48 protein-coding genes and 1 pseudogene (1 of these 49 running past the window's edge) are annotated in these 57,671 nt (G+C 46.3%); 10 read left to right on the top strand and 39 right to left on the bottom strand.

Translation table 11 applies throughout. The annotated features are described in order from the left end of the window. Positions 1-575, top strand: partial view of a COG3014 family protein gene (locus C6H04_RS02145; protein WP_104695120.1) — the 3' end only. Its footprint begins 835 nt before the window's first position; the window shows 575 of its 1,410 coding nt (coding positions 836-1,410); its start codon lies beyond the left edge, outside the window; the stop codon is at positions 573-575. Between the two features lie 575 nt (positions 576-1,150). After that, on the top strand, positions 1,151-1,645 hold the full coding sequence (locus C6H04_RS02140; protein ID WP_104695121.1) for a hypothetical protein: 495 nt from the start codon (positions 1,151-1,153) through the stop codon (positions 1,643-1,645). A gap of 9 nt (positions 1,646-1,654) precedes the next feature. On the opposite strand, the gene C6H04_RS02135 is transcribed toward C6H04_RS02140, so the two are convergent. Genes C6H04_RS02135 through gltS form a run of 4 tightly spaced genes read right to left on the bottom strand, consistent with a single transcriptional unit; the run spans position 1,655 to position 6,988 of the window. Beyond that, positions 1,655-4,045 carry a heavy metal translocating P-type ATPase gene (locus C6H04_RS02135; RefSeq protein ID WP_104732194.1) on the bottom strand — a complete coding sequence of 797 codons (2,391 nt, stop codon included), beginning with the start codon at positions 4,043-4,045 and terminating at the stop codon, positions 1,655-1,657. Further along, positions 4,038-4,748: a tRNA1(Val) (adenine(37)-N6)-methyltransferase gene (locus C6H04_RS02130; protein ID WP_199766049.1), complete on the bottom strand. Its 711-nt coding sequence runs from the start codon at positions 4,746-4,748 to the stop codon at positions 4,038-4,040. Before C6H04_RS02130 ends, C6H04_RS02135 begins: the two co-directional genes overlap by 8 nt. Beyond that, positions 4,718-5,734, bottom strand: a complete 1,017-nt coding sequence (locus C6H04_RS02125) for a dihydrofolate reductase family protein (protein ID WP_104732209.1) — start codon at positions 5,732-5,734, stop codon at positions 4,718-4,720. The genes C6H04_RS02130 and C6H04_RS02125 overlap by 31 nt, the downstream gene beginning before the upstream one ends. 24 nt (positions 5,735-5,758) lie before the next feature. Continuing rightward, the gene (gene gltS / locus C6H04_RS02120; protein ID WP_104695911.1) at positions 5,759-6,988 is read right to left on the bottom strand and encodes a sodium/glutamate symporter; all 1,230 of its coding nucleotides are present in this window, start codon (positions 6,986-6,988) and stop codon (positions 5,759-5,761) included. Positions 6,989-7,068: 80 nt separating this feature from the next. Between gltS and C6H04_RS02115 the strand changes: the two genes are divergently transcribed. After that, the gene (locus C6H04_RS02115) at positions 7,069-8,280 is read left to right on the top strand and encodes a saccharopine dehydrogenase family protein (protein WP_104732193.1); all 1,212 of its coding nucleotides are present in this window, start codon (positions 7,069-7,071) and stop codon (positions 8,278-8,280) included. Positions 8,281-8,321: 41 nt separating this feature from the next. Here the strand turns inward: C6H04_RS02115 and trpCF are convergent, their stop codons facing one another. The 10 genes from trpCF to C6H04_RS02065 all read right to left on the bottom strand — a co-directional run bounded on the left by trpCF (position 8,322) and on the right by C6H04_RS02065 (position 18,502). Beyond that, a complete protein-coding gene (trpCF, locus tag C6H04_RS02110; protein ID WP_104732192.1) occupies positions 8,322-9,686 on the bottom strand; it encodes a bifunctional indole-3-glycerol-phosphate synthase TrpC/phosphoribosylanthranilate isomerase TrpF in 1,365 nt (454 codons plus the stop codon). Beyond that, entirely contained in the window at positions 9,679-10,671 is a 993-nt protein-coding gene (gene trpD / locus C6H04_RS02105; protein WP_411709973.1) for an anthranilate phosphoribosyltransferase, read from the bottom strand. The genes trpCF and trpD overlap by 8 nt, the downstream gene beginning before the upstream one ends. Positions 10,672-10,746: 75 nt before the next feature. After that, the gene (gene alr, locus C6H04_RS02100; protein ID WP_104732190.1) at positions 10,747-11,883 is read right to left on the bottom strand and encodes an alanine racemase; all 1,137 of its coding nucleotides are present in this window, start codon (positions 11,881-11,883) and stop codon (positions 10,747-10,749) included. Between the two features lie 75 nt (positions 11,884-11,958). After that, the gene (locus tag C6H04_RS02095) at positions 11,959-13,200 is read right to left on the bottom strand and encodes an NAD(P)/FAD-dependent oxidoreductase (RefSeq protein ID WP_104695916.1); all 1,242 of its coding nucleotides are present in this window, start codon (positions 13,198-13,200) and stop codon (positions 11,959-11,961) included. Positions 13,201-13,203: 3 nt separating this feature from the next. Next, entirely contained in the window at positions 13,204-13,587 is a 384-nt protein-coding gene (locus tag C6H04_RS02090; protein WP_104732189.1) for a RidA family protein, read from the bottom strand. A gap of 25 nt (positions 13,588-13,612) precedes the next feature. After that, complete coding sequence (locus C6H04_RS02085; protein WP_104732188.1) at positions 13,613-14,608, bottom strand: SPOR domain-containing protein; 996 nt, start codon at positions 14,606-14,608, stop codon at positions 13,613-13,615. 30 nt (positions 14,609-14,638) lie between these two features. Next, on the bottom strand, positions 14,639-15,181 hold the full coding sequence (locus C6H04_RS02080; protein WP_104695918.1) for a DUF1882 domain-containing protein: 543 nt from the start codon (positions 15,179-15,181) through the stop codon (positions 14,639-14,641). A 9-nt stretch (positions 15,182-15,190) separates the two neighbouring features. Beyond that, positions 15,191-16,441, bottom strand: coding sequence for a serine hydroxymethyltransferase (locus tag C6H04_RS02075; RefSeq protein ID WP_104732187.1), 1,251 nt, complete (start codon positions 16,439-16,441; stop codon positions 15,191-15,193). A gap of 1 nt (position 16,442) precedes the next feature. Further along, a complete protein-coding gene (gene lysS, locus C6H04_RS02070; protein WP_104732207.1) occupies positions 16,443-17,933 on the bottom strand; it encodes a lysine--tRNA ligase in 1,491 nt (496 codons plus the stop codon). 5 nt (positions 17,934-17,938) lie between these two features. After that, positions 17,939-18,502 (bottom strand): CvpA family protein, encoded by a 564-nt coding sequence (locus C6H04_RS02065; RefSeq protein WP_104732186.1) that lies wholly within the window; start codon positions 18,500-18,502, stop codon positions 17,939-17,941. Between the two features lie 202 nt (positions 18,503-18,704). Here C6H04_RS02065 and C6H04_RS02060 point away from each other — a divergent pair. Both C6H04_RS02060 and C6H04_RS02055 read left to right on the top strand, forming a co-directional pair. After that, positions 18,705-19,915, top strand: a pseudogene (locus tag C6H04_RS02060) (apolipoprotein N-acyltransferase). Further along, positions 19,916-20,554: an ATP-binding cassette domain-containing protein gene (locus C6H04_RS02055; protein ID WP_104732185.1), complete on the top strand. Its 639-nt coding sequence runs from the start codon at positions 19,916-19,918 to the stop codon at positions 20,552-20,554. Positions 20,555-20,561: 7 nt separating this feature from the next. Here C6H04_RS02055 and C6H04_RS02050 read toward each other — a convergent pair whose 3' ends face one another. Next, on the bottom strand, positions 20,562-21,518 hold the full coding sequence (locus C6H04_RS02050) for a Gfo/Idh/MocA family oxidoreductase (protein ID WP_104695923.1): 957 nt from the start codon (positions 21,516-21,518) through the stop codon (positions 20,562-20,564). A gap of 787 nt (positions 21,519-22,305) precedes the next feature. Between C6H04_RS02050 and C6H04_RS02045 the strand changes: the two genes are divergently transcribed. The 3 genes from C6H04_RS02045 to C6H04_RS02035 are packed head-to-tail and all read left to right on the top strand — an operon-like array spanning position 22,306 to position 27,128. After that, a complete protein-coding gene (locus tag C6H04_RS02045) occupies positions 22,306-23,751 on the top strand; it encodes an amino acid permease (protein WP_104695252.1) in 1,446 nt (481 codons plus the stop codon). A 56-nt stretch (positions 23,752-23,807) separates the two neighbouring features. Further along, a complete protein-coding gene (locus tag C6H04_RS02040; protein ID WP_104695251.1) occupies positions 23,808-25,244 on the top strand; it encodes a Do family serine endopeptidase in 1,437 nt (478 codons plus the stop codon). A gap of 30 nt (positions 25,245-25,274) precedes the next feature. Beyond that, entirely contained in the window at positions 25,275-27,128 is a 1,854-nt protein-coding gene (locus C6H04_RS02035) for a 6-hydroxymethylpterin diphosphokinase MptE-like protein (RefSeq protein WP_233711819.1), read from the top strand. On the opposite strand, the gene C6H04_RS02030 is transcribed toward C6H04_RS02035, so the two are convergent. The 22 genes from C6H04_RS02030 to hemH form a co-directional block, all read right to left on the bottom strand. Beyond that, positions 27,090-28,490: a phosphomannomutase/phosphoglucomutase gene (locus tag C6H04_RS02030; protein WP_104732184.1), complete on the bottom strand. Its 1,401-nt coding sequence runs from the start codon at positions 28,488-28,490 to the stop codon at positions 27,090-27,092. The genes C6H04_RS02035 and C6H04_RS02030 overlap by 39 nt on opposite strands. Before the next feature lie 8 nt (positions 28,491-28,498). After that, positions 28,499-30,874 (bottom strand): DUF7494 domain-containing protein, encoded by a 2,376-nt coding sequence (locus C6H04_RS02025; protein WP_104695249.1) that lies wholly within the window; start codon positions 30,872-30,874, stop codon positions 28,499-28,501. Continuing rightward, complete coding sequence (locus C6H04_RS02020; RefSeq protein WP_104695248.1) at positions 30,864-32,282, bottom strand: NADH-quinone oxidoreductase subunit N; 1,419 nt, start codon at positions 32,280-32,282, stop codon at positions 30,864-30,866. The genes C6H04_RS02025 and C6H04_RS02020 overlap by 11 nt, the downstream gene beginning before the upstream one ends. Before the next feature lie 8 nt (positions 32,283-32,290). Further along, positions 32,291-33,787: an NADH-quinone oxidoreductase subunit M gene (locus tag C6H04_RS02015; protein ID WP_104732183.1), complete on the bottom strand. Its 1,497-nt coding sequence runs from the start codon at positions 33,785-33,787 to the stop codon at positions 32,291-32,293. Position 33,788: 1 nt separating this feature from the next. After that, positions 33,789-35,651 carry an NADH-quinone oxidoreductase subunit L gene (gene nuoL / locus C6H04_RS02010; RefSeq protein ID WP_104732182.1) on the bottom strand — a complete coding sequence of 621 codons (1,863 nt, stop codon included), beginning with the start codon at positions 35,649-35,651 and terminating at the stop codon, positions 33,789-33,791. A gap of 1 nt (position 35,652) precedes the next feature. Then, entirely contained in the window at positions 35,653-35,955 is a 303-nt protein-coding gene (gene nuoK, locus C6H04_RS02005) for an NADH-quinone oxidoreductase subunit NuoK (protein ID WP_104732181.1), read from the bottom strand. Next, positions 35,952-36,494 (bottom strand): NADH-quinone oxidoreductase subunit J, encoded by a 543-nt coding sequence (locus tag C6H04_RS02000; protein WP_104695244.1) that lies wholly within the window; start codon positions 36,492-36,494, stop codon positions 35,952-35,954. The genes nuoK and C6H04_RS02000 overlap by 4 nt, the downstream gene beginning before the upstream one ends. Further along, on the bottom strand, positions 36,487-37,119 hold the full coding sequence (gene nuoI / locus C6H04_RS01995; protein ID WP_104695243.1) for an NADH-quinone oxidoreductase subunit NuoI: 633 nt from the start codon (positions 37,117-37,119) through the stop codon (positions 36,487-36,489). The genes C6H04_RS02000 and nuoI overlap by 8 nt, the downstream gene beginning before the upstream one ends. A 9-nt stretch (positions 37,120-37,128) precedes the next feature. Continuing rightward, a complete protein-coding gene (gene nuoH, locus C6H04_RS01990; RefSeq protein ID WP_104695242.1) occupies positions 37,129-38,118 on the bottom strand; it encodes an NADH-quinone oxidoreductase subunit NuoH in 990 nt (329 codons plus the stop codon). After that, entirely contained in the window at positions 38,115-40,409 is a 2,295-nt protein-coding gene (locus C6H04_RS01985; protein WP_438940236.1) for an NADH-quinone oxidoreductase subunit G, read from the bottom strand. Before C6H04_RS01985 ends, nuoH begins: the two co-directional genes overlap by 4 nt. Further along, entirely contained in the window at positions 40,406-40,648 is a 243-nt protein-coding gene (locus C6H04_RS01980; RefSeq protein WP_104695240.1) for an NADH-ubiquinone oxidoreductase subunit E family protein, read from the bottom strand. The genes C6H04_RS01985 and C6H04_RS01980 overlap by 4 nt, the downstream gene beginning before the upstream one ends. Then, the gene (nuoD, locus tag C6H04_RS01975) at positions 40,645-41,874 is read right to left on the bottom strand and encodes an NADH dehydrogenase (quinone) subunit D (protein ID WP_104732179.1); all 1,230 of its coding nucleotides are present in this window, start codon (positions 41,872-41,874) and stop codon (positions 40,645-40,647) included. Before nuoD ends, C6H04_RS01980 begins: the two co-directional genes overlap by 4 nt. Beyond that, a complete protein-coding gene (locus tag C6H04_RS01970) occupies positions 41,874-42,671 on the bottom strand; it encodes an NADH-quinone oxidoreductase subunit C (RefSeq protein ID WP_104732178.1) in 798 nt (265 codons plus the stop codon). The genes nuoD and C6H04_RS01970 overlap by 1 nt, the downstream gene beginning before the upstream one ends. After that, positions 42,664-43,188: a NuoB/complex I 20 kDa subunit family protein gene (locus tag C6H04_RS01965; RefSeq protein ID WP_104695237.1), complete on the bottom strand. Its 525-nt coding sequence runs from the start codon at positions 43,186-43,188 to the stop codon at positions 42,664-42,666. The genes C6H04_RS01970 and C6H04_RS01965 overlap by 8 nt, the downstream gene beginning before the upstream one ends. Further along, positions 43,170-43,574 carry an NAD(P)H-quinone oxidoreductase subunit 3 gene (locus C6H04_RS01960; RefSeq protein WP_104732177.1) on the bottom strand — a complete coding sequence of 135 codons (405 nt, stop codon included), beginning with the start codon at positions 43,572-43,574 and terminating at the stop codon, positions 43,170-43,172. The genes C6H04_RS01965 and C6H04_RS01960 overlap by 19 nt, the downstream gene beginning before the upstream one ends. A gap of 125 nt (positions 43,575-43,699) precedes the next feature. Continuing rightward, positions 43,700-46,231 (bottom strand): DNA polymerase, encoded by a 2,532-nt coding sequence (locus C6H04_RS01955; RefSeq protein ID WP_233711821.1) that lies wholly within the window; start codon positions 46,229-46,231, stop codon positions 43,700-43,702. A 10-nt stretch (positions 46,232-46,241) separates the two neighbouring features. After that, positions 46,242-46,886 (bottom strand): FAD-dependent thymidylate synthase, encoded by a 645-nt coding sequence (thyX, locus tag C6H04_RS01950; protein ID WP_104695234.1) that lies wholly within the window; start codon positions 46,884-46,886, stop codon positions 46,242-46,244. A gap of 9 nt (positions 46,887-46,895) precedes the next feature. Further along, the gene (locus C6H04_RS01945; RefSeq protein ID WP_233711818.1) at positions 46,896-48,209 is read right to left on the bottom strand and encodes a transposase; all 1,314 of its coding nucleotides are present in this window, start codon (positions 48,207-48,209) and stop codon (positions 46,896-46,898) included. A gap of 2 nt (positions 48,210-48,211) precedes the next feature. After that, entirely contained in the window at positions 48,212-49,624 is a 1,413-nt protein-coding gene (aspA, locus tag C6H04_RS01940; RefSeq protein ID WP_104695233.1) for an aspartate ammonia-lyase, read from the bottom strand. Positions 49,625-49,691: 67 nt separating this feature from the next. After that, positions 49,692-52,514 carry a cytochrome c biogenesis protein CcsA gene (locus C6H04_RS01935; RefSeq protein WP_104732175.1) on the bottom strand — a complete coding sequence of 941 codons (2,823 nt, stop codon included), beginning with the start codon at positions 52,512-52,514 and terminating at the stop codon, positions 49,692-49,694. Beyond that, positions 52,504-53,139 carry a SoxW family protein gene (locus C6H04_RS01930; RefSeq protein WP_104695231.1) on the bottom strand — a complete coding sequence of 212 codons (636 nt, stop codon included), beginning with the start codon at positions 53,137-53,139 and terminating at the stop codon, positions 52,504-52,506. The genes C6H04_RS01935 and C6H04_RS01930 overlap by 11 nt, the downstream gene beginning before the upstream one ends. Before the next feature lie 58 nt (positions 53,140-53,197). Further along, a complete protein-coding gene (gene hemH / locus C6H04_RS01925; protein ID WP_104695230.1) occupies positions 53,198-54,181 on the bottom strand; it encodes a ferrochelatase in 984 nt (327 codons plus the stop codon). A gap of 206 nt (positions 54,182-54,387) precedes the next feature. On the opposite strand from hemH, the gene C6H04_RS01920 reads away from it, so the two are divergent. After that, positions 54,388-55,068 (top strand): 16S rRNA (uracil(1498)-N(3))-methyltransferase, encoded by a 681-nt coding sequence (locus tag C6H04_RS01920; protein WP_104732174.1) that lies wholly within the window; start codon positions 54,388-54,390, stop codon positions 55,066-55,068. 387 nt (positions 55,069-55,455) lie between these two features. Here C6H04_RS01920 and C6H04_RS08300 read toward each other — a convergent pair whose 3' ends face one another. Beyond that, positions 55,456-55,707, bottom strand: coding sequence for an SEL1-like repeat protein (locus C6H04_RS08300; protein WP_104695228.1), 252 nt, complete (start codon positions 55,705-55,707; stop codon positions 55,456-55,458). Continuing rightward, positions 55,614-55,985, bottom strand: coding sequence for an SEL1-like repeat protein (locus C6H04_RS07890; protein ID WP_158653546.1), 372 nt, complete (start codon positions 55,983-55,985; stop codon positions 55,614-55,616). The genes C6H04_RS08300 and C6H04_RS07890 overlap by 94 nt, the downstream gene beginning before the upstream one ends. Positions 55,986-56,522: 537 nt before the next feature. On the opposite strand from C6H04_RS07890, the gene C6H04_RS01910 reads away from it, so the two are divergent. Further along, complete coding sequence (locus C6H04_RS01910) at positions 56,523-57,491, top strand: SEL1-like repeat protein (RefSeq protein ID WP_158653803.1); 969 nt, start codon at positions 56,523-56,525, stop codon at positions 57,489-57,491. The last annotated feature ends 180 nt before the right edge of the window (positions 57,492-57,671 follow it).

Raw genomic sequence — 57,671 nt, 5'->3', positions numbered from 1 at the left:
CACAGCCCACTTTGGAAGAGTATAAAAATGCCACATTCAATTACGCTCTACCTCTCTTGAAACAGGGGAAAAATTTCCACACTAATTTTGAGCTCTCCACAGGGGGCAAGAATCAGCGCTTTGAAATCCTATCTCATTTTGATGGTGTGGTGCAAGCGGAGTATCAAAAAACCTTGCCTGCCATTAAGACTCGTGCGATCACATCGGCTATCTTAAAAACGGGTACAGAAGTTGCGTTAAAAACAGCAGGGGAGATGGCTCCAGGTTATGGAGGTTTAGCAGCGGGTTTAGCCGGGTCTATCATGCATGCTACCAACAAAGCCACCACCGCAGCTGATACCCGTAGCTCCACGATTTTTCCTAACACAGTTTGGGTAGCAAGCTTGGAAAACAAGAGTGCAAGAGCAAGCAGTTTCAGTGTCAGCATCGATACTTGGAGCAAGCGGTTCACATTAACCACATGTAATGCCAACATGCGCAAACAGGATAATCAAGTTTGCAATAATACCAATAACATCATCTTCATCCGCAGCTTTGAGGGCAGTAATCAAAATATCAAGGTCTTGTCGTTTTAGAGCTATGGATCAATCCCTGATGTTCAATAGAATGTCAGGGTTTTTCGCACCTCAGAGTGATGACTTTGCAAGGTATAATCTACTGCCAGGGAGGCTCAAGATAGTGAGTACTACCAAATGGCTATAGAGCATTTTCAAAAAGCGGAAGATATGGGCGATTCACATGCGTATACTGCGTTATCAAATCTGCTTAACCTACTTGGACAACTTAATGGAATACAACAAGGCAAAGAAGCAACACCATGCCAAATTGCCAAATAAACCCGCGAACATGGTGATTACGCTAGGGCTCTAGAGTATTTGCAAGAAGCAATTTAGCAGGAGGATACTCAAACTGCGGAAGCTTACTATCTATTAGGGCAGATGCACTATAGCGGACAAGGCGTACCAAAAGATGATATTAAGTTTAAGCAGTGCTTCGAAAAATCAGCCTCTATGTGGCATACGAGGACTTTTGATGGGTCGGATTTAAAGAGACATTTTATTTAAATTATTTGAAGAGAGAATATGCACAATCCACAATCTTGAGAATTGGTATTAGTGGATGAGGAAAAATATGTAAAAGGAGTTTTCTAATGGCAAAAATTACAAGCTTAGAAAGGTATGCTAAACTCGGAGCTGTTTTGTATTGTGATATACGCTTTTGGGTTGCACATTCGGGTATTTACGTTGGGGATAATCTCATCGCAGAAGTAACCAACAAGGATGGCAAGGCTTACATTAGATATGCCCATCCCCGCCACTTTTTGACACGCTTAGAAGATGAAAGAGAGGGGAAGCTCAAAGAGGGTGGAAAAATTTATATTGCCTGCGGTAAAGATGGCAATTCGCTTGGTTCAGAACAAGTAGCTCAAAGAGCTAAAACAGCTGTTGAAAGTGCAAGGAGTAAGGCAAGAGGCAAAGAATACGCTTGGATTGCTATTGATAATTCTGAACTAAATTGCCATAAATTCAGCACAGGATGCTTACTGGGCAATTTTAAAAATGAATGTTGGGATTTTAGTTGCCTAGAAAACAAGATTCGTGGGACTTACGGCGAATTTAAATGGCTTCATGTGGAGATCGGCTAGCTATTAATTTTAACCCCGCAACCTAAAACTATTCCCCACCACTAACAGAGAACTTAGACTCATGCTTAGGGCAGCTAAAGGGGGGTTAATGAGCCCACACACCGCGCAGGGGATGAGTAAAGCGTTGTAGAGCGTGCTGATGAGCAGGTTTTGGCGCACGCGCTGGTGGGCTTGTTTGGCGATGACAAAAGCATTCAGCACGCTTTTAAAAGAGGTATTGAGCAAAATCACATCGCTATGTAGCAGGCTCAAATCATGCCCCTCACACATACACAAAGAAACCTGACTTTGCGCCAGAGAGGGCGCGTCATTCATCCCATCGCCTACCATCGCAATCATTTCTCCCCGTGCTAAAGCCCCTTGGATATGGGTCAATTTCTGCTCTGGGCTTAGGGGGGCATGGCAGGCAATGCCCAAGTTCTGGGCAATGCGATGCACCTGCACGCTAGAATCCCCACTTAAAATCTCTATTTCTAGCCCCATTTCTTGCAAGGCGCGCACACTCTGCACGCTGTCTGGCTTTAGGGGGGCGTGCAAGTTAAAGAGGGCTTTAATCTCTCCATCTTCGCTGTAGGCAAAGTGGCTTTCTTGAGATTGCTCCGCAATCTCTACTCCCTGCGCGCGTAAATACTCCACACTCCCCCCCAGTAAGATATGCCCGCCAATTTCCCCCCTCAATCCCCCTACCTCTTGGGTTAGAGAATCTAAGGGTGCGCTAGCTTGGGTGTTAAAGTTTTCTTGTGTCCACACACTCACTCCCTTAGAGACAGGGTGGGGGTTGTGCACGACTAGACTTAAGAGCCAATGAGGGTTGTAGTCCCTATAAACTTTATAATCTTGTACTTGGAGAGTGGGCATAGTGAGCGTGCCGGTTTTGTCCACAAAGAGTTTTTGCACTTTAGCCAGAGTTTCTAGGCTAGCGGCCTGTTTGCATAAAATCCCCTTCTTAAAAGCCTGATTAGTCGCTAAGACAAGAGCAATCGGGGTAGCTAGGGCAAAGGCGCATGGGCAGGCGATGATGAGCACACTCACACTAATCACTAGCGCGCGCTCCCACACCCCACCCAAGAATCCCCAGCCTAGCAAACTGACTAAAGTGATGAACAGCACGATTTGGGTGAAGCGGTGGGCAAGTTTGTCTGCCTGCATTTGGATTTGGGGCTTTTGGGTGAAACTCTTTTGGACCAAGCGCACCATTTGACTTAGAAAGGATTGCTTAAAAGGGGTGCGCACGCGGTAGACAAAACTCGCTCCTACATTGCTATAGCCCGAGAGCACGCTCTGCCCGGCGTGTAAGTCTAAGGGGGTGATCTCTCCATTGACAATTTGACTATTCACCTGTGCGTGTGCGCTCTCTAGCTCTCCATCTGAGGCGACACACTCCCCACTCAAAACCTCGATGCGATCCCCAATTTTTACCTCGGTCGGAGAAACTAGCACGCGCTCTACTCCCCCCTCTGTCTCGCGCAAGAGTAACACTTGGGAAGGCAGTGCGCCTTGCAAGCTATCTAGCAGGGTATTCGCCCGTATCTTGGCCTTGAGCTCTAAGAATTTAGAGATGAAAACTAAGGTGATGATCATGCTCACCGATTCAAAATAGGGTTCTTGGGCATGGAAAGTGGCATAAATCGAATAAAGATAGGTTGTGAGTGCGCCTAGACTCACGCTCAAATCCATGCCAAAAAAGCCGTTTTTGAGTCCGTAAAACGCCCCCTTTAAAAATGCCGCTCCCGTGATAAAGAGGGTTAGACTACTCAAAACCCACGAGGCGATATTGAGCTTAAAGCTCATGCTAGCGTCCATCCCCGAAAAATAACCCGCATAATTGGCAATGGCAATCCACATCACATTCATGGTAGAGAAAATGCCTACCACCAAAGCCACATAGTGGTGATAATGCGCTTTTTTGCCTCCGCTCTCGATTTTGGGATCAAAGACGCGCGCACGATACCCAATGGCCTCAATGGTACTCAATACTTTTGAGAGGGGGATATTCTGGGGGTCAAAGTCAATATAAGCCCTGTGTGTGGTGTAATTAACCTGCACCTTATTAACCCCTTCTTGTTTTAAAAGCACATGTTCGATGAGCCAAATACACGCCGCACAATGGATATTTTCTAAAATGAGCGCTACCTCTAGTCCCTCTTTGGTGGGGGTGCTAAAGGCCTCTAAGAATTGGGGAGTGTCATAGTGAGTAGAGATGGGGCTTTGTGGCTCTGAGATAGGCTGGAGGGTCTTATCTCCTAATTTATCATAGAAGTCCTCTAATTCTAAAGAATGCAGTAAAAAATACACGCTCTCACACCCCACACAGCAAAAATAGAGGTCCTGCTCGGGGGCTTTTTTGAGGGCGTGGGGGGGGTAGAGTAATTGACAATGCGCGCAGGGAATTTTATCCAAGTGTTGCCTTAATGCTGTAGGTCTGGGCATGGGCATAAATACTGGCCACCTCAGGAGTTACATCGCGCTGATCTTTGGAGTTATGCGTGATGAGTGGAGGTTGGACTTCTAGCAGGCTTTTAGAGCTCTTGCGCGCACAACAGAGTACAAGAGTGGCTTTTTTGTGTTTAAAGGGATGCACGAAGCGCATGCACACGGGGTTAAGTTTGGCGTTTTGCAGATGAAAAAGTAGAGTATCTGCTAAATTAGCATGGTAGCAGAGAATAAAATAACCATGGGGTTTTAGAAGGCTGTAAGCCTTGGCACACAGCGCGCTTAAGGGTAAAAAGCTTTGGTTGGTGGCGCGCGCAATTTGGGGGTTGGGGCTTTGGGGGCTGTTGAGGTGATAGTAGGGAGGATTGGAGAGAATGCAATCATAAGTTTCAAGGTTGGCATGTAAAAAATTATCACAGATCACGCGTGCATGGGAGACATGGATGCTATTTTGCTGGGCAAAAAAAGCCAGATTGGGATCGACCTCGATCAAATCTAGGGGGTTGCCCCATTCTCTAGCGCAGAGCAAACCCACCACCCCACAGCCCGCACCCACATCTAAGAGTTTAGCGCGTTTTTTGATAAAGGGGCGGGCGAAATGGGCTAAAAAGAGGCTGTCGCTATTGTAGGCATACCCCCCTAAGGGTTGGTAGAGCCGCAAGAGTGCCATGTGAGTAAGTCGTGATCTAAAATCTGGGCGTGTCGGGGGGTGAAGTGGGCCTGTGCGTGGTGGGGGATAGGGTGGTGGGGCTCTAGGGAAGCATTGGTGTGGGTTAAGAGCATATCAATGTGATCTTGCAGGCTGGCCAGCAAGTGCCACCCTCCCTCAATGATGTTAAAGCTGATATGCAGGGGTAAATCCTGCACGCGAGTGCATAGCTGGACTTCACGCCCGGGCACACTAAAAAGAGGTAGAGTGCGATCGATGATGGGGTTACGGCTCAAAATCGCTACATCGCAAAGGTGTTCTTGATAAAGTGGATCAGCGAAGCGGTGATCGAGCAGGGGGCGATCGGTGCGCGCGCTCTGCCCTGAGATAATAAGAGTTTGGGCGACTCCGCGTTGGTTGTGTGTGAAGGCTAGGCTTTTGTCCCCTGAAATCTTACCTTGATAATTTCCATCTAACCTTGTGGCAATCTTAAAGAGGTTGAACACCCCCTTAGTAGAGAGGCATTTAAAAGGGTAGAGCAAATCGTAGCAAGCGGGTAAGTCTAGCACCATGACTTCAATCCCTGCTTCTTGTAAGCGTTTTAGTCCACCCATCGCTTGGAGGTGTTGTTCGCGCGCACCCACAACCACGCGCTTAGGCTTGAGCGCGCATAGCAATGCTGCGCAGGGAGGGGTTTTGCCAAAGTGGTTGCAGGGTTCTAGGGTTACTAGAATGGTGCACCCTTCAAAGAGATCATTATGATTGTGGGCTAGAAAGTTGTAATTGGCTTTCTTGTCTAGGGGGTCGATGTCTTTAGGGAAGGGGGTGGGAGAAAGGGCATTAAAAGCTTCTCTTAGGGCGTGCACTTCGGCATGAGGGGTGTGGGCTTTGACATGGGTTTGCAGACTTAAAAGCTGGAAGTTTTGATCTAACACCATACACGCCACACTGGGATTAGGCAAGGCCAAAGTTTGTACCTCCCACGCCCTCTTTACGCAAGCATGCATTAAAAGAGAAAACAAGGCTCACCTTTAATGAAAAAAAGGCAGAGCTAAAAAGCTCTTGATCACCACGGCGTTAATGATATCCACAAAAAATGCCCCCACTAAGGGCACGACTAGGAAGGCGACATGGCTATGTCCATAGTGGGTGGTGATGGTTTGCATGTTCACCATGGCGGTTGGCGTTGCACCCAAGCCAAAGCCGCAGTGCCCGGCACTTAAGACCGCCGCATCGTAGTTTTTACCGCAAGCTCTAAAGGTAATAAAAATGCTATAAAGAATCATCACTACCACCTGCACACTCAAAATGATGATAATGGGCAAAGCTAAATGAGCGAGTTTGACTAAATCAATACTCATCAAGGCGTAGGCCAAAAAGAGATTCAAGCTCACATTCCCAATCACACTCACCTCGCGATCAAAAACCTTGTGGATTTTAAAATAAGAAAGCATATTGCGCAACACGACCCCCACAAACAAACACCACACAAAGGTGGGTAAAGTAACTCCGCCCACCTTAACATGCGCCATTTTAGAGATCAAAGTGCCCACCAATAGGGCAATACTCACTAGGGCCAGACTCTCTACAAAACTGCTCGCGGTGATGAGGCGCTCTTTTTTAGGAGTTTCAAAAGCACTGGGAGGTTCTTGTTCCATGCGTTCTTTGTCTTGCTGACTGGGTTCTAACTTGTATTTCTTGATGAGATAGCGCGCTACAGGTCCCCCAATGAGCCCCCCACTCACCAGGCCAAAGGTCGCGCAGGTGATGGACACTTCTAAGCTTTCTGCAAAATTATAGGGGGTTTTAACAAAAACATCTGACCATGCCGCGCTAGTGCCATGCCCTCCAATCAAGGAGATCGAACCTCCTAAAAGCCCCATCAAAGGATTAGCCCCAATCAGACTAGCAATCCCTACCCCTACGGCATTTTGAATCACCACAAACACCCCCACCACTGCTACAAAAATGCCCAACATTTTTCCCCCTTTTTTCAAGGAAGCAAAATCCGCACTCAATCCAATGGTGATAAAGAAAATGAGCATCAAGGGGGTTTTCAGCCCCGAATCGAGGACTAACTTAAAATCGTAAAATTTATGAGCAATCATGATCGCCAGGGCCACCAACACCCCTCCCACCACGGGCTCGGGGATGTCATAATCGCGCAAGAACTTAACTTTGGAGATGATCCAACGCCCTAACAACAACACCCCCACCATGCACACTAAAGTCCCGTAAATATCAAGAGTGATCGTTTGCATCAGCAACCCCGTTTAATTGAAGCGTTAAAATATTTAGCCTATAATAGCATATATCATCGTGTTATTATAAAAGGGAAGAGATGTCCGTTGTCTTGCAAATTGGGGCTGGGGGAGTTGGTAACGTAGTTGCCCATAAGCTGTGCCAAAACCGCCAAGTTTTTAGCCAAGTGGTGTTGGCTAGCCGCACTCTCTCCAAGTGTCAACAGATCGCTAAGGATGTCAAGGCGAGAAATTTTGGCGAGGTGGTTTGTGAGCAGGTCAATGCGGATAATGTGCCAGAATTAATAGCCCTTATAGAAAAATACCGCCCTAAAGTGGTGATCAATGTCGCTCTACCTTATCAGGATTTAGCGATTATGCAGGCTTGCTTGGAAACCAAAACCAATTACCTGGACACTGCCAACTACGAGCACCCTGATGTGGCTAAATTTGAGTATAAGGAACAATGGGCTTTTGATAAGGCCTACAAGGAAGCCCAGATTTTTGGTTTACTGGGGAGTGGCTTTGATCCGGGAGTTACCAATGTCTTTTGCGCCTACGCTCAAAAACACCATTTTGACGAGATTTATAACATCGATATTTTAGACTGCAATGCGGGCAACCATCCCTATCCCTTTGCGACCAATTTTAACCCTGAAATCAATTTAAGAGAGGTAAGTGCGCTGGGGCGTTACTACGAAAATGGCGCATGGGTGGAAACCAAACCTCTGGAAATCAAGCAAACATGGGCATATCCAGGGATTGGCGAGCGCGATTCTTACCTGCTCTACCATGAAGAATTGGAGTCCTTGGTCAAGCACATCAAGGGTCTGAAACGGATTCGTTTCTTCATGACCTTTTCAGAGAATTACTTAAATCATATGCGTTGTTTGGCCAACGTGGGTATGCTCAATATCGACCCCGTGGAGGTACCCACAGCACAGGGAGGACGCGCCCAGGTCGTGCCTATTCAGGTACTAAAACAACTTTTGCCCGATCCAGCCAGTCTTGCGGGCAAGACGACGGGTAAAACCAATATTGGTTGCTACATCCATGGTAGCCAAAATAAGCAGGAGAAAAAACTCTACATTTACAATGTCTGTGACCATCAAAAGTGTTATGAAGAAGTGGGTTCGCAAGCCATTAGCTACACCACTGGTGTGCCTGCTGTGGTGGGGGCCATGATGATTTGCAAAGGCATTTGGGGAGGAGCGAATTCTAAGGGAGTGTTCAATCTGGAACAGCTCGATCCCGATCCCTTTTTAGAAGAACTCACTAAACAAGGTTTGAGTTACGAAGTGATCGTGCGCTAAAACCCTTAACTTTAGCTATGCGTGGTGTATTGGGCCGTTGTTTAGGTTAAATCTCTCAAAAGCTGGGCGAGCTCTTGGATTTTGGCGTAGCTCTTTTTGCCTGGGGCTCTTTCTGCCCCGGAATTGATGTCCAAGCCCAGCGCGCCCGCACTCAGAGCGGCTTTAAGATTGTGCACTCCAATTCCTCCTGCTAACATGAAGGGTTCTTGACACGCGCTTAAGAGTTCCCACGCAAAGCTCACTCCATTGCCCCCTGCTTGTGCCCCTTTGCTATCAAATAGGATAAGGTCCGCACCATTATTCTCCCAATTCTCTAGCGTGCACGCCTGCGGATCAACACTTCTCACTTGCCAAATAGCGCAATCTAAAAAGCGCCTGAGTGCGCCAATCTGCTCTACACTATAATTGCCATGGAGCTGGAGCGCGCTTAGGCGTAAGCGTTGCGTGATATGGATGATGCTAGCAATGTCTTGGTCTACAAAAACCCCTACAAATTTAAGTCCAGGCACTTTGCGCACTAATCTAAGGGCTTTTTGAGATGTGATATAGCGGGGTGAATTTGGGTAAAAGATCAAACCTCCATAAAGAAAATGGGCTTTATAGGCGCGTTTAGCATCTTTAAGTCGTGTGAGTCCGCAGAGTTTATGGGGACCATAGATGAGCTCTACGCATGCTTGGTGTAGATTAGATTGGCCCATTAATGCACTACCTATTAAGAAACCATGCACTTTGGGCGCGAGGGATTTCACTTGAGCATGCGTGTGTAAGCCTGATTCGCTCACCACCACATGCTCTTCAGGAATGAGCGCGCGTAAGGTGTGCGTGGTGTTTAAATCTACCTGTAAGGTGTGTAGATTGCGATTATTAATGCCAATGATCTGCGCGCCCAATCCTAATGCCCTGTACACTTCTTGGGCATTGCTCACTTCACACAGCACCGCCATATTTAAAGAGTGTGCTAGAGTGGCAAGTTTGTGGTATTGTGTGTCATCTAGGGCGCTAAGCATGAGTAAAATTGCGTCTGCCCCCATGTGCCTTGCTAATTTGACCTGGAATGGCGTAATAATAAAATCTTTACATAGGACAGGTTTGCAGGTGTGCTCAGACACAAAGCGCAAATTTTCATAGGAGCCTTTGAAATACGCCATGTCAGTGAGTACGGAAATGCAGGTGGCGAATTTATTATAGACTTTGACAATCTGCTTCAAATTAAAGTCTGCACGGATCAGTCCCTTAGAAGGCGAAGCTTTCTTGCACTCTAAAATAAAGCTAGTGCGCTTTTCTAAAAGGGCTTGTTTAAAATCTCGAAGACTAAGGGGCAAGTTGCTGGGCAAAGTGTAGATTTTTTCTAAAAGGGCGATCTCTTGGGGTTTATGCGCGAGAATATCTTGTAAATACTTAGACATGGCTGCTCTTAATGATGTGTTGCAGATGTGTATAAGCCTGTGCGCTCTTTAAATGCGCTAAGGTCATCTCAACCCCTTCTTTGAAATTTGTGACCTTGCCCGCTAGGTAGAGCACCCCTGCGCTATTGGCCGCAACGCTAGCTTGGTGTGCCTCAGAACCTCGTCCTTGTAAGAGGTCTAAGCAGGCGCGCGCGCTAGTTTCTATGCTTTCAGAGTGCAATTGTTCCAAAGTGTAGGAGGGTAAACCCAAATCTCTAGGATTTAGCCTATATTGTCGGATTTCTTGATCTTGTAATTCACAGACAAGAGTTTCTCCATGGAGAGCAATTTCATCCAAGCCCCTTCCGTGCACCACTAACGCGCGTGCTACGCCCAAGTCCAAAAGCACATCTGCCATGGGTAAACAGAATTTGGGATCGTAAACTCCTAGCAACTGGGCTTTGGGAGCTAGGGGGTTGATGAGTGGTCCAATGAGATTAAAGATGGTGCGGGTTTTGAGTTCTTTACGCACTGGAGCCACGCGGGCGAAGTGAGGATAGTAAAGAGGGGCAAATAGAAAGGTGAAGTTAGTGTGTTGCAAGCAAGCTAGAGCCTGCTTAAAGTCCATGTTGGTATTCACACCTAAGAATTCGAGTAAATCCGCACTCCCTCCAGCATGTGAGCTACTTTTATTGCCATGCTTGGCCATAGGAATGCCCATAGAAGCACACACTAATGCGCTAATAGTGCTCACATTGATGGTGTTAGCTCCATCACCTCCTGTGCCACAATTGTCATAACACAAAGGTGTGCTCTGCTGGGAATGTAGGCGTAGACAAAAGCGCACAGCGCTAGCGATCTCATGTACACTTTCTGGTTTCATTTTGAGTGCGATGAGAGCTGCCCCCATCTTCACTGCGCTTAAACTCCCCTGCGTTATCGCCTCAAAGAGTCTCACAATCTGCGCCTCTGTCAGACTTTTTTTATCATAAAGCTGGGTCAAAATATCTTCTAAAGTTGTGTCCAGGATTGTAGACCTCCCGTGGCTAGATTAGAAAATCTCCATGTCTTAGAAGACCAACTAGGTGTAATACACACGAGGCAGGCGCTTGGTGAGCATGGTGATGGCTTCATAATTGATAATCCCCAAGATTTTAGCAATATCTCCCGCACCCATGGCTCCACTCAGCGGATCCCCCAGGAGCACCACTTCATCTCCCTCTTGCGCACGCATGGAATCGAGTTTGATAAAACATTGATCCATACATACTCCCCCAATGACAGGTACTTTTTGTCCATGTAAGAGCCCCCAAGCTTTATTGCCTAAGATTTTGGAAAATCCATCTCCATAGCCCAAAGGCAAGACACCTACGCGCGTCTTCTTGATGCAATAATAATCTTCCCCATAACCTACCAATCTTCCCGCAGGAATGCTCTTCAAAGAAACAATGTGCGCTTTGAGCGTGAGCACATGGCGCAAAGCCAAATGGCGTTGTTGCAGGGCATGCTCTGTGTAAATAGAGGGATGCAGGCCATAGAGTGCTAAACCAATGCGTACCAAGTTCATACCAAAAGAGGGTAGGCAGATAGCAGCTGCACTATTGGCCATGTGCTTATACTTAAATTCTAGTCCCACGCGCTCAAGATGGGCTAGAAAGTCTACAAAGCGTACAGCCTGCTGCTGGGCGTAATTATGATAGAGCGCATCGGCATTGCTATGGTGCGTGAAAATACCCTCCACTTCTAAGCCCTCAAGTTGTGCGATCTTAGCGATGATGCGCGCATTCTTAGGGGTTGGAAAATAACCCAAACGACTCATGCCTGTGTCGACCTTGATATGAACCTTGAGTTTGCGCCCTAATTTGAGCGCCATATCAGAGAAATGACACGCTTGTTTCTGAGAAAACAAGGTCTGGGTGATATTAGCCTTAATCAGGCTCTCTGCCATGTGATCGGGAGTGAAGCCCAATATCAGAATGGGGATTGTTTTAAATTCCTGGCGTATCTCGAGCGCTTCATCTAAAGTGGCCACCCCCAAATAAGCTGCCCCCTGCTCAATGAATACACGGCTAACCTCCAGCGCGCCGCATCCATAAGCATTGGCCTTGACTACCGCCATGATTTCCATTTGGGGACCAAGAAGAGTGCGCATCACTTGAAAATTATGCGCCAAAGCTTGAGTATTAATCTCTACATAACTAGCGCGCGTGGGAAGCATAGAATTCTCGTGGCATGGGTAAAGACAATTTCCAAACCCATTTTGAAGCGATCTTTATAATGCAATCAAGGGCGTTCATTCTCTAAAAAAGGCAGAAAAGAGCATGATATCTGCGCTCTTTTCATTACACCCACACGCAATGAGCTCGGCGATGATTTTCCCCACCGCAGGTCCAAAAGTGATTCCAAGCCAACCCAATCCTGTGGCATGCACTAGATTTTGATAGCGAGAATCATAGCCCAAATAGGGGATATCATTGGGTGTTAAGGGCCTAAACCCGCTCCATTCTTGGACATTTTGCATGTCAAAGGGGCGTGTAAAGGTTGCAAAATTTTTCTGAATATTTTCAATTTGAGCGCGGACAATCCCTGGATCACTCGTGTTGAGTTCGAGCTTGGAGGTGATACGCACACTATTACGGCGTGGAGTCATGGCCAAGAAAATATCTGCAAAAAGAGAGGAAGTTTTGGGTTTGAGCTCTTCGGGCATTTCAAAAGTGAGGCTATAGCCCTTTGCACCCATCATTAAAAAATCATTATGGGTTTTTTTGAGCAAATAAGAGTTAGCCCCTGTGGCTAAAATGATAGTTTGTGCTTCGAACTTCTCGCGATTGGTGATCACGCCACTGATTTTCTGAGCGCCAAATTCAAAGTCGAGGACTTCCTCATTGTAGTAGAATTCTACACCCACACTCTTGAGATAGCTCTGTAAACTCTCCATCACTTCTTTAGCATCTACATGGGCATTTTCTTTGAGCAGCACACTCCCGCAAATATTCTCCTCTTTAGCAATGGGCATGTACTCCAGTGTTGCTTTGGGATCAAAAATCTCATAAGTGTGAGAGGGATAATGCGCGCAGGCCTTGAGTTTTTTCTCAAAATTTTCTTTGAGGGTGTAGATCATCAAAAGACCGTCTTCTTTAAACCAAAAATCCATGCCCCTATCTAACATTTCATGGTAGATTTCCAGGCTCATCCAGCCATAGCGTTCAAAAAGGGCTAAAGTGCGCTTGAGAGATTTGGCGTTAGCACTTCTAATAAATTTCCAGAGCCACTTGTAGAGTTGGAAATTGAACCCCCAGTGGATATTTAGGGGAGCCTGTCCCTTGAGCATGAGTTTTAGGGTATCACACACCACACCTGGGCTTGCAAGTGGGGCTTTTTTAAAGGCTGAAACGAGGCCAGCATTACCAAAAGAGGTTCCATTACTCCCGTCATTTTGTTCAATGAGCGTAACTTTCCTGCCTGCATGGTGTAAAGCGTAAGCACAACTCAAACCCACAATGCCCCCACCAATGATCAAAATATCCTTTTGCATGCCTTAAGCCTGTGCGATTGCCTCAATTTCCACGAGGCCATCTTTAGGGAGTTTAGCAACTTGGTAGGTGGCGCGCGCCGGGTAAGGCTGTGTGAAATAACTTCCATAAATTTCATTCACCGCGGCAAAGTCCTCGAGGTTTTTCAACAGAATGGTCGTCTTGACCACTGCATTAAAATCTAAACCTGCCTCTTTGAGAATAGCACGCATGTTTTCCATGGCTTGCTTTGTCTGATTTTGAATGCCCTCACGCAATTCTCCGCTTTGAGGATCAATGCCCAACTGCCCTGAAACAAAGAGCAGACCCGTGCTCTTAATGGCTTGCGAATAAGGACCAATAGCTTTGGGGGCGTGATCTGTGTGCACTTGTTGCTTTGCTGATGACATCATAACTCCTTTTTCAAGATTTAAACTATTTGATCTCCACATGCACGGGTTTAGCGATGTTGTGGCTCACTTCTTCCAATTTAGTATCTGCTTGCTCTCTGGTAGGGTAAGGGCCAATCAAGTAACGCTTTTGCCCGTTGAGCTCTTGAATCTGATGGGGATACTTGACAAAGGCCTCCATGAATTTTGGATTAGGAGTCTTGCTAAAAACACCTACCTGTAGGTAAAACCCTTTGGGAATAGTGGGTTTTTGCGGTTTCGTCGTATTCTCTTTTTCTCCCTTGACATGATCAAAGGCGACTTCTTCCATTTTCTTGGGCTGAGGAGTAGGAGGTGCACTCTTGCTAGGTTCGCTCTTGGGGGACACCTTAGTTGGTTCTGCCTTAGCTACTTTAGGCGCTTCTTTAGGTTTTTCTGGAGCTTTTTCTGCCACAGCTTTTTTAGGTTCAGGTTTGGGTGCAGGCTTTTTCTCTGGAGTTTTTTGAGCTACCTTTTCGTGCTTCTCCCTTTCGTGTTTTTCATGCTTGGATTTGGCGGCATGTTCTTTGTGTTTCTCTGAGGACTTCTTCTCATTGGGTTTGGGTTCTGGTTTAGACACGGGGGTGGGTGGTGGCGGAGGGGCCACAGGTTTGTCCAAAGGACTTGTAGGGAGGACAATAGAGGGTTCTGGGACCTTTTGTGCCTGCTTAGCCTGGATATCCTTGACAATTTGATCGAATTTATCTTCTTCTTTTTTAGCATTAGTAGAAGGCTCTAAGGTTAGGTTCTCAAAATTATTGCTGTTAAAGGTGTTGTCATGGAGATTGCCCACTTTTTGCAAGTGTTCTTCATGGGGCATAGATGCACTTTTGAGAGGTTCACGCGTGCTTTTATAAAAAACCACCAACACCACTCCCAAAACAATGAGTCCTATCGCAGCAATGAGCAAGATTTTCTTGAGCTTTGAACCCTTGGCTTCATGTTCGTTCAACGCCTCATCAAGCCTTTTATTGAGGTCTTTACTAAAATCTGAATTATCCATTAAATCGTCCTTTTTTAGGTATTAAACCCATTACATATGCTTTGCCCAGCTTGCCCCCCTCTCTTTAGCAAAGACTGCATAGGGCAGAATTAGAATATTGAAATCTGGCGGAAGATCCCCATTAGGAAAAATACGCCATTCGTTGGGCAAATTTTGGGCAAGCTTCATAGAAAGAGTTTTAGCCAATCTGCAACCTTCTCCTAGTTCTGTATGTCCCTTGTGTATGTAAAGATGTAAATGTCCGGGGGTTTTGCTCTCGTAGGCTGTAAAATTGATGAATCCTTCTTCACGCAGAAGGAGTTGGGCTTTATGATAAAAGCGATCCGGACTACGGCCATTGTAGTCTAAGACAATATTTTCTACCTTGTTGTTGGGTAAAATCAAGTTATGGGCAATGGTGATCTCTTTGCGCCAATGTTTTTGAATGAGCATAGATGTCAGAGTGGCGTTGATCTTTTCAAATTTGTCGTAAAAGCAGCGCCCTAAATAGGTCACGCGTCTTCCCAAGCCGACTTGCTGCGTGTAGTAGTGATCTGTTTGCAGTTTGATGAGGCTCAAATCCATCTCTACCATGCCACTCCTTTAGAAAATTGGCACATCATAAGTTTTGAATTGTTTAGAAAATGCCACGACCTCCCCTCTAGTGCGGGCATGGAAATCGCGATCGTGGATATTATTGAGCACTTCTACAATCTTATTCCCTATAAAGGTGAAATCTGCCTCTTGCATGCCTCGACTGGTAAGTGCGGCCGAACCCAATCGGAGCCCACTTGTCAGAACAGGACTTCTGGTATCTCCAGGCACACTATTTTTGTTCGTAGTGATGCCTGCGCTATCTAGGGCGAGCTGGGCGTCTTTTCCGCTAAAATCCTTAAGTCGGATCACCAATAAGTGGTTATCACTGCCTCCACTAAGCAATTCAAACCCATGTTCTAAGAGCACTTGAGCCAATGCCTGCACATTGCGCTTAACTTGCACCGCATAGGTCTTCCATTCAGGCTTGAGGTTTTCCAAAAACCCCACAGCTTTGGCCGCGATCACATGCATTAAGGGACCACCCTGCATGCCGGGAAATAGGGCACGATCGATCTTGGAAGCGAGCTGGGCATCATTGCTCAAAATCATCCCCCCTCTGGGGCCTCGCAGCGTTTTATGTGTGGTGGTTGTAACGACATGGCAGTGGGGGAAGGGGTGGGGATGTTCCTCAGCCACCACCAATCCGGCGATATGCGCCACATCTCCCATTAAGAGTGCACCCACTTCATCGGCAATCTCTCTGAAGTATTTGAAATTCACTTCTCTAGGATAGGCAGAATACCCACATACAATCAGCTGAGGGCGCACCACTTTTGCAATGCGCAACACCTCCTCATAGTCGATCCACCCCTCCGCATTTAGACCATAGTGAAAGCCCTGAAAATGCTTCCCCGTCAAGCTCACGGGAGAGGCATGGGTTAAATGCCCTCCGCTGTTGAGCTCCATGCTTAAAATGCGATCATGAGGTTTGAGCAAGGCGTGGTAGACTACCATATTGGCCTGAGAGCCCGCGTGGGGTTGCACATTGGCAAATTGGCATTTAAAGAGCTTTTTAGCACGCTCTATGGCCAATTCTTCAATGCGATCCACCACTTCACAGCCTCCATAGTAGCGTTTAGAAGGATAACCTTCAGCATATTTATTGGTAAGAACGCTCCCCATCGCCTCCATCACACTCTCAAAAGTGTAATTCTCGCTGGCGATCATCTCCAAATGATCCGTTTGGCGTTGCAACTCCTCGCAGATGAGATCGAAGAGTTGCGCGTCGTGGGCCTGTAAATGAAAAACTCTGGACATTCTATTCACTTTGATTGGATTTTAAAGGTTTCATGGCAGGAAAGAAGATGACATCCTTAATACTCCTGGCATTGGTGAGCAGCATTACCAAACGATCGATTCCAATCCCCTCCCCAGCTGTGGGAGGCATGCCATGCCCTAATGCCCACACATAATCACTATCCATAAACTGCGCCTCCTCATCTCCATGCTCTTTGGCCTTAGCCTGTTCCTCAAAACGCTGGTATTGATCCAGGGGATCGTTGAGTTCACTAAAACCATTAGCAATCTCTTTACCTGCGATGAAGAGTTCAAAGCGATCGGCGATGTGAGGGTGCGTATCGCTGCGGCGTGCCAAGGGGCTGATTTCAATGGGATACTCAGTAATAAAAGTAGGGTTAATTAACCGAGATTCTACGCATAGATCAAAGGCCTCGGCCAAGAGTTTACCATGTGTGATGAGCCCCTCGAGCTTGACCCCTTGTTGTTCCAAGAAAGCTTGGAGTGCTGCGCTATCCTCAACTACACCAGTCTCTAAACCCCCAATTTCCATCAAGGCCTGCTTAAAGCGCACGACTCTGATCGCATTAAAATCAATGGTATGCTCTTGATAGGGGATTTGACTGGGTAAGTTTAAGGCTTGCAAGAGTTCCTTAAAGAGTTCTTGAGTAAGTGCGATCAAGTCCTCATAGGTCTTATAAGCCCAGTAAAACTCTAGCATTGTAAACTCGGGGTTGTGGGAGTGATCCATGCCCTCATTTCTAAAATTGCGGTTGATTTCAAAGACCGCCTCAAAACCCCCTACCACCAAGCGTTTTAGATACAACTCAGGAGCAATGCGTAGATAACGCTCCACTTCTAGGGCATTGTGGTAGGTTACAAAAGGGCGCGCATTAGCTCCTCCGGCAATAGGGTGCATCATGGGGGTTTCGACTTCCAAAAACCCTCGTTTTTCAAAGAAGTGACGGATAGTAGCCACAATCTGACTACGGGTTTTAAACACCTCTTTAACATCTGGGTTGGCGATGAGGTCTACATAGCGTTGGCGGTAGCGTAACTCAATGTCACTCAAGCCATGAAACTTCTCGGGCAAAGGCACGATAGCTTTAGTCAGCACTTTGTAGGAGAGTGCATGTAAACTGAGCTCCTTGGTTTTGGTTACAAAGGGATAGCCAACTACATTGAGGATATCCCCCACTTCTACACATTTTTTAAAAATATCAAAAGCGTCTTTCCCCAGATCGTTTTGAGAGAGATAGACCTGCAGGAGTGCACTTTGATCCTCGATTTTGATAAAACACGCCTTACCCATCAGGCGTACAAACTTGACACGCCCCACCAAGGCATGTGTGCTCTTGGTATCTTTTTGTCCCTCCCCCAATGCGCTAAAGCTCTGCAAAAATTGCGCGTTATTCAAAGAACGGGTTACGCGGTTTTCATAAGGATTAAGGGCATGTGCGCGCAGCTGGTCTGCTTTCTGAAGACGCTGCTGGATATAGGCATTTTCAAACATGTGGCTCACTCACTTGGGCTGTGTGGAATCTCTGGATGATTTGCTTTCATGTCTTGTGTTCTACTCTGGATGACTTTCCCCAATTCTTGAATTTCTGGACGCTGCATGACATAGGAGGCAATCTCTTGCATGGTAGGGTAGAGTTGGCTGTGAGCACGCAAGTAGGTATCCATAGATTTCATAAAGCTAAAACGGGACGCGCCATGTAACAAAAACGCAAAAACTAAATACATCTTAGCGCAGGCAAAGAGAAATCCCAAGACTTTATCAATAGCACCCAAATTGCTGAAACTCACTGCTTTGCTCACCACAACCCCTACCATCAAGAACAAAATCCACACACCCGCAAGCACTAAAGTGAAGCCAATCAAACTTTCCACAGAGGGGCTATGGAAATCGTGCACACGAGCAGAAAACCACGCCCCCACATCAGAAGCGAGCCTAGAACCCAAATACACACCACATACAATTCCTAAAATGCCCGCCACCTCATCGATGAACCCATTGTAAAACCCGCGAATTCCCACAACGAGAATAACAGCCACTAAGATCAAATCAATGTAGTCCATCCGTGCACATTTCCAAGTGAATTTAAGACAATCTATCCTAGAATTATAAACTCTGTAAGCTTAAAAATTATAGACATATTGGAATACACAAGGAGCATGGTTGCCGTCGCTAGAGATTAGGGATTCTGCGTGGGGCTGGCTCATATCGCGCACACATTGGGGACTAGCCCTCCTTTTTCTAGCACCTTTGTATGTGGGCTCCATGCTCGTGAAACACCCATTGTTGCTTATCAGTATAGAGAGTTTACTCGCTCCTCTAAGTATGCTTGCCTGCCTGCAGGTTGAGAAAAATAGAGCCTTTGGTTTTGGATTTTTAGTGGGTTTAGGGCTTTTTATTGGTGCGCGCTCAGTTTTCGCTACAGTGATTATGTCTTTTTGATCCCATTGATGATGATTCTGATTGCGCTATGCTATGGGGGAATTTTCTATCTGCTATGTTGGCGCTCTTCCCTGATTTATCGTGTTTGCGCCCTATGGTTAGCCAGTTATATCCACCCCTTTGGCTTTGATTGGTTTGTGCCCGAGTCTTTCTTTGCTTATTCAGTTTTTAGAGTCGACAAACTGAGTTTTTTATGCATCCTCATTGCCATTGCCTTGCTCAGACCTCATGAGAGCGAACGCTTTTTATTTTTTAAAACCTCCACTCATGTCTATCTCAAGCTCCTAGCTTGTTCCCTATTGGCTTTGAGTATTGATTGGCGCGCCTCTAGTTTGCCCACCAATGCTTTTGATCAGATCAAAATCGCCACTACCCACACCGATCAAAATCTCAAGTGGCAACACGATCACCTACAAGACATTGTCAAGCATAATTTGGCTCTCATTCACGAGGCAATTGCCCAACACAAACAAGTGGTTATTCTCCCAGAAACCGCCTTTCCCTTTGTGCTTAACACCAGCCCACTCATCTCCACATTGCTAGAATTGAGTGCCCACATCACCATTATCACCGGTGCGCTCTATCAAGAGCACAACACCCTCTACAACTCCACCTATGTATTTGATCGCAATACATACCAATACGCGCACAAGGTGATCTTAGCTCCTTTTGGGGAAACCATGCCTCTGCCCAAAGCCCTAGCAGACTACTTTGAAAACCTCTTCTTTGGACCTGCTTCTTTAAAGCTAGGGAGTGGAGACTCTTTTAGAGACTTTGATATGCAAGGTTTTAAGTTCCGCCCTCTTGTGTGCTACGAAGGCACTTCTGCGCTTGCCTACCCACATAGCCCAGATACCTTTGTCATCCTCAGCAACAATGCTTGGTTTGTGCCTAGTATTGAGCCTTTCTTGCAAAGAATGTTGCTCAAATATTATGCACGCCGTTTTTACAAGAGCATTATCCACAGCACTAACTTCTCCCCCTCTTACATCCTCGCACCCACCTTACGGGGTGATCAAAATAAGGGGATTTAGATGTTACAAGCCACTCACATTGGCCATCGTTTCGAACATTGGCTCTACAGGGATTTACAATTGCATGTGCGATCTCAGGAATCCATCGCCCTTTTGGGAGTAAGTGGGAGTGGAAAATCCAGCTTACTCAACCATTTTTCTACCATGTTAAAACCCCTGGAGGGAGTTGTGCGCCTGCTCGATCACGAGGATATCTATGCCCTGCCCATGAAAACTCTACTACACATCCGCCGCTACCAAATCGGCATTATCTTTCAGGCACACTACTTGTTTAAAGGCTTCAATGCGCTAGAAAATCTGCAAGTGGCCTCTGTACTCAGTCAACAACCTCTCGACACCGCACTCTTAGAAACTCTAGGCATCGCGCATGTCCTATCTCAAAATGTGGGAGAACTGAGTGGTGGGCAACAACAACGACTCTCTATTGCTCGTATTCTCACAAAGAAGCCAAAAATTATTTTTGCAGATGAGCCTACGGGCAATTTAGACAACGCCACGGCAATAGCGGTAATGCAAGTCATGCATAACTATACCTATGTCCAAAAAGGCGCGCTTATTCTAGCTACCCATGATGAAAAAATGGCGCGCGACTGCACGCGCGTCTATTTACTTGAACAACAACAACTCAGATTACTTTAACTTCGACTCACTCTGCGGGCACAGCGTGGAGAGCCTTATGACATAGGGGGTGGCATGTTTCGTCTAAATCTTCGGGTGTCATACACCTAATAGCATTGACCAATTCAATTGCCGGGCGCACACTCTCAATACCTATCCCCTCTCCATCTAAAATTTGCTTATAACTTTGCGTGTGCAAGTCGTCAAAACCCTCGCTAAAATCAACCTCATTGCCCTCTAAAACCAGAGAACGATACGCGCTATCGCGGTGCACTCCCAAATGCTCGGGATTGATGGAGAGAAACCATGAGATTTTAGCATGCTCTAAGGTCAAAAACCCCCCAACACAATCATTTTGATGTACATGCACCACATTGTCCACTACCCCTCCAAAAATATCTAGCAACATGTCAAAGAAGTGGATACCCACATTGCTGGCTAGACCCCCGCTCTTATCTTCATCGCCTTTCCAGGAATTTAAATACCACTTCCCGCGCAAAATTAAATATGTCAGAGAAACTTCATAAACCTTATCTGGTTCTTTGAGCAATTCCGCTTGTACATTCTCTTTAAGTTGGATGAGATTAGGGTGTAAGCGTAGTTGCAAGATATTGAAAACTCGCCTGTTGTATTTTTTTTCTAAAGCGTTGATCTCATCAATTTCACCAGGGTCTAAAACAAGGGGTTTTTCGCAAATAGCATGAATGCCATGGGAGAGCGCAAATTTGATATGCTCGAAATGTAAGTAATTAGGGCTGCAGATGACCATGTAGTCTAGGCATTTTTCCTGCGCCTCGCAATCCTGCAAATATAAATGCAAATCCTCCAGGTTGCTAAAAAATTCACAATCTAATTCGTATTGATCCAAAACTCGCACGCTATCATGGATATCCATAGCGCAGTCGAGTATATGCCCTAATTCCTGAATTGCCTGCAGGTGTTTGGGAGCGATAAACCCTCCCACTCCAATGATACCAAAGCGCATGCTTATTCCTTAAAAAAAGATTGCTGCGCATGGTAGCAAAATAAGTTAAAAGGAATTGGCACCCTTGGTTACCAGCCACGCCGTAAAACCCCTAGCTTTAGCTATGGGGATAGTTGGCTAGCACCAACATAGCTGTGCTAATATTTGTGCAATCAAGGGGTAATACCCTTGGGGTTGGGGCATCAACCTTTGGAATAGGGAGTGTAAGACTCCAAACGGAGCTGTCCTGCTTGAAGCCGCGATCTCCACTAAAGCTAGAATCCCCTAACTTTAGTTATGGGAGAGTATGTCAAAAATGTAACTTTGCGCACTTCCTGCGCTAGATACGAATGTATAGGGATATTGTACATAATTTTAACGGTGCTCATCTCACCTGCTTAAGACGGGTGAAATTTCTGTCAAAAACAATTGAACCTGTCACGTCAGCGTTCAAGTTTTCCAGGTGTTTTTAGGCTATAATCGGAGTTTTGATTATCCTTCTAAGGTTGAAGTGTGCAAGTGATCTGCCCTCGTGCGTTGAGCCCCTATCTTTTTTATGTCCAGATCACTGATCGCATATCTAAAGTGGCAATTCTCATGCACTCTATTCCAACCTGTTTCAAAGTTTTGATGTGCGTGCAGTACACTAACCAACGGTGGAATTTGCCTAGCAATGTGTGAACTCTACACGGTCTTACCGCCTCACTATCTAAAACTTTCCATTTGGCACGCTTTCTTAAGGCGGATTTAAAACGGCTCGGGCACGCGTTTAAATCATGGTTTTGTTTTTAAGAAAGGTTATTCACTTATGGAAGAAGGAACACAGACGCACTTAAAGCGCGACATTAAATTACGGCAAGTATTGATGATCGCCTTAGGAGGGACAATAGGGACGGGTTTATTTGTGGGCACGGGGGGCAATATTGCCAGTGCGGGACCTCTGGGCACTCTGCTAGCTTACATTGCAGGTGGAGTGATTGTGTATTCTATTATCCTCTCTTTGGGGGAATTGGCTAGCGTTTATCCTAGCACGGGGAGTTTTGGGGACTACGCCACGCGCTTTATTGGTCCAGCAACAGGTTACATGGTGTTTTGGATGTATTGGGTGGGCTGGATTGTTACCGTGGCAGTGGAATACTTTGCTGTGGGTGTGCTGATGCAGCGCTGGTTTCCCGGTGTACCCGTGCATTACTGGGTGGTAGCTTGTATTGTGCTTATCTTTATACTCAACGCGTTTTCGGTAAAAATCTTTGCCGAGGGGGAATTTTTCTTAGCCTCTGTAAAAGTGTTTGCGGTGTTTATTTTCATTGTGCTGGGCGTGATCGGGATTATTTATCAAATCTATTTGCATGGCATAGGAAGTATTTTTGCCAATTTTTACATAGAACACTCCACCAAAGAACTCCAAGAGGGGTTATTTCCTAAGGGGATTCACGCGGTTTTTGGGGCGATTTTGGCAGTGATCTTTGCCTACACGGGCACAGAGATCGTGGGCGTGGCCGCTGGGGAAGCTAAAAACCCTAGCGTGGCAATGCCCAAAGCCATTAAAGCCACTTTGTGGCGCATTGTGTTTTTCTTTTTAGGCTCTGTGATCATTATCTCGGTCTTTTTACCCATGACAGATTCGAGCATCACCAAAAGTCCTTTTGTGAGTGCCCTAGAGCGCATTCCTTTGCCTTTTTTTGGCACGGGGATTCCTTACGCGGCAGATATTATGAATTTTGTCATCATCACCGCCATTCTGTCTACAGCCAACTCAGGGATTTACGCCTCTAGCCGTATGGTTTATGGTTTAGCTCAAAAAAAGATGTTCCCCCCCATCTTTGCTAAACTCAATAAGCAGGGCACACCCGTTTATGCGATGTATTTGTCCATGGCTTGTACCCTTTTGATCATGTTTGGCAATGATTATGTCCAAAATGGCCAGATCAAAAAGATGATAGAGGACCTCATCAACATCATTAGCTTTAGCGTGATCATTGTGTGGATCAGCGTGAGTGTGGCGCAATACAATTTTAGAAAGCAATTCGTAGCTTCAGGCAAATCCTTAGACGAACTCCCCTACCGCGCACCCTTTTTACCTTTGATTCAACTTGTGGGCATTAGTGGATCGATCATTGGGGTCATCGGGGCGTATATGGACCCTGAGCAGCGCGTTGGGGCGTATTTGACAATCGGGTATGCGATTCTATGCTATGTGGGCTATTATCTCACTAAGGACAAGTGGGGCTACCAGCACGAACAAGCGCTTTGATTTGCAAAATTTCGATACAATGCGACACTACTACATTATTCAGGCAAAGGAATTTTATGCGGTTGATAGCGGTGAGTGTAGCATTGGCAATGAGTCTATATGCGGCGGGGGGTGGGCATATTCAAATCCAAGACATGCCAGAGGTTCAAAAACGTGTCGGGGCAGATAGCAGCCCTGATACCATCTATTCTTATAGTAATTCGGTGAAAGAGGCCACGAAGGCTGTCGTGAATATCTCCACTCAAAAAAAAATTAAAAGTAATTTCATGGGTGGGGGATTGTTCAACGATCCCTTTTTCCAGCAGTTCTTTGGCGATCTTTACAATTCTATCCCTAAGGATCGTGTGGAAAGGGCCTTGGGAAGTGGGGTGATCATCTCTGCAGATGGCTATATTGTTACCAACAACCATGTGATAGATGGAGCGGATAAGATCACCGTAACCTTACCAGGGAGCAATAAAGAATATGTGGCCACTTTAGTGGGAACGGATGCAGATGGGGATTTAGCCGTGATCAAGATCAACAAAACAGGTCTTCCCTCTATTAAATTTTCCAATAGTAGCGATATTCTAGTGGGCGATTTGGTCTTTGCGATTGGCAATCCCTTTGGGGTAGGTGAAACCGTAACCCAGGGGATCGTTTCTGCGCTCAATAAAAGCGGGATTGGGATTAACAATTACGAGAATTTTATCCAAACGGACGCGTCTATTAACCCGGGCAACTCAGGAGGCGCGCTTATTGATAGCCGCGGGGGGCTTGTGGGGATCAATACGGCTATTCTCTCACGCACGGGGGGTAACCATGGTGTAGGCTTTGCCATTCCCTCCAATACAGTTAAGAATACAGTCGTGCAACTCATCAAAACCGGCACCATTCACAGAGGTTATTTAGGGGTAGGGATTCAAGATGTCAGCAATGAGCTCGCCCCAAGCTACAATGGTAAAGAAGGAGCAGTGGTGATCAGCATTGAAAAAGATTCGCCGGCCAAAAAAGCGGGGTTAATGATTTGGGATTTAATCACAGAGGTCAATGGTAAGAAAATCAAAAACTCCGCACAGTTGCGCAACACCATCGGCTCTCTTACTCCCAACCAACGCATCACACTCAAGTACATGCGGGATAAAAAAGAATACACCACCACCCTTGTGTTGAGCGAGCGTAAAAATCCTAACAAAAAAGAAACCAGCACAGCCCATGAGGGAGCAAATGGACATCTTAGTGGCTTAAAGGTGCAAACGCTCACCCCCAATATGCGTAAGCAGATGCGTCTCCCCGAAGAAATCCAGGGGGTATTCGTCCAAGAGGTCAAGCCCAATTCTCAAGCGGAGGAACTGGGCTTTAAACACGGAGATATTATCAGTCAAATTGAAATGATCGCGGTGCACAATATTGAGGACTTCAACCGCGCCATGATCAAGTATAAAAACATCCCCAAACGCTTTTTAGTTTTTGATCCCAGTTTGGGGAGTTATAAACAGATTGTCGCCAAGTAAGGCTTTTTTGCGCCCTCTTAGGGGGTGCTTGTGTCCCTAGACCTGAGTGAACAAGCCCTGCAAGCGCGCTTTGCGCGTAATTTAAGTTTTTTCAGCGCGCACCTACCTCAACTCTATGCCCAACTCTTGCTCCCACCTACGCACTACAATTTACTTTGTAACACGCAAGATTTAAACATTATCCATTTGGAGAATGGCGCATTGTTTTTCCCCGTCGGTAAAATGTTAGATATTGCGCAGGATTGGGCGACACGGATTTTAGACAATCCCAAATGGCAGCTTGTCAGTCATAAAATTGCCTTAGAGGATTTAGATTTAAAAACTCTGCCCCTAACCCATCAAGCATGCCAAGAACTTTTGACTCTAGGCAATGATAAATGCTCTTCTGGTTTAGGTAAGAATTTTTACCCTCCCAGTGCACTCTTTGGTTTGGCAGGGGGTCTGTTTCTAGCGTTACTCTTAGAAGAAGGGGCGTTTTTTCATGCACTCTACATTTATGAGGAACACATCGACTTACTGCGTGTGAGCTGCTTTTTTGTGGACTATGCCCAGCTTTTTAAGGCGACCCCTCCTACAGCCTGCGTGCTCTTTTTAAAGCACATGCCTAATTCCTTATTGCAATTCATATTCCAAACTAAGAGAATTACCCACAGCCTTTTGCACTTAGAATTTAAACCCTATGAGAGTGAAGCGAGCACTCTAGCCCAACAACATTTTAATGCCCACAAAAAAAGCGCGCTAAGGGGGTGGGGGAGTTTTGAAGATGAGATGTTGGGCTTTAACAACACCTTGAAGAATTTGCAACAATCCCCCCTAGTACTCAACCCTCGCACCTGTAAGCCCTTTAGCGTGCCTATCTGTGTGGTAGGCAATGGCCCTAGTTTAGATAGCTTATTGGATTTTATTGATGATTATCAAGAACGCATGATTATCTTTAGCTGTGGCACGGCTCTAAAGCCCTTGAAAGCGCGCGGTATTAAGGTAGATTTTCAGATTGAAATCGAGCGCATTGATTACCTAGCAGATGTACTCCAAAACGCGCCCCTAGATCAAACCCCCTTGTTGTACGCCAATATGTGTAACCCGCGTGCGGTAAGTCTGGCCCAAGAGAGCTATATGTTCATGCGCGGGGGGAGTGCGAGCGGGTACATGCTAGGAGATTTAGTCCTAGAGTATAGCGCGCCCTTTGTGGGCAATGCGGGAGTGCGTTTGGCATGCCTCTTTAGCAAGACTCTAATTTTATGTGGGCTGGATTGTGGCTATATTGAAGGGCAAGCTAAACACGCACAGGGCTCTTTTTATGGGGTGGAGCGCGCACACATCCCTAGCGATACCCTCCAAGTGCGCCCCAACTTTGAACAGGGTAGTCGCGTCTTTGCCGATGGACTTTTTATTCTTTCTAAAGATCAAATGGGCGCGCTCTTTAAAAAATATGCCCCCTTAGTTTATAATCTCTCCCATGGAGCTTACATTGAGCATACACAACCTATGCGATCTAGCGCGCTTAAACTCCCCACTTGCGCCAAAGCCAAAGCCCTTAAACGCCTTAAAAAGGCCTTTGAACTCGCGCCTAAAGCCCCTACCTCTATGCAATTTAGCACCTTATTAACTCCTCTTAAAGAGGCGCTAAACTCCCCCATCACGACTAAAAGAGAACTTTATACTTTAGTAGATCGCCTGAGTGCACTTAGCGCGCGTCTGAGCGCACAACACCCTTTGGAGGGCATTTTATTAGAGGGCACACTCAGCCATTGCTGTATGCACATGCTCGCTAGCGCGCTCTCCCTCCCTCAAGCCCAGATTGCAAACTTTTATATGCATGCCAAAGAGACTATTTTAAAAACCCTAGAGAATATCAGCGCGCAAGTGGGCGAGCAAACCTAGCAGAGCGTCTTTATAGCTCTGTGCACATGCCTCATCTTTGCCCTCAAAGCGCGTTACAAGTGTGGGTGTGGTGTTGCTCGCGCGCACCAACCCAAAGCCGTGTTCAAAAATCGCGCGCACCCCATCAATGTTGATTACTTCTAACACGCGCGGAAAATTGGGGGGATAATTTCCTTTTTCCAAAGTTGCTTGCAGCTGCGCCACCAGCTTAAATTTCTCAGTTTCGGGCACGCTAATCTTTTCTTCAGGGGTTTTGTAAGAATAGGGCAGAGCACGCACGCGTTGTTCCAATTGCTCAGGGGTGTGGGTGAGAAAGAGTTCTAAGATACGCAAAGCGGCATAGATCGCATCGTCATAGCCAAAATAGCGATCGTTAAAAAAGAGATGTCCGCTCATCTCAGCAGCAAAGTGGGCGTTGGTTTCCTTGAGCTTGACTTTTAAATTACTATGCCCCGTCTTATACATCAATGCCTGTCCGATGCTATTAATGCTGTCATACATCACCTGCGAGCATTTCACCTCGCCAATCACGAAGGGTTTAAGCCCGCGCGCGTGCAAATCTTGGGCGAATAAAATTGCCAATTCATCACCTGCATAGGTGTGTGTGGGGGTTAAAAGCGCGATGCGATCAGCGTCCCCATCAAAAGCAAGCCCAATTTTTAAGCCCTTTGCTTGCATGTGGGCTTTCAAATCCTCTAAATTCTTGGCTTCGCTAGGATCGGGGTGGTGATTGGGGAAATGCCCATCGGGGTTAGCATAGAGGCTTTCAAATTTAATGCCTAGCCCACATAAAATGGGTTCTAAACCCAGCCCCCCTACTCCATTGCCAAAATCCAGCCCAAGGGTGTAGGGGAAGTTTTGCAAGTGGCTAAAGGCGGTAGCAAGGTAGTGTTGGTAAAAGCCGATTGCGTTGAGTTTTTTAGAGGTTAGATCGCTGGCTTGGTAGGGCAGGGGGTTATTAGCAATGTGCATGGCGAGCTCTTGGATCGCCTGCCCATAAAAAGGTTTTTGATCTAGGGTGATCTTAAAGCCATTGTACTCAGAAGGGTTGTGTGAGCCGGTAATCACAATGGAATTAACTACGCGCACGCCTTCTATGCTTTCAAAGGTGGCGAAGTAGGCCACAGGAGTAGGAATCATGCCTAAATCAAAGACTTCTACTCCACTATATGCCAAGCCATTACGTAAATGTGTAAAGAGCTCTTGAGCATGGGTGCGCGCATCATAGCCCACGCCCACGCGTTTATCTTGCATCAAATTCCCCAAATGCGCGCCGATGTTAAACACTACTTCGGGGGCAAGCTGGGTGGACACCACTCCCCTAATGTCGTATTCTCTGAAAATATCTGTTTGTAAGTCCATGCTAATCCTTAGGGTTTGAGTAAATTTAAGGCTTGGGTGCATAAGTCCTTCCAGCCTGAACTAACCTTAATAGCATCACAGGCTTCAAAGGCTTTTTGGGCTTGGGCGAGATTGTTTTGTTGCTTAAAAATAGTGCCTTGCATGTAAAGAATGCGTGCTTTGTCTTGTTCCTCGAGGGGTTTGGCTAACAGCGCCTCACTTTGTTTGAGCGCGTCTTCTAATTTGTTTTGACGCATGAGCGCGTTGATGAGCTGTTCTTGGGCATAGGGCATGAACGCGTTACTCTGGTGTTCTTGTTGCAGTGCAATGGCATTCTTAGCATAGAGTTCAAGAGTGGTGGGATTATTCGTAGTCTTTTCTTCATTTTGTAATAATAATCCATAGACTTCCAACATGCGCTCATCGTCTTTAAACCATTCTTGAAGCTTTGGAAATACTTTAAAGGCCTCTTGAGGGTTGTTGGTGTGCATATAATCTAAAAATACGGTGAAGGCAATGTCATAGTATTTTTTTTTCTTATTGAGAGTTACCAGAGTGAGCGCGTCTTTGGAAGCAAGCAGGGAATTTTGATAATTGCGCAAGGCGTAGAGATTCTTACCCTGACGATAGAGCCAATCTAGGCGATTTTCGGGGTTTTCTGGACTTTTTTCTAGGCCATTTTTTGCAAAAACCTCAGCCTTGTCGTAGAGTTTAGCGCGATAAAAACAATCAAAAGCTTCCAACTGCTCAGTTTGCTCGAACTGTTCTGGATTCAGTGGTATAACCTGAATGAGGTAAGAAACAGCACTTTGACAATCTCCTTCTTTCACCGCGTCTTTACCTAGATGCAATAATGCTTTTTGCATAGGTTCAGCACTCATGGGTAAATCTGGTGCCATGGCTAAAACTTGGCTATAGTAGTGTTCTTCCACCAACATTTGTGCTTTGTAATCCAAAGCTTTTTGATGCTCTCTGGAGCCTTTCGGATAATTTTCAAGAATGTGGTTATAACGGGCGAGTTTTTCCCCAAAGCCCCCGTGCATGAGAAAAAGTATCTCCTCATCGCGTTGTTTTACTGCAGTGATATGCCCTACATTGGTGAAATTGTCTAAATAATCTAAATTAGCCGTATGCGCTTCATTGGGCTGGTTATTCTTGGCATAGAGTAGACCCAACTCAAAGGCAGCCTTCTCCTTGATCACAGGATCGCCATCTTGATTAGCTAAGAGTTTAGCAATGTCAATAGCTGGAGCAAACAACGCATTGGCTTTAAGACTGGTCAACATGGCATAGGATTGAGGCATGTCTTGGAGGAAGAAACTTGGATTAGCCTGTTGAATTTTATTTAAAAGTGAAGTGGCATTGAGACCTTCACGATGCTCGAGCTCAAAAAGCGCCCAAGAAAAAGCGATCAGACTAGCACTTTCCTTATCCTTTGCTTGACTATAAGCCTTTTGAAAGCCGGCAAGTGCAGCACTACGATTACCCTCATTAGCATCCTGTTGTGCCAAACGCATTTGCGATAAAGGTGCATAGCGACTCTGCTGATATTCATTCAACACACGCTTAAATTGCTCGGTGGCCTGTCTAGCGTAGTTGATTTGCGTATAAGCAGTCCCCATTAAGTAGAGGACCTGAGGGACACCTGGATCGGCAGGATATAGTTTGAGCCAGCGTTCCCCAATTTGCAATAAGAGGTCCTGACGCCTTTTAAGCTCTCCTAGAGCAATAATTTCATAGAGATAAAGGTCTTTCCTGAAGACCGTATGAGGGTAAACCTGAAAGATACTCCCAATTGCCTTGAGTGCGTTCAAATAGGATTGTTCTTCCATGAGCTTTTTCACCTGCAAATATCCATCCAGATCGGAACCTTTGGTGTAGTGCAAGGGTTTATTATCCGCCCCTAATTCTTGAATATAAGGTGTCTGAGCATCTTCTATGAGAATAGGAAAATTCAAACCTGCATTGGCTTCTGCTTGCGGGTCTTTGGGAGTGAGAAAAGGGATATTGTGGTGGTAACCCACAATTTGCCATGTTGTGGAATCTTGGGGGCTAGCTTTTTGGATAGGAATGTATTGTCTGTAATCGCGAGGAATTGCAAAGAGTTTTTGCTGGAACTTTGGTCGAATATGCAAATAAAAAACATAGTCTTTCATCTCATAGGAGATGTCAAAAAAAGGCGTTTTTAAGGGTGTGAAACCGGGTTTGGGGATGGAGTGGATCACACAAGTGATCACCTCTGGTGGAATACGCGCTTGAGAGCAAGCAAAAGGGTGGTCATGAGTTAGAGTAAGGGTGGCAAAATCCTGATCCTTTTCTTTGCCTTGCGTGATGCTGAGCTTAAGTGCAAACAGAGAGGTGGAAGCGCATGTTAATAGAGCAACAAACGCGTGTTTAAGTCGCATAGTTTTGGAGCACAAAGACGCTAAACATGCATGCGAGCGCCATCACCACAAGCACACCATAAATAGCATAACTACTATTTAAAGACCCTTGAGGGTGAGGGTTAGCAAAGAACATAGCCATAAATAGGCGCAAATAATATACTGCGGCGATCGCGCTGTTGATCACCATCACCACACATAAGAAGACATTGCCTTGAACCAGCAGATTTTGCAAGACTAACACCTTGCCCCAAAACATGGAAAATGGAGGGATACCTGCCAAAGAAAACAAGAAAATTACCCCCAATAACGCTAAAAAAGGCTGAGTTTTGATCAGCCCATTAAAACGCGCATAGGGATAATTATACTCAGAAGCGCGCCCATCATGCACATTGCTAATGCCCCAAAAGAGCGCAAACGCCCCGACATTGGTAAGCAAGAACAAGAGCCAATAGACGAACATGCTATTAACATTGCCACTAAAGACACAGGCGAGTGCAAAACCAGTATGCGAAATGGAACTATAAGCCATCATGCGCTTAGCGTCTTTTTGCAAGAGGGCTAGGAGATTAGGAATAGTGATGGTGAGCGCAACCAGTGCGTAAAAGAGGGTTTGCAGAAAAACAATCTGGGTAGCTAAAAAGAAGGAAAACACCCGCCAAGCCACCACTAAACCCGCAATTTTAGGCACAATGGAAATAAAAGCCGTAAACACTGGGTTATTGCCCTCGTAAATATCAGGCATCCAAGTGTGGAAGGGCACTAGCGACACCTTAAAACCGATCGCCCCTAGCAAAAACACGCAGGCAAAGACACCAAGCAGGGCGGGGCTAAAATTCTCTGTAAAGGCCATGTTAGAGAGTTCTAAGCTTCCCGTGAGCAAGTAGAGGATCATCACGCCCATGCTAAAAAATACGCTAGCCAACACTCCCATCGTAAAATACTTTAGGCCCGCTTCCAGCCCCGTGTTCTTATGATTCAACGCCATCAAGACACACATGGCTAATGAAGCGGTTTCAAGCCCTAAGAGGATCACCACTAAATGATCGCTAGAAACCATTAGTTGGAAACCTGCTACCATGAATAAATAGAGTCCGTAAAATTCTGGGGTTTGGAATTCCTCAAAGCGTTCCTTGCTCCATACCAAGAGCATGAGCAAGAAACTAGCGATCACGATGAGTTTTTGGGCTAGAAGTGCAATCGAATCCACTTCTAAGAGATGCGAGAAACTAAAGGTAGTGCTTATAGGAGCAAAGAGCGCAATAAAATCTAAACTTAAGCACAAAAGCACCAAAGAAATATTGAGATTGCGCGAAAAGGACTTTTTAAAGGCATTAAGCAAGAGGACATACACGCCCCCCAACGCGCTAATGAGCATGGGCAAGATAGCAGGGAGACTGAGTTCTTGTAAAGAAAGAGAGGTGTCCATGACTTTCCTTAGGGAGAGACTAGTAGGCGCGCTTTAGCATTTTGCACTAAGGCCTGCGCGCTGGCTTCTATGGAATTTAAGAGGGGTTTAGGATAGATGCCAAAAAATAAAATGGCAGCGATCAACACGCCTAAAACGCCCTTTTGCTTCCAACATAGATCGCCTAGTATGCGTTTTTGGGGTGTGCCAAAAAAGACTTTTTTATAGAGATTAAGCATGTAGATGGCGGATAAGATGATGGTGATGCCCGCTACAAAGGCAAGCACGGGCGCGCGCTCAAAAAAGCCCAGCAAGCTTAAAAACTCTCCCACAAATGCACTAGTTAAGGGCAATCCTACATTGGCTAGAGCCACAAACATAAAGAAAGTCGCATACACAGGCATGGAATGGGCTAACCCTCTAAAAGCAATAATCTTGCTAGAACCCTGCCTGTTGACTAAAACCCCGATGAGCAAGAAAAGCGCGCTGCTTACCAACCCATGGGAAATCATGGTAAAAACAGCCCCGGCTATCCCCGTTGCATTGAGTGCATAAATCCCCACTAGGGCAACCCCCATGTGCGACATGGAGCTATAGGCCACCAGGCGTTTCATCTCATGTTGGGAGCACGCTAACCAGCCAGCATAGACCACCATCAAGAGGGCGAGCACACATAGGGGAATAAAAAATGTCATGATAAAATCAGGGAAAAAGGGTACAAAAAAGCGTAAAAGGGCATAAGTGCCCATTTTAGAGAGTAGGGCGGCTAATACCACAGAACCCACAATGGGCGCATTTCCATAGGCATGGGGTAACCAACTATGGAAAGGAAAGATAGGAATTTTAACCGCAATCCCCACAAAGAAGGCTAAGGCGACCCATAGGCGCGCATGCTCGGATAGGACCACTTGGGCTAAACTATAGAGATCAAAACTCCATCCTCCAGAGATACTCGCGTAAGCATAGCCGTAGTATAAAATCCCCAAGAGCATGAACAAAGAGGCCACAAAAGTGTACAAAAAGAATTTGAGTCCAGAGTAGATTTTAGCCCCCACCCCAAAACGCCCAATCAGATAGAGCACGGGCAAGAGCGAAACTTCCCAAAACAAATAGAAGAAGATCAGATTAAGTGCGCTAAACACCCCCATGAGCATTCCCTCAACTAATAAAAGCGCGATAATCATAGCCTGTTGGTGGGCGTGTACATAGAGCACACATAAGAAAATCACCAAAGCACTCAGCACCAACAAGAAGAGTGAAATCCCATCCACCCCAACATGGTAATTGATGCCATAATTTTCTAAAAAGCCCAAAGAACCCACTTCCTCAAACTGCATACCTGCTTGTGCGGGATCAAAAAGCACCCACAACCATAGGGCCAAGCATAATTCCACAAACGCTACTAGGACACCATAACCCTTAGCATGGCGGTTAGACATGCCCAACAAAGGTAAAGCTGCAACCATGGGCAAGAAGATCAACAGACTCAACAAATGCGAAGAGGGCATTAATTGCAAATAATCCATGCTATCTCCAGAAACTCAAAATAGCCAACACCAGCATGACCACCACCCCAAAGCCCATCCATCTTAGGCCCGTGCTCAAATTACCACTTTGCATGGGCACTAAAATTTGGGCCAAGAGGGCGGGGATTTTAGCCAGCGCGTCGATGGCGACATCTAGGGTGCGCACTTCTAGTTTGCGCCATAACAACCTGCCTAAGCGTAAAAAGCCTTGCGCTAATAGAGCATAGAGCTGGGGGATATAGTATTGGTTGTAGAGCAACTTGTAAAGAAAACCATGCCCCTTATTTTTGCAGATAATCCCTTGTTGGTATTTTTTAATCGCATAGATAATGGCGAGCAAGACTAGCCCCGTCGTGAGCGCGAGCAAAAGCCATGTGGGCACAGGATAGTCTAAAAAGGATTGGGGGATCACTTTGGAGAGGGCATGCCAAAAAGAGTGTTCTACAAAGCCGGCTATTATGGCTAAGAGCACAAGGGGGCTCATTGCCACTAACATAAACTTAGGGGCTTCATGGGGGTGTTTAATGCTATGCACTTGGGGGGCAAAAAAGACCAACATCAAGAGTCTAAAGCTGTAAAAGGCGGTGAAGAGTGCTCCAATAAGGAGAGCCAAAAAGAGTCCATGATGTCCCGTGCCAAAGGCAACTTCTAAAATCTTATCTTTGGAGAAAAAGCCCGCAAAGGGGTAAATCCCACACAGCGCCACAGAGGCAATGGTCATGAAAATCGCACTTAACTTTAGAGGTTTGTAGAGCCCGCCCATTTTGCTGATGTCTAATTCGTCATGCATGGCGTGCATCACATTGCCTGCACCCAAGAACAAGAGGGCTTTAAAGAAAGCGTGGGTGAAGAGGTGGAAGAGTGCGACCCAGTAAGCTCCTAAGCCAGCTGCTACAAACATGTAGCCCAACTGAGAGAGGGTGGAGTAGGCGATAATGCGCTTTAAATCCTTATTGACTAAAGCCATGCTTGCCCCAAAGAGGGCCACAAACGCTCCCAAGCACGCAATGGCATAGCCTAACTCAGGTAGGACACTATAGAGCGGGTGGGCGCGCACCAGCAAATAGACCCCTGCGGTTACCATTGTAGCTGCGTGAATCAAGGCCGATACTGGAGTAGGTCCTTCCATTGCGTTGGCTAGCCATGTGTGCAAGGGAAATTGTGCGCTCTTACCCATTGCGCCCACGAATAACAACGCGCCTATGCCCAGCAACATCCCATGATCCACGCCCTGCACATTGGCAAAGACGACCTCATATTGCAACGATCCAAAAGCCCAATAGAGCCATAAAATGCCCAGCAACATGCCCAAATCCGCGATGCGGTTCATCACAAAGGCTTCAATGGAAGCATTATTGGCACTGGCCTTATGATACCAAAACCCAATGAGTAGATAAGAACACAGACCCACTCCCTCCCAGCCCACAAAGAGTCCTAAAAAGTTATCACTCAACACCAAGAAGAGCATGGAAAAGACAAAGCCAGAGAGATAACTAAAGTAGCGGTTATAGCCCTTATCCTCAAGCATGTAGCCAATGGAATAGACATGCACGAGGAGCGAAACCAAAGTAACCACCACGATCATGACTGCATTGATGGGATCGAGCATAAAGGAAAAGCCCACCTTAAATCCACCAACAGCGATCCAATCAAAGAGATAAGCGTTATAAGTGGTATGATCAAAGAAAACACCCTTAGCAAGCACTAATGCGCTGACAAATGCCCCTGCTAAGAGTAGAGAATTGACAATTCCTATATGCACAAGTCTGGCATATCCTCCTAGTAAGCCCGCATAGATCGCACCCAGCAAGGGTAAGCACAATACCGCTACCAAGAGCATTTGCGCACAATGGACCTCTAACATACTAGCCTTTCATGCGATTCAGTGTGTCGATGTCTAGGGTCTTGTGCTTTTTAAACCAAAGGATTACCAGCCCTAAGCCTACAGCCACTTCGCCTGCAGCAATGGCTACCATAAACAACGCTACAATCTGCCCATTGATATCTTGTATGTAGTGTCCAATGGCTACAAAGGCAACATTGATAGCATTGAGCATGATTTCTGTAGAGAAGAAGAGCATGAGAATGTTTTTGCGACGCAACATACCCGTCAAGCCTATACAAAACAGCAAAGCGCAAAAGACTAGATAATGGGGCAGATCGATCACATGTTTTCCTTTGAGGTGGGGTTAAAATGGCTTTTACGTAGGGCGGTGGCGATGCCTCCCACCAAAGCAACCAAGAGCATTAAACCACTCACCTCAAAGGCGAGTAAGTATTTGGTAAAGAGCGCGTAGCCGACCAGCTTTGTATTAGAAACCTCGCTAGGCGTGTTATTCAATGCGTCTTTAAGAAAAGAGGCATACTCTCCTACAAAGGGTGCGCCTAAGATCAACACCAGCACAATTGCCATGCACGCCCCCAAAAACACCACAATTTTAGGTGCATGCGCGCGCTCAATGACTTCTTCTGAAGCATTGAAAAACATCATCCCAAAGGCATACATCACGATCACCGCGCCCACATAGACAATGATCTGCACCACGCCCAAGAACTCCGCACCTAATAAAAAGAAAAACGCCGCAATAAAGACCATTGCCACGGCGAGTGCGCTCATCGCATATAGGATATTCTTAGTGGTGATCACCACCAAGGCCATGCCCAGAGTGATGATTGCAAAAAAATAAAAGGCTATGGTATCAAGCATCTTTGTTTTCCTCTTTAGGAGCTTCTTCTTTAGACTCGCTGGCATAATCTAGGGGTGTTTGTTGCAAACGCGTGTGTGCATCCACACTGGGCGCGCCAAAGCCAGCAAATTCTACATGGCTATGATCTTGCGCGCTTTGCACATCGGTTAAAAACTCTGCTTTGCCTCCAAATTGAGAGCGTTGCACACTGCTATTTTCAAAGCGTTGTCCCATCACAATCGCCAGCTCAGGACACACCTCCGCACATAGTCCGCAATAAATGCAACGCCCCAAATTGATAGTGTAGCTATCGATGTGCTTGCGCTCGTCTGCACCTTTATGGGTGATGATGCGGATGCAATTACTAGTGCAAATCTTTTCGCACAACCCGCATCCAATACAGCGCTCAGAGCCCGACTCTAAAAGTCTTTGCAAGTGATGCACGGCACGATAACGCGGGCTCAAGGGCAGAACCTCCATAGGATAATGAATGGTAACATCCTTGCTAAAAAACTCTTTGATAGTGAGTCCTAAGCCCTTGAAGAGGTCCAGTCCAAAGGTGGATTTGAGTGTACCTAAGAACTTTTGGGGAGGAGTGGCAGGTTTTTGTTCCTGCGTGATCCATTTGTAGCGTTGTTGCGCCATGCTTTCTCCTTAGATTAAGATGACAAGCCCAGTAACCAAGATATTGAGCAATGAGAGGGGTAGCATGATCTTCCAGCACAAACGCATGAGTTGATCAGGGCGCACATGCGGGAAAGTCGCGCGCGCCCACATTGCCAAGAAGACAAAAAAGCACACCTTGAGCAAGATTGCCACCCCCCCTGGAATAAAGCCTATAGGATTATACCCTCCAAAGAAAATCAGCGAGATCACAAAACAGAAGGCGAAAAGATGGGCGTATTCGGCTAGAAAGAACATTCCCCATCTTAGCCCGCTGTACTCGGTACAAAACCCAGCCACAATTTCGGCTTCGTGTTCGAGCAAATCAAAGGGGGTGCGATTGAGCTCGGCATAACTGGCCACCAAGAACAAGAAAAAGGCTAGAGGTTGTTTGAAAACCAACCAATGCAAGATTCCTCCAGCTTGGTAATTGTTAATTTCAATTAAAGAGAGCGAGCCTACTACCATCAGGGGAGCTAGGATCGTCAGCGTGCTCACTACCTCAAAGCTCAATAACTGGATGGCCGCGCGCGCTGCTCCGATGAGAGAATACTTACTATTAGAAGCCAAGCCAGCCAGCAGGGGCGCGTAAATCCCTGCTGCACCCACGGCTAAAAAGAAGAGCAGACCGACATTGATGTCTGAAATGATGGGCCGAATCGTGTATCCAAAGAGGGTGAAATCCCCAAAAAAGGGAATGGGTGCCATAGAAACAAAAGCACTCACCATAGCGATGACAGGCGCGACCGCAAAGATGAGGCGGTTGGCATGCTGAGGGATCACATCTTCCTTACAAAAGAGCTTGATCGCATCAGCAATCACTTGTAAGAGCCCAAAGGGACCAACATAGGTCGGTCCTAAGCGGCGTTGGAAGATTGCTAAAACCTTGCGCTCTAAGTAAGTGGCAAATGCGCCCAAGCCTGCAAATACCAGCACTACAACCAAAATTTTGATGCAGGTTTCTATGATCTCAGCACTCATGTGCGCTCCAACTCTAGGGTACTAAATAGCCCCTGGGCAAAGATCCCCTGTGTGTCTAAATTGGGGCTCACCATAAAAATTTCTTGCTCGAGGCTGTGATCCACATAAAGTGTTCCCTCTAAACTCTGATCACCCTTTTTCAGACGCACACAAACACCCTCCTCTAGTCCCAGCTTTTCTAGGTGTGCCGGAGAAACATAGACCCCCGCTTTGAGCTGTAATTGGCTACTCTGTAAAGTGGATGTGCCAAACTGGGTTTCGGGGTATTTGCAATAGGCATTAAACTCGCTAGGCAAGATCGCTTGAATGGGTGTAGCAGAGGGGGTGGGGGTGGCGTAGTGAGGGGTGTCTAGTTTGTAGCCTCGCTGGTTAGACTTATCATTGCTGTAGAAGTTTTTGAGATGATCGTAGATAATGGGCTTATAACCCTTTTCTTGGGGGAGTAAATGAGTGTAATCTACCAAGCTTTCCCCAACACAGCCAAAATACTGGGCGATATCGCTCAGATCAAAGCCCTCAAAACGCAAAGCGGGTCTAATGGGTAACAAACGCCCCTCAAAATTAGTTATACTCGCTTCTAATTGGTTAAAACTGGGCAAAATGAAATCTACCTTACGCGCACCCTCATTATCACAATCTAAAGTGTAATCCCCCTGAGTGCGAATCCCTACACTAGGAGACTCCATTGTGGGCGCGTCCAAAGTGCAAATAGAAGCGATGCCTAGCGCATTGCTACTAGGGGGGACTAAGATCACTTGACAACGCGCGGATAGCTCTCTTAAAAGGAGGGCGATGTTAGAAGCACGCGGGTGGGTATAGAGTTCCTGCCCGGCAATGAGCACGATTTTAGAGGCTTTAGCGATCAGAGTCTGCATTTTTTCAAAATCACACTGAGCCAGCCCAATGGATTCTAACATGGCGTAGTAGGGTTTCTCGCCCTCGCTTGAGCTCTCCAGGAGGGGCTGTAAGCTGGGATGTTCTAGCCCTAGGGCGTGCAGAATTGCGCCTAGCACAATCTCCTCAGCTTGGGGGGCGTGGGTGAGGGGTAGGACTGCGCGGCAAATCTTATTGATCGCCTTGTCGATGATGGGGTGGGCGTAGATAAGCGCACTGCCCTTATTGACCTTGAGCGCATTGGCGATGGCGTATTTAATCAAAGGATTTTCTGTACGGATTTTAGAACCCAAAGTCAAAATAAGATTAGCCTGCTTGATGTCTTCTAAATTGCCAAAAGCGCTCGGTTGGAAGATATTTAAGAAATTTTGAAACGCGCGCACTTCCTCATTGACAAGTTTAAAACCTAGTTCTTGGCGCAAATGCTCCAACAAATAAGCCTCCTCATTGCTCGCATCTCCCCCGATATACACCACCTTAGCCTCTTGGAATTTTTGCACGGCCTGCTCAACGTGTGCACTTCCCTTGGGGCTGGAATGCACATCAAAGGCAAAACGCCCCGCGCCACAGATGGGGTTATGGTAAAAATCATTGCCCACCCGAAAGATTTTGAGTGTATCGCCCAAAGTGTCAAAGTGGCGCACTTCATAGCTAATATAGCATCCAGCTGCACAATGTGCGCAAGTAGAGTCAATGCGTTTGAGTTCCCACGCATTCGCGCTGTAGCTAAAATCCTTATAAACAATCGCGCCCACTGGACACACCGCGATACACTCTCCGCAATCAAAACAAGGCGTGTCACCCACAAAACCGATCATCCCCTTTTGTTTGCGACTCCACACGCTGAAAGGGTCTTTAGGCATGCTGGTTTTGAATTTATCTGGAGCGTGCAGATCCGCTTTGATTGCCTTTAAATTGCTATCCCCGATATTATCACTACAAGTAGTGACGCAACGCTCACACATGATGCACAAGTTAGGGTCATAAGAAGCCTGCGCCCAAAAGGCGAAGGGTTTTAAATTGTCGCGCACGGCAAAGGGCTGGGTGTCTACCTGCATACGCATGGTCATGTCCTGCAATTCGCACTCCCCGCTCTTATCACACACCCCACACTCTAAAGGGTGGTTGACATCATAAGTTTGCATGATCATCTTGCGCTCGGCTACGATCTCTGGTGTGTTAGTGCATACCTGCGTGTTGGGCTTGGCTTTGGTGTTACAGCCATAAACGCGTTTGCCATCCACCTCCACCATGCACATCTTGCACGCCACGGTGGGGCAACACCCGCTTAGATAACAAATGGCGGGGATGTAAACCCCCGCACTCCTAGCAGCTTCTAAAATGGTTTGCCCCTCTTGAAACGCGACTTCCTGCCCATCAATGTTAAAAACCATCAAGCCCCCTTTTTGACCACTAAGGTCCAATCCACGCGATTAAAGCGCAGAGAGTTCATCAAAGTATCCCCCCTAGCCTTGACAAACTCTGCACTCTGCTCCACTAGATCAAAATCTACCACCTCAACCATGAAAATCACCACCTCGCCCACGCTCACACTGCTATCCAAGATCTCCCCCAAGCGCTTCAACACCACCTCGTTAGTTTCATCTCTCAAGTGGCGTAAATCAAAACGCCTCATCGATCCACCTCTCCAAAGACGGCATTACTCGATCCGATGATGGTTACTGCATCTGCTAAATACTGCCCCACAAGCACATCTTGTAGTGATCCGATGTGGAAGAAACTAGGAGCGCGGATTTTCAAGCGGTAAGCATAAGGGTCACCCTCCGAATGGATGAAAAAGCCTAGCTCGCCCTTGGGCGATTCAGTGGGCGCATACACCTCGCCTTTTGGGGGGCGCATGCCCTGAGTTACCAGCACAAAGTGTTGCATCAAGGCGTAGTTTTGGGTCATGATGTCTTCTTTGGGTGCGCTGATGTAATCGGGAGCTTTAGCCATGATGGGCGTGTCTGTGGGCGCATACATGGGGATGAGTTGCTCTAAGATACGCAAGGATTGCTCGATTTCATACATGTAGAGCAAGTAGCGATCGTAAGAATCCCCATTAGAACCCACTGGAATATCAAAGTCCAGCTCTGGGTAAAGCTCATAGGGTTCTTCCTTGCGTACATCATAGGCAATTCCGGTGGCGCGCAACATGATTCCACTCGCCCCCCATGATTTTGCCATCTCTTGGGTGAGAGTACCTACATTCTCTAGGCGCGCGCGCCAAATGCGGTTGCTATCTAGTAGCCCACTGATGAGTTTATGGGTGGCGCGCACTTCTTTGATGAAGCCTTGCAAACTCTCACACCAATGAGGGGGTAAGTCCATCGGCACTCCCCCGATGCGAATGGCGTTGTGTGTGAGTCGCGCCCCACAATAATCCTCCATCAAGTCCAATCCATATTCGCGCGTTTTAAAACAATAGAGAAACACCGACATCGCGCCCACATCTAGGGCATGCACGCTCAAGAAAAAAACATGGGAGATGACGCGGTTGAGCTCTAAAAGCATGGTGCGAATCACCTGCGCGCGTCTAGGGATTTCTAGCCCGATGAGTTTTTCCACCGCATAAGCGTAAGCGTAGTTATTGCTGGTAGAAGAAGTGTAATCTAGGCGATCTGTAGTGGGCATGTATTCATTATAGGTCATGTTTTCGCCCAATTTTTCACACCCGCGGTGCAAATATCCGATTTCTGGGGTGGCTTTGGTGATCTTCTCTCCGTCTAACTCCAAGATCAGGCGTAGCTGTCCGTGCGAAGAAGGGTGCTGGGGACCAAAATTAACCACCATTTTGTTGCCATCCTGCTCAAAGAGCACATTTTCAAACTGGGGTTTGAGTTTGGTAAAAATCTGTGCCATTAGGGTCGCTCTTTGAGTTCTGTGGGCTCGTTGGTATGTAGGTCTTTGACAAATAAGGATTTTTGGAAGGCGTGCTTGCCCGGGTTATCCTCAAGGCTCAAGCCCTTAGCTTGTTCATGCCCCACTTTAGAGAAGTTGAAGGTATCCTTCTCATCTACGCGCGCGCTGTCACGCTGTTCGGGCCCGATAATCTCGCGGTATTCCTTGCCAAAAATCTTATCCACCTCATACCATGCGGCGTGTTCATCGCCTTTGAGCGGGTAGGATTTTAACAAGGGATGGCCCACCCAATCTTCAGGCATCAAAATACGGCGCAAATGGGGGTGGTTTTCAAAAACAATGCCAAACATATCATAAGCCTCGCGTTCACTCCACAGCGCGGACCTGAACAGATGGCTTAAGGATTCCACGCTCTCTTGTGCACCCAAAGTGCATTTAACGCGCACGCGCCGCTTGTCCACAAAATTAGGCAAGTAAGAGGCAAATTGATAAAAGAGCTCGAATTGATCACGCTGGGCCAAAAAGTCGATCGCGCTCATTTCGCTTAGAGTGCTATAACCCACTTTTTTAAGCACGGCAGCCACCCCTGCTATATCTTGCTTTGCCACCCAAAAGACCGCACAACCAAGCTCAATATAGCTTTCTAAAATCTGGTGTGCATAACTGAGGTGGTTATAGATAACTTCATAGGGCGTGCCCACGACGGGGGCTTTGGGTGTGCCCCTAACCACATGAAAGCGATCGGAATAATGCACCTGTTTTTGCACATTGGCATTAGGACGCTGCTTTCTAACCATTTGTGATCCTTGCTAGACTTTTGCGCGGGTCGGTTTTAATCGCCTTAGTGCGGCGGATTTTATCCTGCAAGACCATCAAGGCGTATTGCAAAGTTTCCGGGCGAGGGGCGCAACCGGGTAGGTAGATATCCACTGGAATGATGCGATCCACACCCTGCACGGTGGCATAAGTGTTGAACATTCCCCCCGTGTTCGCACATGAGCCCATAGAAATTACCCACTTAGGTTCGGGCATTTGGTCGTAAAGGCGACGGGTGAATTCGGCGTGTTTTTTGGTGAGAGTGCCTGCGATGATCATCACATCGGATTGTCTAGGCGAGGCTCTAAAAATAGTTCCAAAGCGATCAAAATCAAAGCGCGAGCCCCCCGTAGCCATCATCTCAATCGCACAACAAGCTAACCCGTAAGTGAGAGGCCAGAGCGAATTACTGCGCCCCCAGTTGAGCAGGTGGTCTAAAGTGGTGAGTGCGATGGGAAGTCCGCTATTTTTAAGGTAATTTACTGCATGCTGTGCCATTCTAGCGCTCCTCTCTTTAAGGCATAAACAAAGCCAATCCCTAGCAAGGCGATGAAACTCAACATCTCCATAAAGCCAAATAGCCCCAAGTCTTTGAAATCTAATGCCCACGGAAACATGAAGACGATCTCCACATCAAAGAGAATGAAAAGCATCGCCATGACATAGAATTGGTGGCTAACGCGGTTCTGTTGTTTGAGGGCTAGGGGTCCACACTCATAAGCGGCAAGCTTGAGTTTTTCGTTCTTGCGCTGCGCCATCGCGCGACTCACAAAGCGCTGAATCTTTAAAGTCCAGTTGAACACCACAAAGCTAAAGACCAAGAGAACAAACACCCCAAAGTAGGGATGCTCTACCACACCACTTGTTCCCACCACTAGCTCCATATCATGATCTAAACGAGTTATTAAAGCATAATTTCATTAATGCAAACTTTGATGGAGTGGAGAGTAGTAGATCATCACATAGCGATCAAATGTATCTCAAAGATTAAAATGACTAGAGGATGCGCTCAACTCTTCAAAACTCCCCAATTTGGCGCGATGCTGGTGTGGCATTCTAGGGGAACCTTAAGTGGGTAAATGCTCTCCATCAAGTCTTTGAGCTCTTTGGCTAGAGTGGGTGCTTGCGCATGGGGTGTTTCTAAAATGATTTCATCATGCACCTGCACTAACATGCTGGTTTGAGGATATGCAGCGATGTGCGCGCTGATTTTGAGCATAGCGAGTTTAACCAGATCGCTTGCACTGCCCTGAAAGAGGGTGTTAACCCCTTCACGTAAGTATTCGGCTTGGAGTTTGGGATTAGCATGGGTGAAGTCAAAATGGCGTTCATGGCCTAAGAGCGTGGTGATTTTGCCCTCTTGTTGTAACTGCGTTTTGGTTTGCTCTAAAAAGTCTTTAATAGTGGGGAAGGTGCTAAAGTAGCGTTCAATGTAGTTTTTGGCCTCTTGTTGGCTGATTTTAAGCACCTGTGCCAGGCGTTTGGGTCCCATACCATAGAGCAAGGCAAAATTAATGCTCTTGGCGGCATGGCGTTTAGAGGGGTCATTGAAAAGAGCTAAAGCGGTGTTAAGATGAATATCCTCCCCTTGCAAAAAGGCGTTAATAAGATGTGTATCCGCGCTGAAATGGGCTAGAAGTCTGAGCTCAATTTGGGAGTAATCCAGTCCTAACAATGCAAAATCAGGCGCACTAGGGATGAATCCAGTCGCAATTTTTTTACCCAGTGGGGTGCGTATGGGAATATTTTGCAGATTGGGATGGGCAGAGCTGAGTCTAGAACTTGCGGTGGTGTGTTGGTAAAAAATGGTGTGGATTTTACCATGCGCGCTTTGGGTAAGCAAGGGTTCTACATAGGTGGATTGGAGTTTAAACACCTCGCGATATTCTAAGAGGGTATCTAGCAGTGTAGCGACCTCCACGCCTTGAATGCATGCCCCCTGATAACTCTCTTGCAGGGCTTTTAAACTGGCTTCATCTGTAGATAAGCCCGTCTTGATCTTCTTAACCCCCTTAGCCTGTAACCCTAAGTGTTGGTAGAGAAACTGCGCCCATTGTTTGGTGGAATTGACATTAAGAGGGGTGTGTGCTAGCGCGTGGATTTTAGCCTCAAGGCCGGTTAGAGTCTGTTTAAATTCCTGGCATAAGTCTTGAAAATAGACCCGATTCACGCTAAAGCCATGCACTTGCATGCGCAATAAGAGATTTAAAAGCGGATACTCTAGCGTGCGGGCGAGTTCTAAGAGTGCGGGGCTTAATGTGTTTATGTAGTGAGTATAAGCGGTGGCAATAAGCTGTGCGTTGCGCTCTAACATCCAAGCATTTAAGGGGACATTGGGTTTGCTCTCAAAGGCTTCTAATCCGAATAACTTAGCCAGCGCGCTGATCTTAGGTTCTAAACTCGAACGATCTAACCATGCTAAGAGCGCGACATCCGCGTAGTTTTGTGGAGGTTCTAGGGAGTAAAGCTGGTTCAGCGCAAGAAAGACTTCTTTGATCTGGTAGCCTATGAGTTTGCAGCGATAGAGTGCTTGTATGCATGCTAGAGCTTGGGGAGCTTGCAGATCTAAGAGTAGAAAAGAGTGCGTGTTCTCTAAGTCTAAAATCCCTAGGCAATTTTGTTCTAAACAGATGACAAGTGGACGCGCTAACGCGAGAAAATCTAGGATTTGCTCGGGGGTGTTAGACTGGGGCTTGGGCGGTGTGGAAGTTTGGGGTGCACGGGCAGGCTCGATCTGTTTGAGTAGAGCAAACATTTCATAGTGTTCTAGCGCGTCTGCAATGCGTAATAGGGGGTTTTCCTGAGGAAAAGGCTTTAAGGGGGGTGGTGCGCTAAAGAGTGTGTTCTCTAGGGTAGCAAGTTGTCGGCTCAGAAAGGCTTGTTCTTTATCTCTTAAGAGCGCATGTTGTAATTTAGAGGGGAGTTTTACCTCTGTGATCCCCCTAGTTTCTAGGGTATGGTAGAGATTTTCTAAAGTCCCAAAGGCCTGAATCAGTTTAGCGCCATAGGTAGGCCCAATGCCCTCTACTCCCTTGTATCCATCGCTACTATCCCCAATCAAGCCCTGGTATTGCACAAATTGATGGGGGTAAATGCCATATTTTTCTAGGCATTCCTCTATCCCTTTGAGTGCATGGGTGCTTGGATCGCATAAGAAAACATGTGGATTCACTAATTGATAAAAATCCTTATCCATACTAAAAATGCGCACTTGTTCTTCTGCAAAACAAGCACACAGGCTTGCAATTACATCATCGCTCTCATACCCTTCAACACTGAAGACATCTAGCTCCATGGCCTTGATCCACTCCAAAATGATGGGTAATTGTTCCTCTAGGCCGGGTGGGGCAACACGATTAGCTTTATAGGCGGGGTAGAGAGTTTTGCGCTTATTGACTTTGCTTTCCAGGGCAAAGACAAGGTGATCGCCTCCGCATTTATACACCAGTTGCACCACACGCACAAAGGCACTCAGCCATGCAGTGTTGGTGCCCGTAGAAGTGCGTAAATCCTGTAGGTGGTAGTAGAATTTAAAGAGCAGACTAAAAGTGTCAACTAGATGGAGTTTCAGATGTGTCCTTTAAACACGCACTAAAGAGATATTGGTGATCTTGAGGCAGGGCCTTGTAAAGCGCAAAGGCGAGTTGGCGGATCTCCCAAAGTGCTTTAGAGTCCGTGCGCAAGGAGAGAAAATTCTGCAAACTGCGTGCGTTCACGCTAAAAGCTAAGCTGGTCTTATAACTCTCTGGCATGGCGAATTTGGCGTAGTCATTCTTGACATGGCTGCTAATCAAGAGGCGTAGGTTTTCTAGCGCCTGCACGCTGGCCTTATCCACCGCCTCTACCCCCGTGAAGACCAAGAATTTTTGCGCGCGTGTTAGATTTTCCTCATAAAGAGGTAGAAAACTCTCTTCTTGTTTGAGTTCACTCAAGGTGTAGCGGCTGGATTTAACGGAGAAACTTGCCATGCGATGGCGCGCGAGTTCTTGCAAACAAGCGCGGCTAATGTCCTTGATCTCAAAATTGTAAAACAAGTGCTCTAGGGTAGAGTTATGGCGGTATTTATTGGCGACACGATCGATGAGTTCTAAATCTTTGCGCCCACCTCCATCGCTGTAGGCAAAGCTTTGGTAACAAGTGCGGATGGCTTCATAGCAACAATGCAGCGGGGTGGCGTGTTTAAGAGTTACTTGCATGGCTCTTCTTTATTCGTCGTCATTATTCTGTTCTTCCAAGAAAATGGGGATTTGAGATCGGGGAGTGGCGTTAGAAGGCAAAGACATGGGTGTAAAGCTCAGGTTCTGAGGTGTGTAAATAGTGTTGGTGTAGATAATCTGGTTGTTGCGCAAGGGTTCGCTGAAATAACGCTCTTGCATACCATAGACACGCGTGAGCATGTGTTCTAGAGCGTTCACACTGGCATAACCCACCCAATCATAGGCCAAATTCACCCCCAAGATGGAGGCATATTGGTATAAGTATGGATTGATGGGGCCAATGGCACTTGCTAAATAGAAATGCTGGCGATCTTTGGGCTGGGTGAGCATGAAAAGAGCTAAATTGAAATTGATCTGAGAGGAGAGCAACATATGAGGGCGGTTAGTCCGAGAGAGGAGACTCATTTGAGAGAGGAGAAGCCCTGTTTTGACGATGGGAGTATTGAGCATCACCACGGAGCCCTTGAGATACTTGGCTTGATTTCTCAACTCGAAAGAAAAGCTACTGGCCTTTTTAAAGGTGATGGTGTCTTGGTGGAGAATGGGTGCACCTAGTTCCTGCACACTCTTGCCCAACATCGCGCCCCTAAAGCTATCGTCATTGTAAACCACCATGGGTTTGTGCCCGCTCAAGTCCACAAGCATGCTAATTTGTTTAGCAAAATCAATTCCCCCAAAAATCAGCGTAGAGGGCAGGTCCATGAGCTTTTCTAGCTGATCTTTGTGTGCGCTAGGCACGATGGTGGGCAGGCTTAGGGGCGTTTTACTGATGAGATTTTGCACCCCATGCTGTGTGAGCAGGGCGATCACAAAGGGAAAGTGTTCGGCCACAATGCTTTGATACGCTTGCTTTAAACTCTCGGAGTCTTCTTTTCTGCTGTCAAAGACTTTAAAGATAAAATTCTGCTCTTTGAGCGAAAGGTAAGCCAGAATAGCGTTGATCGCAGTGTTACTATACTTGCCCACCACTTCTTTAGGCACTAAGAGCGCAACCTTGTGTAAAGCACTTTGAGTGGGCTCTGTTTTGGTGTTATCTTGTGAGGCAATCGCTACCCTTGGGTTGAGAAGGTCGCTGATAATGGTGTAGTTGTCTTTGAGCTGAGCGTCTTCACTGGCTACATAGCGTGCCATGAAGGAAAAAATTTTGCCATCCGCATAAAGCCTTTTTAGACAATCCTCATTACAAGGCTCTAAGGGCATGACAATTTGTTTAGCCGGAGGCAGGGGCGAGAGCATGCGCGGGCGCACACCCGCATGGACTAGGAGCGTGCTACACGCCAAGACAAGTAATGCTAATCTCAATTTTAGTCTTTGTGCTTTTTGAAAGCGTGAGGAGAGAGCATGTTTTCTGGCTGGAAGATTTCGGCTAGCTGTTCTTTGGTGAGGAGTTTACGCTCCAATACGATGTCGTGCACAGACTTACCTGTGTCCAGGGCTTCTTTGGCGATTGAAGCAGATTTTTCATAGCCAATGTGAGGATTGAGCGCAGTAACAATGCCGATGCTGTTGAACACATAATCATGGCAGATTTTTTCATTGGCAGTGATACCATTGATACATTTTTCCACTAAAGTGCGGATGGCGCGATTCAACATCACAAAGGAGTGGAAGAGTTTGTAGGCAATGACGGGTTCAAAGACATTGAGCTGTAATTGTCCTCCCTCAGCAGCCATAGCTACGGCTAGATCATTTCCAATGACAGAGAAACAGACCTGATTGACCACTTCGGGGATGACAGGATTGACTTTACCAGGCATGATAGAACTCCCCGGTTGCATTTTGGGCAGGTTGATTTCATTGAGACCCGCGCGCGGACCTGAACTCAAGAGGCGCAGATCGTTGCAAATTTTAGAGAGTTTGATCGCCACGCGTTTGAGTGCACCACTCACTTGCACATAAGAACCCGTGCTCTGGCTAGCTTCAATGAGATCGTGGGCAATAGTGAAAGGTCTGCCTGTTACTTCTTGGATTTTCTTTTCCACAATGCGTTTGTAATCAGGGTGGGAGTTAATGCCTGTTCCAATCGCTGTCCCACCTAAATTAATCACGCGCGTCCAGTTGCGTGCGTCTAAAATGTGCTGGATGTCCTTTTCTACCATCGACACAAAGGTTTCAAATTCTTGTCCTAGAGTCATGGGCACAGCATCTTGGAGCTGAGTGCGCCCCATTTTGAGAACATGGGCAAATTCTTTGGCCTTGCGAGCAAAGGCATCTTTGAGCACCTTGAGCACTTGGGTCATGTGGTCTAGGCGTTCGTAAATTGCAATCTTGAGTGCGCTAGGATAGGCATCATTAGTCGATTGTGATCGGTTCACATGATCATTGGGGTGGCAGTATTGGTATTCTCCCTTTTTATGCCCTAGATATTCTAGAGCAACATTGGCGATCACCTCGTTCATGTTCATGTTGGTGCTTGTGCCAGCGCCCCCTTGAATCATATCCACTACAAATTGATCTTGATACTCCCCATCGATGATCTTATCGCATGCATGGCAGATCGCATCTTTGATCTTGATCTCAATGAGGCCTAGTTCAGCATTGGCCAGTGCGGCAGCCTTTTTTACTTGCGCAAAGGAACGGATAAAAATGGGGTAATTCAGCAAGCGGTCATGGGTGATGTTGAAATTTTCCACAGCTCGCATGGTTTGAATCCCATAGTAGACACTATCGTCGATTTCCATCTCACCGATAAAATCGTGTTCTTTTCTAGTTGCCATTAAATCTCCCTTAGTATTAAAATTGAAACGCACTATTGTAGCCACTTAAGATTAATTATGGCCACAGCTAGATTTTAGGCATCACAAGTCGGCGTTTCCAGCCCGCCACAATAATGAGAACAAATGTGCCTGCCACGAAAAAGTAGAGGAAACTGGGGATGGGGATGGGATCGCCTGCTGCGTAGCTGTGCATGCCCGAGAGGTAGTAATTCACTCCAAAGTAGGTCATTAAAATAGAATAAAAGCCGATCACACTTGCGCTTGCAAAGACATAGGGCATGAATTCAAAGCGCAAAAAGCGCAGGTGTAAGATTACGGCATAAACCGCGATGGAGATCAGTGCCCATGTTTCCTTCGCATCCCAACCCCAATAACGCCCCCAAGACTCATTAGCCCACACGCCCCCTAAAAAATTCCCCACGCTCAACATCAAGAGCCCTAAGATCATACCCATTTCATTGATCGCACTCAAAGAGCAGATCGTACTATCGATATTAGGGCGTTTAGGACTTCTGAGCACGAAGAGTAAGAGGGTTAACACCCCTAAAATGAAGCACAATCCCAAAAAGCCATAGCTGGCTGTGATGATGGACACATGAATATTGAGCCAGTAGGATTTGAGCACGGGCACAAGATTGCCAATTTGAGGGTCCATAAACCCTAAATGTGCCACAAAAAGAGAGATACCTCCAAGAAAACTTGAGGCGCATAGGGCTAAATTGGAGCGCAAAATGAGCCCAGCTATAATGGCCGCCCATGCGATGTAGAGCATGGATTCGTAGGCATTGCTCCAGGGCGAGTGCTCGCTCACATACCAGCGTAACAAGAGACCGGCCGTGTGCGCTAACGCACAGAGCAAGAGCGCACCATAAAACCCCCAATGCACCCAAGCCTTTGGAGGCTTGTTTTGAAAAGTAGCGCTCAACACCACCACCAATAAAAGGAGTCCTAGCACAATATAGGGCAGAGTGAGCATGTTGAAGAAATTGCTATGGTTTAAGAAAATCTCTGCATCGACCTTAGAAGGACTTAGAGTTAAAGAGCTATGGGCGCGTTGGTAAGCACCAAGGGCCTCTAAAGTGCGATTCACCTCTGTCCACTGGTTGGAATCCACGCCCGCATCAAAGCCTGTAAAGAGATCGCGCAAAATATCTTTAGCCGTCTTGGCTAGGTCTGCATCTGTGCTCTTGAGTGCGTCGGCAGGAGAGAGCCAAGTTGTAGAATGTTTTTCAGGAAAAACTTTTAAAATCGCCCCGCTGAAAATGGTATACATCCAATTGACGCGCTCATCTACTCTGAGTACATCCTTATCAAATTCGTCGCGATCTTTGGGGGATTTTTGGTTAATCTCTTCGACATAGTTTTGTAACTTATACCCATGGGGACCAAAGATGTCGATAAAAGCCACACGTGCTTGATTTTTGGGCACCCCCAGAATTTGGCGCAATTTAGGTGTAGAGGTGTAAATCATTTTGATGCTCTTGTAATCATCGGGATAGAGCATCAGCCCTAACATCACCTGGATATTGTCCATGCCCTTAAAACCATCCTGCTTGGTGATTTTATGGATGAGGTCCATGCTCAAAGTGTCTAGGGGCTTGATTCGCCCATCAAAACCTTGCACCTGTAGGCGTTGGAATAGTCTTAATTGTCCCTTGGAATGCGCCTTGAGATTTTTCATGCGCGTGATAATACCAGCATTGTGCGCGGCGACTTTTTGCTGTTCAAGCGCGGCCTTTCCCATGTCATTGAGGGGGGTGGGAGCACTCTTGCCCCCATGCATGTCGATTTTGCCCTCTTGAGCGCGCAAATGCACACCTCCAAAGCCCAGTGCGCACGCCAAGAGCAGGCCCGTAATTTTTTGGGACTTGAGAAAGAGGGATAGCCTCTGAAATCGCCCACTTCGACTAAAGAGAAGCGCAATCGCACCTAGAATTAAGCCCGCATAACCGATGTAGGTGATGGTCTTACCCGGGTCTTTATTGACAGAGAGAATGGTACCTTTTTCATCGCGATCGTAAGAAGTTTGGAAAAAGCGGTATCCGCCATAATCTAGGACATGATTCATAAAAATACGGTAAGGCTTGATGAGCTTGCCCTGGTCGTCTAAAATCTCCACTTCTGAGGCATAGGAAGAAGGACTCATGGAGCCTGGATAGCGCTCTAGCTCAAAGCGTTTGAGTTTGAGCGCAAAGGGGAGTTTTTTAGTCGTTACTCCCCAATTGATCGCAATGCGCACACCCGAGAAATCCGCACTCACGCTTTGACCTTCAATACCGGGCCCACCCGTGATAGCATACAGACGACTCTGCCCTCCATAAGTTACTTTCAGCTCTAAGAGGGCGCGGTTATCTTTTTTGTCTGCACTTTGTTTGCGCACACTTAAGGGTTCTAAAATTAAGGGCTGGTTATAAACCTGTATCCTTTCTATGGGCAAATGCCTAGAAAAAGGAGAGAGCTCGCTCTTAAGGGCGGTGTAAAATGGAGGAACATCCGGCTTGCTCACCTGGATATTCAAATAGGTGTCGCTGGTGGTGATGCTATTGCTTGTGGCTGCTTCGCGGATGTGCATGGTCGCCTCAAACCCAAAAAAGCGCGTGATCCCTGCGCCAACAATAATCACCACGAAGGAGAGATGAAAAAAAATACTTACCCAGCGTTTACGCTGGAAAGCTTTAGAAGTGATGAGTGATCCCAAAATGAGAACGAGCAAATAGGCGTGCAAAGCGTTAAACCACCAAGTGTGGTAAACCACAGCCTGGGCTGCAGGCGTGCCATAATCATTCTCAATAAAAGTTGCCAGTGCACAAGCAGTGGCATAAGTGATCATCACTGGAATCGCCGCCCAAAACGAACCTAAAAAAAAGCCTAAAAACGCCCTAAGCTGCATTGAGTTCCCTGGTGCGTTTTAAAATATAGGCACGGAGTTTTTGGATAAATTCCTTATCGTCCTTAATCCCCTCGTCCAAACCTTTACCGATAAATTCCAGGACAGCTAAAAATTGTTTATAGGGCATGTAGCCGGGGAGCTCGTAGATAGTCTTGCCATCGGGATTAGCAAACACAATGGTGGGAGTAGAGCCCACATCGTAAATGGAAGCTAGCTCGGATGTCGGGAGCTTGAACTCTTTATTGTGATGCACTCCTCCCACCTTAAAGCTGTGCATTTTGGAATAACTGATGTTGATATAGTAAGCGCTGTAGTGGGCCTTAATGAAGTTCCTGAGGACCTCGTGCTTTTTAATGTCTTCTTTGAGCAATTCACAATACGAACAGCCATTTTTGCCAAAAACCAAGAGCATGTACTTGCCATTAGGAGCAATATTTTTGGTGTCTGAAAAGACATCTTCGAGCCCTGCATAGCTCTGTTTGTCTAAATTATTCGCTTCTTCGAGAGCTTGCGCAGAACTGCTACTGCCCTGGCTGATCATGCTCTCATCAATAGTATCGTCATCGGCAATAGCAAAACGTGTTAGGGAGAAGCAAGTCAAAAACAGCAAGAAAAACTTACGCATGATAAATCCTTTTTTAAAATTTTACTAGGGGCCCATTGTAGTCTTCTAGGGTAAAGCTTTAGCTTAGAATAGTGCGCGGCGTGTGTGCGAGGAGGTCCAAGATGGCTTTGGCGAAGTCTGGTTGATCATTTAAACAGGGGCATACCAAGTATTCTTTGATAGCTAATCGCTCTGCATCAAGGCGGTATTGAATCTCCAATTCGTAGAGGGTTTCAGAATTATCAATGCTAAAGGCGAGGGGGTAGATAATGATATTGCTCTTGCGATGGGATTCGATCACCTCTGCTGTGCTGGGTTCTAGCCACTTCATAGGGCCTAACTTAGATTGGTAGGATAATTCCACATGCTTAAAGCGCAAGGAAGCTTGGACAAGCGCGCGCTTGAGTAAACTCACATGATGGACGCATTCGGCCTGGTAGGGATCACCCTCCAAAACTACGCGCTCGGGCAAGCCATGCACAGAAAAAATGAGTACAAAGTCCTCAGGTGGTCGCCCCTTTAGTGTGTTGGCAATGCTGTGCACAATGGCTTGATTATAAAGCGCATGCGTGTAAAAGCGCTCAATACTAGAGAGAGTAGGGGTATAGTTGAGTGTTTTGAGCGCATTCAAGGCATCTTGCATGGAAGAGAGTGTTGTAGTGGTGGAATACTGGGCATACATGGAAAAGAAGGTCAAATGTGTAAATCCCTGATCCTGCAATTGCGCTAGCACATCGAGGGCATAGGGAGGAGTGTAGCGCATCGCATAAGCATAATGTCGGCTGGGGTCTAGCGTGCGCAATCTCTGCACCAATTGTGCGCTGAGGGCCGAAATAGGAGATTTGCCCCCCAGACGCTCGTAAATGGCGCGCGACTTGGAAGCCCTACTTTTGACAATGAAGTGTGCGACCAGTTGACGCAGGCGTGCGTTTCTAATCGAGAGAATGCAGGGGTCATTAAACATATTGCGCAAAAATACCTCAACCTCTTGGAGGTTATTAGGCCCGCCCATGTTTAACAAAACAACAGCTTCTTGGAAATGTGAAGATATCAAAGTGTCCATGTCATTATTTCTAATCACAGCTAAAGTTAGGGGCTTTAGCACGCGGATGATAACAATAAAAGCCCAGTGAAAACCCGCGCAAACACAAACTCACGGGTCTTAGCGCCCCACTTTTCCTATTATACTACAATTTTGTGCTATTCATCTTAGAATAGGGCTTCCATGGTCTTGAATGCCCTGGTATAGAACCCATATAAAGAGAACACATGCAATTTAGTTACCATCCCCATGCAGGACAAAGCGAAATTATGGTCGAGGGAGAGCTTTACAGGCATCTGTATTTGAGTCGGCGCACGCAAGCGCAAGCTATCTTGCCATTTAGAAATCTTGAAGATAGCAATCTTTATCTTTATGCCCACACTAGCGTGCATAAAAAACACGCATGCTTACATTTGTTGGAAACGCGCCATGCCCCCAAATGCCCCGCGCACCAAGTCCATTTGATTTGGGCACTCATCGCCCTTAAGGAGATAGAGCGCGTGTTACCCTACCTTAATCAAATGGGTGTGACTAAGATCAGTTTTTTCTACGCCCAATACAGCCAGCGGCAGGAATTATGGGGGACTCGCCAATTTGAACGGCTTAGAAAAATCTTGATTGCTTCTAACCAACAAAGTGGGCGCAGCGATTTGATGCGCCTGGAGCTATTGACAAGCACCCAGGAAGCTTTACAGATGTATCCAGAGGCCAAAATTTTAGATTTACAAGGTCGTAAAACCCCCCAGCCCAGCCATTTAGAACAGGGTATGCTCATCGGACCAGAGGGAGGATTTTCTACACAAGAACGCCAACTCTTTGAAACAAGAGAAATTTACAGCGCACCCAACTCCTTTATCTTAACAAGTGAGGGAGCGGCGTTGTGGCTTAGCGCATTAGGGATGAGCTGATATTAAAAAGTGACAAGCCTCCGAAAGCTACATTGTCAAGAAATTGCACTCATCGATCAACTTTGCTAATAAGAGCTACAAAAAAGTGAAGAGGGTGTTCTCATGCTCACAATCTTCCTTTTACCAGCCACGCCGTAAAGCCCCTAGCTTTAGCTATGGGGATATAAGGCTAGCACCAGCATGGCTGTGCTAATATTTGTGCAATCAAGGGGTAATACCCTTGGGGTTGGGGCATCAACCTTTGGAATAGGGAACGTAAGACTCCAAACGGAGCTGTCCTGCTTGAAGCCGCGATCTCCACTAAAGTTAGAATCCCCTAACTTTAGTTATGGGAGAGTATGTCAACACATGTAGCCAACTACCACCATAGCTTCAAGCTTGCGGGCCTCAGAGCGCGAGTGGTAAGAACACTAATGCTTGGTTAGAGTGGGGATATATCGCCTGTTTAAGGTGTTCAGCCTTAGCGCAATCCTCATGAGTAGCCCCTCTCCAATCTGTCTTACAGGCTTTTTGGTAGTAATAAAGTGCCTTTTTCAAGTCCTTAGTTACCCCTCTGCCATATTCATAGGCTTCTGCTCGGATGGAGAATTTGAGACAATTAGCATCATTACAATTATCGTGAAACTCTTCGCGATCCAATAAGTAGGCTGTTTGGTTGTGTTTGAGGGCTTTTTCAAATCTCTAGTCACCCCTTCATTGCCTGTAATACGCATCAGCACTCCCCATTTCCCCGCTCTTTTCAAGTATTCTAAGGCTTTATAGACATCTTGTTCCACTCCTTTAAGTCCACCAAGATGTAAAGACCCAGCCATGGCATAACCCTCCGCATAGCCTCTATCTCCTGCTTTTAAATAATACTCTAGGGTTTTTGTGTAATTTTCACTCTTAAAAGCTTTTTGTGCGATTGTAAAATCCAAAGCACCCTCCTTTGCCCACAAAAGTACCCATAGACCGACTAATAATACCCTGTATAAATCCTTAAAGCGCATATTTCTCCCAAGCATAACCCGATTTATCTTTGAGAGCTCAAAAGTATCGTGAGATACTCAATAATCTCTTTTACTTACATCAGCTTTATCATCACACTCTCTTATGATTGTGGTGTTGCAAACCAAATGGGCGAGGTTAGAGCGTGTTTGAATGAGTGCCACTTATGCTATGAATCGATTAATGCTGCTAGACGCGCAACTTTAACTATGGCTTTTTGGTGTAAAAGCAAAGAAAATTTTTAAGGCTACGGCGCATGAATAGCAAATGAAGCAAGCGAGCTTACGGGTATCTCTACATTGACTGAGATGGCTGGCAAAGCGAAAAGTGTGTAGGGTTTCAGATTAGGATCATGTTTCTGTGTGCTAGTATAAGGACACCCCTAAAGGGGTTAGGGAGGGAGAATAAAAATGAATTTACTGAATAGTTGGAGTGTAAGAAGAATGGTTTGGTCTAGGATTATTTGGTTGATCAGGAAATTGGGATTCAACTTTGGTTTTAAGGGAGATAAAGTGGTGAATGCGGATAAAGGTGATCTTAAAAAACAGTATTTTTCTATTGCTTCAGAGGCTGAGGTTAATGGAGATTATTCCAAAGCCTTGCAATACTACCAAAAGGCAGCAGATATGGGGCATGCTGTGGCTTACAATAATTTGGGGATTATGTATGCTAAGGGCCAAGGTGTGGTGCAAGACTTTTCTAAAGCCCTAGAGTATTATCAAAAAGCTGCGGATATGGGAGTTGCTGTGGCCTATAATAATTTAGCGGGTATGTGTGAATATGGTCAAGGTGTCCCTAGAGACTACAAAAAGGCTATTGAGTACTACCAAAAAGCAGCAGATATGGGAGTTGCTGCAGCTTGTTATAATTTGGGGGGTATGTATGAATATGGTCAAGGTATTCCACAAGATTATCAAAAAGCTTTGCAATGCTACCAAAAGGCAGCAGATATGGGGGATGTGAGCGCTTGCTGTAATTTAGGGTTCATGTATGAGAAAGGTCAAGGTGTTACACAGGACTATAAAAAGGCTTTTGAACATTATAAAAAGGGAGCGGATGGAGGGCATGCTGAAGCTTGTTTTAACTTAGGTCTGATGTACAAGAGCGGTCAAGGTATTCCACAAGATTATCAAAAAGCTTTGCAATACTATCAAAAGGCAGCAGATATGGGGGATGCTAGTGCTTGCTGTAATTTAGGGTTCATGTATGAGAAAGGTCAAGGTGTTACACAGGACTATAAAAAGGCTTTTGAATATTATAAAAAGGGAGCGGATGGAGGACTTGCTGAGGCTTGGTATAACTTGGGGGTTATGTATGAATATGGACGTGGAGTTGGTCAGGATGAGTTGGTGGCGCGACAATATTACCAAAAGGCTTGTGATATGGGGGTTGAAAAGGGCTGTGATAGGGTAAAGCAGTTGAGCTGCCAGAACTAGGTTGGGGAGTGTATAAAATAGTTGTACCATTGAGAGTTACGAAAGCTGACCATGGTTTAATCTTGGTTGATGGTATAGGCAAACACTAGGATGAGCTCTAAACAATCAAAGTAGCTATGAAAAAGCCAACTTATTCGAATCATACCAATGTGCCCTAAAGTGTGAACCACCCACCAAAGA

Origin of the sequence: Helicobacter salomonis, from assembly GCF_900197775.1 — a bacterium.
Taxonomy (GTDB): Bacteria; Campylobacterota; Campylobacteria; order Campylobacterales; family Helicobacteraceae; genus Helicobacter; species Helicobacter salomonis.
The sequence above is the reverse complement of the archived record's forward strand: the minus strand, read 5'-3'. Positions and strand labels throughout refer to the sequence as shown.

Excerpts from the sequence above, each read along its gene's own strand:
- C6H04_RS02040 (WP_104695251.1), top strand. The coding sequence starts at position 23,808 with ATGCGGTTGATAGCGGTGAGTGTAGCATTGGCAATGAGTCTATATGCG.
- C6H04_RS02015 (WP_104732183.1), bottom strand. The coding sequence starts at position 33,787 with ATGGATTATTTGCAATTAATGCCCTCTTCGCATTTGTTGAGTCTGTTG.
- C6H04_RS02000 (WP_104695244.1), bottom strand. The coding sequence starts at position 36,494 with ATGCTTGATACCATAGCCTTTTATTTTTTTGCAATCATCACTCTGGGC.
- nuoL (WP_104732182.1), bottom strand. The coding sequence starts at position 35,651 with ATGTTAGAGGTCCATTGTGCGCAAATGCTCTTGGTAGCGGTATTGTGC.
- C6H04_RS02080 (WP_104695918.1), bottom strand. The coding sequence starts at position 15,181 with ATGGTAGAGATGGATTTGAGCCTCATCAAACTGCAAACAGATCACTAC.
- C6H04_RS02085 (WP_104732188.1), bottom strand. The coding sequence starts at position 14,608 with ATGGATAATTCAGATTTTAGTAAAGACCTCAATAAAAGGCTTGATGAG.
- nuoI (WP_104695243.1), bottom strand. The coding sequence starts at position 37,119 with ATGGCGCAACAACGCTACAAATGGATCACGCAGGAACAAAAACCTGCC.
- lysS (WP_104732207.1), bottom strand. The coding sequence starts at position 17,933 with ATGTTTGAAAATGCCTATATCCAGCAGCGTCTTCAGAAAGCAGACCAG.
- nuoD (WP_104732179.1), bottom strand. The coding sequence starts at position 41,874 with ATGGCACAGATTTTTACCAAACTCAAACCCCAGTTTGAAAATGTGCTC.
- C6H04_RS01980 (WP_104695240.1), bottom strand. The coding sequence starts at position 40,648 with ATGAGGCGTTTTGATTTACGCCACTTGAGAGATGAAACTAACGAGGTG.
- C6H04_RS02125 (WP_104732209.1), bottom strand. The coding sequence starts at position 5,734 with ATGCATGCTTGCGTAAAGAGGGCGTGGGAGGTACAAACTTTGGCCTTG.
- C6H04_RS02130 (WP_199766049.1), bottom strand. The coding sequence starts at position 4,748 with ATGGCACTCTTGCGGCTCTACCAACCCTTAGGGGGGTATGCCTACAAT.
- C6H04_RS02050 (WP_104695923.1), bottom strand. The coding sequence starts at position 21,518 with ATGCGCTTTGGTATCATTGGAGTGGGAGGGTTTATCGCTCCCAAACAC.
- thyX (WP_104695234.1), bottom strand. The coding sequence starts at position 46,886 with ATGCAAGTAACTCTTAAACACGCCACCCCGCTGCATTGTTGCTATGAA.
- C6H04_RS02045 (WP_104695252.1), top strand. The coding sequence starts at position 22,306 with ATGGAAGAAGGAACACAGACGCACTTAAAGCGCGACATTAAATTACGG.
- trpCF (WP_104732192.1), bottom strand. The coding sequence starts at position 9,686 with ATGTCTAAGTATTTACAAGATATTCTCGCGCATAAACCCCAAGAGATC.
- C6H04_RS02140 (WP_104695121.1), top strand. The coding sequence starts at position 1,151 with ATGGCAAAAATTACAAGCTTAGAAAGGTATGCTAAACTCGGAGCTGTT.
- C6H04_RS01970 (WP_104732178.1), bottom strand. The coding sequence starts at position 42,671 with ATGGTTAGAAAGCAGCGTCCTAATGCCAATGTGCAAAAACAGGTGCAT.
- C6H04_RS02055 (WP_104732185.1), top strand. The coding sequence starts at position 19,916 with ATGTTACAAGCCACTCACATTGGCCATCGTTTCGAACATTGGCTCTAC.
- C6H04_RS02025 (WP_104695249.1), bottom strand. The coding sequence starts at position 30,874 with ATGCGACTTAAACACGCGTTTGTTGCTCTATTAACATGCGCTTCCACC.
- C6H04_RS02115 (WP_104732193.1), top strand. The coding sequence starts at position 7,069 with ATGTCCGTTGTCTTGCAAATTGGGGCTGGGGGAGTTGGTAACGTAGTT.
- C6H04_RS02020 (WP_104695248.1), bottom strand. The coding sequence starts at position 32,282 with ATGGACACCTCTCTTTCTTTACAAGAACTCAGTCTCCCTGCTATCTTG.
- C6H04_RS01930 (WP_104695231.1), bottom strand. The coding sequence starts at position 53,139 with ATGCGTAAGTTTTTCTTGCTGTTTTTGACTTGCTTCTCCCTAACACGT.
- C6H04_RS02030 (WP_104732184.1), bottom strand. The coding sequence starts at position 28,490 with ATGGACTTACAAACAGATATTTTCAGAGAATACGACATTAGGGGAGTG.
- alr (WP_104732190.1), bottom strand. The coding sequence starts at position 11,883 with ATGCTTCCCACGCGCGCTAGTTATGTAGAGATTAATACTCAAGCTTTG.
- C6H04_RS01960 (WP_104732177.1), bottom strand. The coding sequence starts at position 43,574 with ATGGAGCTAGTGGTGGGAACAAGTGGTGTGGTAGAGCATCCCTACTTT.
- C6H04_RS02075 (WP_104732187.1), bottom strand. The coding sequence starts at position 16,441 with ATGTCCAGAGTTTTTCATTTACAGGCCCACGACGCGCAACTCTTCGAT.
- C6H04_RS01965 (WP_104695237.1), bottom strand. The coding sequence starts at position 43,188 with ATGGCACAGCATGCAGTAAATTACCTTAAAAATAGCGGACTTCCCATC.
- C6H04_RS01920 (WP_104732174.1), top strand. The coding sequence starts at position 54,388 with ATGCAATTTAGTTACCATCCCCATGCAGGACAAAGCGAAATTATGGTC.
- C6H04_RS02090 (WP_104732189.1), bottom strand. The coding sequence starts at position 13,587 with ATGTCATCAGCAAAGCAACAAGTGCACACAGATCACGCCCCCAAAGCT.
- gltS (WP_104695911.1), bottom strand. The coding sequence starts at position 6,988 with ATGCAAACGATCACTCTTGATATTTACGGGACTTTAGTGTGCATGGTG.
- C6H04_RS02065 (WP_104732186.1), bottom strand. The coding sequence starts at position 18,502 with ATGGACTACATTGATTTGATCTTAGTGGCTGTTATTCTCGTTGTGGGA.
- C6H04_RS02095 (WP_104695916.1), bottom strand. The coding sequence starts at position 13,200 with ATGCAAAAGGATATTTTGATCATTGGTGGGGGCATTGTGGGTTTGAGT.
- nuoH (WP_104695242.1), bottom strand. The coding sequence starts at position 38,118 with ATGAGTGCTGAGATCATAGAAACCTGCATCAAAATTTTGGTTGTAGTG.
- C6H04_RS01935 (WP_104732175.1), bottom strand. The coding sequence starts at position 52,514 with ATGCAGCTTAGGGCGTTTTTAGGCTTTTTTTTAGGTTCGTTTTGGGCG.
- aspA (WP_104695233.1), bottom strand. The coding sequence starts at position 49,624 with ATGGCAACTAGAAAAGAACACGATTTTATCGGTGAGATGGAAATCGAC.
- hemH (WP_104695230.1), bottom strand. The coding sequence starts at position 54,181 with ATGGACACTTTGATATCTTCACATTTCCAAGAAGCTGTTGTTTTGTTA.